The organism is Spectribacter hydrogenoxidans (genome assembly GCF_031846275.1).
GTDB classification, from domain to species: Bacteria; Pseudomonadota; Gammaproteobacteria; order Nevskiales; family Salinisphaeraceae; genus Spectribacter; species Spectribacter hydrogenoxidans.
The window spans coordinates 1-57671 of the sequence record NZ_JAVRIB010000017.1 but is presented as its reverse complement, the minus strand read 5'-3'; the positions used below and the strand labels follow the sequence as shown (position 1 = coordinate 57671).

The window sequence follows — 57671 nt, the reverse complement described above, 5'->3', positions numbered from 1 at the left end:
CACGGACAGGGGCGCGCCGGCCGGCGTGGTCCAGGACAGCGGCGCCGGCAGCGCCCAGAGCCCGATCGGGAATACCACCACCAGGGCGGCAGCCAGCACCCGGTCGAACAGCCCACCGGCGAGCAGCAGCCAGAGGGTGCCGGCCGCCGCCACCAGCAGCGCTCCCAGACCGTAGACCCCGACGATGGGCACCAGACCTCGCACCGGCGCATCGATCAGTGTGTAGCCCAGCGACAGCCAAGGGAAGCCGGTGCCGACGGTGGCGCGGGCCAGTTCCAGCAGCAGCCAGGCGGCCGGCACGGCCAGCAGCGCCCACAACGATCGCGGCAGACCGCGCATGGCCACGGCCAGCCCGCCGATCACCGCGGGGAACAGCGCCAGCACCGCCACCAGCAGGGCCACCAGGAACACCCCCAGCGCCAGCGGGGCACCACCATAGACATGGGTGCTGACAATCACCCAGTAGATGCCGGTGGCGAAATATCCCGCCCCGAACCACCAGCCGCGCCAGGCCCCGCGCCAGGGTGTCGGGGCCTGCCACCACAAGGCCAGCAAGCCCATCAGCCCGATCAGGGTAAGCCCGTAATAGCTGTAAGGCGCGAATCCGGCAGTGACCAGCCCCCCCAGAAGCGGGGGCAGCAGAAAATCCTGGCACCAGGGCGCGAGCCGAAACCCGCGCCGCGTCACGCGTCGGCCTCGGGCAACACGGTCAGTGAAAACAGGTGGATACGACGCGAGTCCGCCCGCTGTACGTTGAACTGGAAGCGGTCGATGACCACGGTCTCCCCGCGCCGCGGCATGTGGCCGAATTCGTGCATCACCAGGCCGCCGATGGTGTCGAACTCCTCGTCCGAGAACTCGGTGCCGAAGTAGTCGTTGAACACCTCCACCGGGGTGAGGCTGCGCACCAGATAGCGGTTGGCCTCCTGACGCAGGATCGAAGCACCCTCGGTCTGGTCGTACTCGTCGTCGATGTCGCCGACAATCTGTTCCAGCGCGTCCTCGATGGTGACCAGACCGGCCACGCCGCCGTATTCGTCTACCACCACCGCCATGTGGTTGCGCGAGGCACGGAACTCCTTGAGCAGCACGTTCACCCGTTTGGCTTCGGGCACGAACACGGCCGGCCGCAGCACGTCGTCCAGATCGAACCCGCGCTCGGAGCCATCCATGGCCACCCGGAGCATGTCCTTGGCCAGCAGGATGCCCACCACTTCGTCGCGGGACTCACCAATCACCGGAAACCGCGAATGCCCCGACTCCAGCACCACCGGCAGGATATGGGCCACTTCCGCATCACGCTCGACCACCACCATCTGGGAGCGCGGGATCATGATGTCGCGGACCTGGATCTCGGACACGCTGAGAACGCCCTGCATCATCCACAGGGCATCGCTGTCGAGCAGATCATTGGCCTGGGCCTCGCGCAGGACCTCGATCAGTTCCTCGCGGTCGCGCGGCGGTCCTGCCAGGCTCTGGCCCAGCTGGCGCAGCCAGCCGTTGCCGCGTTGATCGGGAGCGTCGGATTCCTGATTCATTGGCTCATCGTGTCGGTGTCGGCGGGCAGCGCATAAGGATCGGCAATGCCCAGCCCTGCCAGCACCGCGCGTTCTTCGTTTTCCATGATGTCGGCGTCGGCGTCATCCACGTGATCGTACCCCAGAAGATGGAACACACCATGGACCACCAGATGCGCCCAGTGGTCGGCCGCGGCCTTGCCCTGCTCGCGGGCCTGGCGTGCCACCAGCGGCGCGCAGATGACCAGGTCGCCCAGCAGATGGCAATCGGGCAGTGCCACGTCGCAGGGAAAGGAGAGCACATTGGTGGGACCGTCACGACCGCGGTAGCGGTGGTTGAGCGCCGCGCTCTCCGCCTCGTCCACCAGGCGCAGGCACAGCTCGGCCTGATCCCGCCGTCCGGCCAGCACGGCCGCGACGGCGCGGGATAAGTCCTCGTCGTCGGGCGCGGGCTCGGCGGATTCGCGCTGGATGTCCACCACCACGGTCATGATTCGGCGGCGTCCTCGTGGCGCTGATAGGCCTCCACGATGCGCTGGACCAGCGGGTGGCGGATCACGTCCTGACTGGTGAACCGGGTGATGCTGATGTCGCCAACGCCATCCAGCACCTCCAGCGCGTGGCGCAGACCCGATTTCTGGTGCCGCGGCAGATCGATCTGGCTGGTGTCACCGTTGACCACTACCGTGGAGCCGTACCCGAAGCGGGTCAGGAACATCTTCATCTGCTCCACGGTGGTGTTCTGTGCTTCGTCGAGAATGATGAACGACTCGTTGAGCGTGCGCCCGCGCATGTAGGCCAGCGGCGCGATCTCGATCACGTTGCGCTCGATCAGCCGCGCCACCCGCTCGAAGCCGAGCATTTCATAGAGCGCATCGTAGAGCGGGCGCAGATAGGGGTCGATCTTCTGCGCCAGATCGCCGGGCAGAAAACCCAGCCGTTCGCCAGCTTCGACTGCCGGCCGCACCAGCAGTAGCCGGCGCACGCGGTCGGCCTCCAGCGCCGCCACCGCGCTGGCCACGGCCAGATAGGTCTTGCCGGTGCCGGCCGGGCCGACGCCGAAGTTCAAATCGAACTCGGCCAGGCTCTTGAGATAGCGCCGCTGGTTGGGACCACGGCCGCGGATCAGGCCGCGGCGCGTCTTTATCACGGGCTCATCGGCGGACGGGGCATCGGGATCGTCGTCGTCCACGCTCACGTCGCGGGCCGCCGAGCGCACCCCGATATGCACCCGTTCCGGGGTGACCGGCCCGCTGCGGGAGGCGTCGTACAGTTCACGCAGCACCGTGAAGGCGGCCGATACGGCCGCGTCCGGACCATGCAGCTGGAAGCGGTTGCCTCGATTGTGAATTGCCACCCCGAGCCCCTGCTCGATCTGACGGAGGTTGGCATCCTCCGGACCGCACAGGTGGGCGAGCCGTTCCGGCTCGGCCGGCTCGAGTAGAAGTGATTGGCTGGCGACGGCCAAGATTGCACCACGACTCCGCCGTCAGGCGGAAATCGCCAGGGCCTCCTCGTGATCCGCGAGACGGCCGCGCAGGGAATTGTTCAGGGCCTCGGTGACCACCACGTCGACCATGCGCCCGATCAGACCGGGATGGCCGTCGAAGTTGATCCAGCGGTTGGAGTCGGTGCGCCCGGCCAGCTGATTGCCGCCGCGCCGGGAGGCCCGTTCCACCAGCACCCGCTGCCGGGTGCCCACCATCGCCCCCATGTAATCGGCATTGAAGGCGTCGATGCGCCGCTGCAGGCGCTGCAGGCGTTCGCGCTTGACCTCGCGCGGGGTGTCGTCCTCCAGGTCCGCGGCCGGCGTGCCCGGGCGTTTGCTGTAGATGAAGGAAAAGGCCTGGTCGAAACCGATTTCCTCCACCAACGCCATGGTGGCCTCGAAGTCCTCGTCGGTCTCGCCGGGGTAGCCCACGATGATGTCGGTGGACAGGCTGATATCCGGCCGCAACGTGCGCAGGCGGGCGATCTTGTCGCGGAAATCCGCCACCGTGTAGCCGCGCTTCATCGACTGCAGGATGCGATCGGACCCGGCCTGCACCGGCAGGTGCAGATAGTTGGCCAGCTTGGGGACCTCGCCATAGGCGGCGATCAGGGAATCCGAGAATTCCAGCGGGTGCGAGGTGGTGTAGCGGATCCGCTCGATGCCGTCGATGTCGGCCACGTAGTTGACCAGCAGCGCCAGGTCGCAGATGCCGGCATCGCGCCCCTGGTCGTCGACCATGGGTCCGCGATAGCCGTTGACGTTCTGACCCAGCAGGGTGATCTCGCGCACGCCCTGGGCGGCAAGCTCGGCCACTTCGAGAATGACATCGTCGAACGGACGGCTGATTTCCTCGCCGCGGGTATAGGGCACCACGCAGAAGCTGCAGTACTTGGAGCAGCCTTCCATGATCGACACGAACGCCGCCGGGCCCTCGGCGCGCGGCTCCGGTAGCCGGTCGAACTTCTCGATCTCGGGAAACGCGATGTCGATCACCGACGCGCGGTTGTCGATCACGTTGTCGACCATTTCCGGCAGCCGGTGCAGCGTCTGCGGCCCGAACACCAGATCCACATACGGCGCCCGCTCGCGGATGGCATGGCCCTCCTGCGAGGCCACACAGCCGCCCACGCCGATCACCAGCGACGGATTGGCATCCTTGAGCGGGCGCCAGCGGCCGAGCTGGGAGAACACCTTCTCCTGCGCCTTTTCGCGCACGGAACAGGTGTTCAGAAGAATGACATCGGCATCTTCCGGGGTGGCGGTTCGGGTCATGCCACGATACTTGCCGAGCACATCCGCCATTTTGGCGGAGTCATACTCGTTCATCTGACAACCCCAGGTTTGTACGTATACCTTGCCGGCCATGAGCCCTTGTACGGTTTGCGACGATGGATGCGCGCGAAATGTCCGGACATTTTACGCGTTGTCGCGGACGTTCGTCAGCGCCGCTGGTAGCGCCCTGCCACGGGCGCAGCATACGCGGGACCCGTAGAATCCGCGCCATCCCGACCAGCCGACACCCACGCCATTGATGACCGCGACCCGCCCGACCCAGGATCACGCTCCCCGACAGGCTTGGTTGCGCGCATTCCTGGTCGCGCTGGGCGCACTGCTGGTATTGCGCGCACTGCTGTTGTGGCAGTCGCATCTGGTCGGTCTCACGCCCTGGCTGATCCCCGGGGAGATTCTGGCTGCCGTGGTGCTCACCCTGGGCCGCGCATGGCTGCGCGGCTGGCTGATTATCGCCGCCGCCGGTAGTCTGGCTGGGCTCTGCTATTACGCCGCGGGCGAGCATCTGCACACCCACGCCAGCCTGTTTCGCCTGGCGCATACCTGGCAGGCTGCGGATACCAATTTCCTTAGCGCCACGCTGGCCACCCCGGCCATCCTGTTCCTGCCGGTCTACGCCGCGGTGGCATTCACCGCGCTCTGGCAGTTGCGTCGCTGGCAGCCGGCAGCCCGGCCCGGCCGCCGGCTGCTGATGATGCTGGCACTGTTGGCCGCCTGTGCCGTGACGGTGCACTCGCCCACGCATCCGGGCAACAACCCGCTGGTGGCGTCGCTGATTCAGCTACCCGGAGCCGTATGGCGCAGTCTGCCGCGCGAGGTAGAGCCCGATCTGGCCGCCGGCATGGGTGAATCGGATCTGCGCTTTTTCGTGCGCGAGGATCGCAACACGCAAAGCGGCGAGCGATCCAATATCCTGATGATCATGATCGAGGGCATGTCGGCTGCCTACCTGCCCTCGGTGGCCGATCACCACGGCCTGGCGCCGGAAATCCGGCTACCCCGACTCGACCGGTATCTGCAGGATAGCGGCTACCGGATTTATCGAAACTTCCTGTCACTGCAGCGCCAGACCCACCGCGGCACCTATCCACTCCTGTGCGGCGACTATCCGCGGATCATCACCGCGGTACCCAAGATGATCGTTGCCAAAGACAAGAAGATGAACCTGTCGTGCCTGCCGGCAATACTCGCGGATCACGGCTACCGCACCAGCTATCTGCAGGCCGCCCCGCTCGAGTTCATGAGCAAGAACCGTTTCATGCCGCTGGCAGGGTTCCAGCATCTACGGGGGCGCAATGCATTCGAGGAACAGGGCATTCCGGTCACGGGATGGGGGCCCTCGGACGCGGATTTCCTGGCCGCCTCGAAAGCCTATCTTGTCGAACAGGCTCACGGTGAGAATCCCTGGTTCGTCACCCTGCTGAATGTCGGCACACATCACCCGTTCCGGGCCGAGCCGGAAGGCAACGAGCAGGCCCGGCGCCAGCAGGCATTCCGCGACATGAGCAAAGCGGTGCAGGACTTCCTTGCCGGCCTCGATGAGGACGGATTACTGGACGACACCTGGGTAATACTGACCACTGACGAGGCCGGCGGATTCCGCCGCCAGGGCGAGCGCGAGCTGGTGCTGGATCACAATTTCGGCATGCTCGCCGTACGCCCTCCGCACCCGGACTGGCTGGCATCCATGGCCGGGCCCGATGCGATCACCGCACAGATCGACATACCGGTCACGCTGGTCGATCTGCTGGACACCGAAGGCGGCGGCAACATGATCGGCCGCAGCCTGCTGGTCGCCCCCCAGCGCCCGCGCGGGCTGCTGTTCGGAGACACCTACCGGGCACGCAGCTACTTCCTGCTCGAGGACGGCCGTCTGCTCGACTGCGACGAGACGCTGATGCGCTGCAGCCAGTGGCGATTCGAGCCCGACCGCCTGTTCGGCACGCTGCAGGCCGACACCGAGGCCGAGGTCTTGATGATGGATATCGAGGACCGTATGGCGGTAGCCGCGGATGCCTCCATCATCCGCGGACTGGGCATGCGGGATGCCGATCGTTATCGCACGGCGCCGATGGAGATCAGCGCCGATCATCCTTATCGCGGCGGCCAACCGCTGTCGCTGGCGGCGGGGGACCGCATACGCCTGTCCATGTCGGGCGGCAGCCAGCGGCACGACGGCGGACCCGGCGCGGGTCAACTGCAGATCGAGTTCACCGATGCCGGCAGCGGCAGGACGCTGGCAACCCGGCGGCTGGATATCGAAGGCAGCCTGAGCAGCAACGCGTCGTTACTGCTGGAAGTGAACCACACACCTGCCAGCGCGGCCATGACACTGCACTGGCGCCCGAAACGCCCGGGCAACACCCTGTGGCTGAGCCGGCTGGAGGTCACGGTCGAGCAGACCGAAACCGAGTGATGCGTCAGGCGCCAGTCTCCAGCACCAGCTTGCCGGTCGCCTTGCGTGCCAGCATGTCATTGAGTGCATCGGCCGCCCGCGCCAGCGGATAGGTGCGGCTGATCACCGGCCGGAAGCGGCCCTGGTTGTACCACTGGATCAGCTGCATGAAGTTGGCCATGTTGGTCCGGGCATCCACCTGCACGAACTTGCCCCAGAACACACCAATCACCGAGCAACCCTTCAGCAGCAGGCGGTTGGCCGCGGCTTCCGGAATCCGGCCGGAGGCAAACCCCACCACCAGCAGGCGACCGTCCCAGTTGATGCAGGACAGGCACTGATCGAAGGCGTCGCCCCCGACCGGGTCGAAGATCACGTCCGCGCCATTGCCATCGGTCAGGGCCTTGACCTGTTCCTTGAGAGGTTCGCCTTCAGTGTAGTTGATCAGCTCGTTCGCACCGTGCTCGGCGCAAAGGTCCAGCTTGGCCTGGCTGCTGGCCGCCGCGATTACCCGCGCGCCCATCAGCCTGCCCAGCTGCACGGCGGCCAGTCCGACACCCCCGGCGGCGCCCAGCACCAGCAGGGTTTCACCCTCCTGCAGGCGCCCACGCTGTTTCAACGCATGAATCACCGTGCCGTAGACCAGCGGGAAACCGGCGGCTTCGTTGAAGGGCATATCCGGCGGCATCGGCACCACGCCCATGCCCGGCACCACCGCCTTTTCGGCATAACCGCCCCAGGTCATCAGAGCCATCGCCCGGTCACCCGGCTTGACGTGCGAGACACCCTCGCCCACTTCCAGCACCTCGCCGGCCACCTCGCCACCCGGCGAGAACGGCATGTCGGGCTTGAACTGATACTTCCCCTGAATGATGAGCGTATCCGGGAAATTCACCCCGGCCGCTTTCACCCCGATGAGAACCTCGCCCTGCCCCGGGGTCGGATCGTCGGCATCGGCGTATTCCAGCGACTCGGGCAGACCGTGCTGGGTGCAGAGAATGGCTTTCATGGGTGCACCGGCATGAGTATCGAAAATGAATCGGCAGGCGAGCGCCGCCGCCGAGAAAGACCGGCAAGCGCGCGTTCAGAACTCGAAGGTCTGATTAGAACGGAATGTCGTCGTCCAGATCCTCGTCGAAACCCTGATCCGCGGGAGCCGGCTGCGGCTTGGACTGCGGCTGGCGCTGCTGCCCGCCACCCTGATACTGGCCGCCGCCACCCTGGGAGCCGCCGTCGTAACTGGCGCTGCCGCCGCCGCGGCCGTCGAGCATCTGCATGTCGTTGGCCACGATTTCGGTGGTGAAGCGATCCTGGCCGTCCTGGCCCTGCCACTTGCGGGTCTGGATGCGCCCCTCGACGTAGATCTTGCTGCCCTTCTTCAGGTACTCGCCGGCAATTTCCGCCATGCGTCCGAAGAACACCAGGCGGTGCCATTCGGTGCGATCCTGCATCTCGCCGGACTGTTTGTCCTTCCACTGGTCGGACGTGGCCAGATTCACGTTGGCCACCGCCGTGCCGCCGGCGGTATAGCGAACCTCCGGGTCGGCGCCGAGATTGCCGATCAGAATCGCCTTGTTGATACCGCGTGCCATGCCTTGTCTCCTGCTGTCTGTTTCGAGGAACGCCAAGCGTTCGAATCTGTCGGCTAGTCTGCCCCTGCCGGCAGTTGCTGCGCAACGGGCGGTCGCAGGCCCCAGGCCACAGCCAGCCAGATCACTGCGAGCAGCGCGCTGCCGCCGAACACCCCGGTCGCGCCGAGATACTGGAACGTCAGGCCACCCGCGGCACCGCCGACGAACGCCCCGAAGAACTGGCTGGCGGAATAAACGCCCAGACCGGCGCCGCGCACGCTGGTGTCGCACACTCGGGACACCAGCGACGGCAACGTAGCCTCCAGCAGATTGAACGCACCGAAGAATGCCAGCAGCGCCGTAACCATCCCGGCCACGCTGTTCTGCCCCCAGATCAGCGCCGCTGCCGCCATTGCCAGCAGCGATACCGCACCCAGGAACACCGCGCGGGTATGGCCACGACCTTCCGCCAGCCGTATCAGCGGCATGGTCAGGGCCAGCGAGCCCAGCATCACCGGGAGGTAAATCATCCAGTGGTGGCCCTTGGCCAGGCCGAGATCATCCGCCAGCGTGACCGGCACCGCCACGAACAGGGCTGTAAGAATGGCGTGCAGAATGAAGATACCGGCATCTAGCCGTAGCAGCTGGCCATCCGCCACCACCCGGCGGATGTCCCGCAGGATGCCGGCATGGGCGGCCCGTTTCGCCGGCGCGGGCGGCACCACCCAGATCACCAGCGGAATGCAGGCCAGCGCCAGCACCACGGTCAGCCCGAAGATGCCCGGCACCCCGATCCAGCGGTCCAGCACCGGCCCCAGCATCAGTGCCAGGGTGAACGAGGCCCCGATGCCGATGCCCAGCACCAGCATGGCGGTGGTGCGCTGCCGCTCGCGGGTCAGGTCGGCCAGCAACGCATTGGTGACCGCCGCGATCGCCCCCGCGCCCTGTAACGCGCGCCCTGCGATGATCCAGTGAATGGTGTCGGCCGCCGCCGCCAGTGCACTGCCGGCGGCGAACACCAGCAGGCCGAACACGATCATGGGTTTGCGTCCGACGCGGTCCGACGCCATGCCGAAGGGAATCTGCAACAGCGCCTGGGTCAGTCCGTAGATGCCCAGCGCCAGCCCGACCTGGAACGGGGTGGCCGAGGGCAGATCCTGGGCATAGAGCGCGAATACCGGCAGGATCATGAACAGACCCAGCATGCGCACGGCATAGATCGACGCCAGCCCGCCGGTAGCCCGCCATTCGAGGGCGTTCACGGGCGTCTCCCGGGGACGCGATCAGGGCTTTCAGCCAGCAACGTGATGATCGCCAAGCCTCTGCGAAACGGTTGAGTGTGGTTGTGCAAAACGATGCGCCGGCCATGCCTTTGCCCCTGTTTTGCGCAGCGCAGTATAGTACACGGTTGATTCTTCTCCCGACCCGCTGGCCCTCCGATGGATTCAATCGTCATACGCGGTGCCCGCACCCACAATCTCAAGAACGTGGATGTGGTCCTGCCGCGCGACAAGCTGATCGTGATCACCGGGCTTTCGGGCTCCGGCAAGTCCAGTCTGGCCTTCGACACCATCTATGCGGAAGGCCAGCGTCGCTACGTGGAATCCCTGTCAGCCTATGCCCGCCAGTTCCTGTCGATGATGGAAAAGCCGGATATCGACAGCATCGAGGGCCTGTCGCCGGCCATCTCCATCGAGCAGAAGTCCACCTCCCACAATCCACGCTCGACCGTGGGCACGGTCACCGAGATCCACGACTATCTGCGCCTCCTGTTCGCGCGCACGGGCATCCCGTTCTGTCCCGATCACGACGAGCCGCTGACCATCCAGACGGTGTCGCAGATGGTCGACGCCACACTGGCCCGGGAAGCCGATTCGGCCTGGATGCTACTGGCACCGGTGATCCGCTCACGCAAGGGCGAACACCGGGATGTGTTCGAGCAGATGCGGGGGGCCGGCTTCATCCGCGCGCGGGTCGACGGCGAGGTGATCGAGATCGACGAGGTGCCCGAACTCGATCCGAAGAAGAAGCACGACATCGAGATCGTGGTCGACCGCTTCAAGATTCGCGAGGGCATCCAGCAGCGCCTGGCCGAGTCGTTCGAAACCGCGCTGCGGCTGGCGGAGGGCATTGCCTGGATCCTGCCCTGGCGTGGGGACGGCGAACCGGAGGTGTTCTCGGCCCGCTTTGCCTGCCCCACATGCGGCTATTCCATCAACGACATGGAACCGCGGCTGTTTTCCTTCAACAGCCCGCACGGCGCCTGTTCCTCGTGCGACGGTCTGGGCTCGATGTCGGTGTTCGACCCCGACCGGGTGATCACCGACCCGGCCCTGTCGCTGGCCGGCGGCGCGGTGCGCGGCTGGGACCGCCGCAATCCCTATTTCTTCGGCATCATCGAATCCCTGGCCGAGCGCTACGGCTTCGACCTAGAAGCCCCCTGGGCGGACCTGCCCGAACAGGCCCGCGACGTGATCCTGAACGGCTCGGGCGGGGAGAAGATCGAGTTCCGTTATGTCAGTGCCCGCGGCCGGCGCAAGGTCCGCCGCCACGCCTTCGAGGGGGTGATCCGCAACATGGAGCGGCGCTACGCGGAAACCGACTCCATGGCGGTGCGCGAGGAACTGGCCAAGTATCTGTCCAACAAGCCGTGCCCGGTTTGCCGGGGGGCGCGACTCAACCGTGCGGCCCGGCATGTGCGGGTGGCAGACACCACCCTGCCGACGCTGGTCGGCATGAGCATCGGCAAGGCCTTCGAGGCGGTCGGGGCACTGGAAATCGAGGGTCACCGCGCGGACATTGCCGCGCCCATTGTCAAGGAAATCCGTCAACGGCTGGAATTCCTGATCAATGTCGGGCTGGACTATCTGACCCTGTCGCGCAGCGCCGAGACCCTGTCCGGCGGCGAGGCCCAGCGTATCCGCCTCGCCAGTCAGATCGGCGCCGGTCTGGTGGGGGTGATGTACGTACTGGACGAACCCTCCATCGGCCTGCACCAGCGCGACAACCGGCGGCTGCTCAACACGCTGGAACGGCTGCGCGACCTGGGCAACACCGTGATCGTGGTGGAGCACGACGAGGAGGCCATCCGCGAGGCCGACTTCGTGCTCGACATGGGGCCCGGCGCCGGGGACCACGGCGGCTACGTGGTGGCCAGCGGCACCGCCGGGCAGATCGCCGCCGAACCGCAATCGCTGACCGGCCAGTATCTGGCCGGCACGCGGGAGATCGCAATTCCGGACGAACGCCAGCCCTTCGACCGCAAGCGCATGCTCGCCATACGCGGCGCCCGCGGCAACAATCTCAAGAACGTGGACGTGGATATAAGCCTGGGCCAGCTGACCTGCATCACCGGCGTGTCCGGTTCCGGCAAGTCCACGCTGATCAACGAAACGCTGCTGCCCGCGGTGGCACGGCAGGTCAACCGCACCGTGGCCCGCTCGGCCCCGGTGGCCAGCATCGAAGGCCTGCACCATCTGGACAAGGTGATCGATATCGATCAGTCCCCGATCGGCCGTACCCCGCGCTCCAACCCCGCCACCTATACCGGTCTGTTCAGCCCCATCCGCGATCTGTTCGCCGGCACTCCCGAGGCCCGGGCCCGCGGCTACAAGGCCGGACGTTTCTCGTTCAACGTCAAGGGCGGGCGCTGTGAAGCCTGCCAGGGCGACGGCGTGATCAAGGTGGAGATGCATTTCCTGCCGGACGTCTACGTCACCTGCGACGTCTGCCAGGGGGCGCGCTACAACCGCGAAACCCTGGAAGTGCACTACAAGGGCAAGACCATCCACGAGGTGCTGGAAATGACCGTGGAGGCCGCGCTGGACTTCTTCCAGCCGGTACCGGCCCTGCGCCGCAAGCTGGAGACGCTAATGGACGTGGGCCTGTCCTACGTCAAGCTCGGGCAGAACGCCACGACGCTGTCCGGCGGCGAGGCCCAGCGCATCAAGCTGGCCCGCGAACTGTCCAAGCGCGACACCGGCAAGACGCTCTATATCCTGGACGAGCCCACCACGGGCCTGCATTTCCACGACATCGCCCAGTTGCTGCGGGTGCTCAGCCGGCTGCGCGACCACGGCAATGCGGTGGTGGTGATCGAGCACAACCTGGACGTGATCAAGACCGCCGACTGGCTGATCGACCTGGGTCCCGAGGGTGGCGACGGCGGCGGCACGGTGATCGCCACCGGTACGCCCGAGGACGTGGCGGCGGTCGAAGCCTCCCATACCGGCCGCTTCCTGCGTGACATGCTGCCGGCGACAAAAGGCCGCAAGGCGGGTTAGTTCTTCATTGCCACGGCGGCGATACCGGTGGATACCGCGGTCGGATTCATCCGGTTGGAGTGGGCTGCCAGCTTGTTCATCCAGCCGGCCACCACGCCCTTGCGGCGGGCCAGCATGGCATTGATCCCCACCCGCGCGACGGCCGGTGATTGCATCATCGTGAGCTTGTGGAACCAGTTCCTGCGCTGCCCCGAGACCTGCAGGAACTCGGTCGCCGTGACCCCCGGCGACAGCACCGTACTAGTCACGCCCCGCGGCCGCATTTCATGGTCGATGGCATAGGAAAACGATTTCACATAGGCCTTGGCTGCGGCATAGCTGGCGTACCCGGGTGATGGCTGGAAGGCACCGGTGGAGGCGATCTGCAGCATCGCGCCGAAGCCGCGCTCGGCCATGTCGCGGCCGAACAGCTTCGACAGATGCGTCAGCGTGACCACGTCGAGCTGGAGCATGGCGTTCTCCCGTTCCCAGTCGAGGGTCAGGAAATCCCCGTAGACGCCGAAGCCGGCGTTGTTGACGAGAAAGTCCACGGCGAGTCCCGCCTCGGTCAGCTGACGATGCAGTTCCTGCGGCGCCCGCTCGGTGCCCAGATCCATCGGGATCGCCTTGATATCGACACCGTGGGCGGTGCAAATCTCGTCGGCCAGCAACGTCAGTTTGTCATCCCGACGGGCGACGATCACGAGATTGGCCCCGCGCGCAGCGAGATCCCGGGCGAAATCGGCACCCAGACCACTGGAGGCCCCGGTTACCAGCGCGGTGCGACCGCGGCATTCAATCCTGCTCATGTTCCCGTCCTCGTTGTTGACGCCGAATTCATCCGGCGCGGCGATTACATGACTCAATCCCGCCAGACCAGCGTGGCCATGCGTCCGCACACCCCGTCGCGCCGGTAGGAGAAGAACCGGTCGGGATCGGACACGGTGCACCAGCCACCGCCGTAAACCGCTTCCACGCCGGCAGCAGCCAGTTCCGCCCGAGCCAGGGCAGGCAGATCACCGAGGAACTTGCCCGAACTGGCGGCGGGTACAAAGGCATCCGTTGATCCCGGCCGCCGCCGGGCAAAGGCTTCGGGCACTTCCGGCCCCACCTCGAATGCGGCGGGGCCGATTGCCGGACCCAGCCAGGCAAGCAACTCCCGTGGCGCCACCGGCAGGGCCTGCACCGCGGCCGACAGAACACCGGCCACCAGCCCCCGCCACCCGGCATGGGCGGCGGCGACGTGCCGGCCGGCCCGATCACACAACAGCACCGGCAGGCAGTCGGCCGTGAGCACGGTGCATACCACGCCGGATTGCACCGTCCAGGCGGCGTCGGCGCGGGTATCACGCGCCGTGTCGGCGGCGACCACGTCGACCCCGTGTACCTGAGTCAGCCAGGCCGGCTCGGCCGGCAGGCCGAGATGGCGGCGCAGCCGCGCGCGGTTTTCCGCGACCGCCGCGGGGTCGTCCCCGGTATGTCCGCCCAGATTGAGACTCGACCAGCTACCCTGGCTGACGCCGCCGGTGCGCAAGCTAGTGCCCGCATGGATGTTGGCCGGCGCCGGCCAGTCGGCAGCGAGGAAGTCGTCGTCGGTCATCACGCCTCGCGTGCCTGCTGGTCAGCCTCCAGCTCGACAAGCAACTGTTGCAGGTCTGCCGGGGCCGCCGCGCGCCAGGTCATGAATTCGCCGCTGGCCGGGTGCGCCAGCCCCAGGCGGCGGGCATGCAGGGCCTGGCGACAAAAATCGGTCAGCGCCTGGCGCAGGCCGGGACTGGCGCCGGCAGGCGGCGCCGGCCGGCCGCCGTAGACCGGATCGCCCACGATCGGGTGTCGCAGATGCTGCATGTGCACGCGAATCTGATGCGTGCGCCCGGATTCGAGCTGCAGCCGCAGGTGGGTATGGGCGTGAAAACGTTGCAGCAACCGGTAGTGGGTCACCGACGGCCGCGCCCCCGGGCGCACGTCCATGCGCTTGCGGTCCACCGGATGCCGGCCGATCGGCGCATCCACCAAGCCTCCCGCCGTCAGCACGCCCTGCACCACGGCCTCATACTCGCGCTTGATCTCGCGTGCCCCCAGGGCATCCACCAGATACTTGTGGGCGGGTAGCGTCCGGGCCACCACCATCAGCCCACTGGTGTCCTTGTCCAGGCGATGGACGATGCCGGCCCGGGGCAGTTCGGCCAGGCGCGAATCGTGATGAAGCAGGGCGTTCTGCAGGGTACCGTCGTGATTGCCGGCACCGGGATGCACCACCAGGCCGGCGGGCTTGTTGACCACCAGCAGGCTGTCGTCCTCATGCCGGATGTCGAGGGGTATCGCTTCCGGTGCGACCGCCGTGTCGTGCTCACCCGGTTCCAGCCGGGCCTGGATGCGCTCGCCGCCCTGCACCGCCGACCGCGGTACCGCGGTTTCCCCGTTCACACGGATGGCGCCGGTCCGCAGCCAGGCCTGCAGGCGGCTGCGCGAGTAGTCGTTCAGCAACTGCGCCAGTACCTTGTCGAGGCGCTGACCGGCCAGCTCCACCGGAATGGTGAACTCGCGGCACTCGCTATTACTCGCGTCGGACATCATTCGGTATACTCAGGCGGTTATTTCCCAGCGCGGTCGCCGGCCTGCGATCGAAGTCAGATTAGCATGCGAACCTCCATCGTCCTTGTTCTGTTGACCGCCGTCATGGCAACCCTCGGCGGCTGCGCCAGTTCTGACCGGGCTGACGAAATGCAGGTGGCCCGCGACATCGTCGGTGGCGGCGAGGGCCGTGCTGTCGCCCGGGCCAATGCGGAAACGCTTTACAACACGGCCCGGGGGTTCCTGGACTCCAACGATCCTCAGAAGGCGCTGGAGCTCTACGAGGAACTCCAGGCACGCTTCCCGTTCACCGAATATGCGATCCAGGCGCAGCTGGAAACCATCTACGCCAACAAGGCGGCCAAACAGCCGGATGCCGCACTGGCCGCCGCCGACCGCTTCATCAAGCAGCACCCCCGCCACCCGGCCATCGACTATGTCTACTATCTGCGCGGGGCGACCAATTACGATCGCGTCGAGACCGAAACCGTGCTCGGCGCCGATCCGGACAAGCGCGACCCGACCCAGCTGCGGCAGGCATTCACTGACTTCAACCTGCTGATCCGCAACTACCCCGATAGCATCTACCGCAAGGATGCCCAGCTGCGGATGATCAATATCCGCCATCGGCTGGCCGCCCACAGCCTGTCCATTGCGGAGTACTACCTGAAGCGGCGGGCTTATGTCGCCGCCAGCCGCCGGGCCGAATTCGTGGTGGAACGTTATCAGGGCACCGACTCCATCCCGCGGGCGCTGGAGATCATGGAGCATGCCTATCGCATGGCGGGGCTTGAGGAACTGGCGCTCAACGCCCAGGCGGTGCTGACCGCCTCCTACCCGGGCTTCCTGGTGCATCGCCGGGAGTTCTACCGGCAGCAGGAGGGCTTGGAACCCCGTTACGACCTGCCGCCGCTGGATGTGCAGCCGGCCACTGCCGGTGACCAGTCGGACACTCCGTCATCGGTGGCCGCGCCACCGCCCGCCGGCGATCGTACCGTCTACAAGTCCCCGTAGACCGCGGTGATCGGATAGCGCCGATCGCGCCCGAAGGCGCGGTCGGTCACCTTCGGCCCCGGTGCTGCCTGGCGGCGCTTGTACTCCGCCCGCCGCACCAGTTGCGCCACCCGACGTACATCGGCCTCGTCGTAACCCTGGGAAACAATGTCGGCCACGGATCGCCCCCGCTCGACATAGGCCTCGATGATCGGGTCGAGCAGATCGTAGGGCGGCAGTGAATCGGTATCCGCCTGGTCGGGGCGCAACTCCGCCGAGGGCGGCCGGTCGATCACCTCGGCCGGAATGATCTTGCCACGGGCATTGCGCAGCCGGGACATGCGATAGACGTCGGTCTTGTAGACATCCTTGAGCGGAGCGAACCCCCCGCACATGTCGCCGTAGAGCGTGGCGTAGCCAACCGCCATCTCGCTCTTGTTGCCGGTGGCCAGTACCAGATAGTTGAACTTGTTGGACAGCGCCATCAGCAGCCCGCCGCGGATGCGCGACTGCAGGTTCTCCTCGGTGGTGTCCGGTTCGCGACCAGCGAACAGCGGGGTGAGGGTTTCCAGATAACGGGCGAAGATCGGCTCGATCGGTACTTCCTCGTAGCGGGCGCCCTGCCGCTCGGCCTGACGTGCGGCATAGGTGTTGCTCACCTCCGCGGTATAACGCGAGGGCATGCCTACCGCCCAGACCCGGTCGCCGCCGATGGCATCGCCCGCCACCGCCAGGGTCAGCGCCGAATCGATGCCGCCGGACAGGCCCACCAGCACGCCGGCGAAGCCGTTACGTTCGACGTAGTCGCGGGTGGCCTGGACCACCGCGTCGTAGGCAACCGAAACCTCGTCGGGATCCGCCGGCGCGATCTCGCCCCGGGGTTCGTCGCCATCGATCTCCAGCGCGAACACGCCCTCGACGAAAGCCGGCGCGCTTGCCCGCAGCCGGCCGGTGGCATCCAGCGCCATCGAGCGCCCGTCGAACACCAGTTCGTCCTGGCCACCGACGCAGTTGACATAGACGATGGGCAGAGCGTTGTCGCTGGCCCGGCGAGCCACCACCCGTTCCCGCTCGGCCTGCTTGCCCATGGAAAACGGCGAGGCATTCAGGTTGACCAGCACCCGGGCGCCCGCCGCTTGGGCTGCGGCCGCCGGTTCGGGCTGCCAGATGTCCTCACAGATGGTCACGCCCACCGGCACCCCGGCCACTTCCAGCACGCAGGGGCTGTTGCCCGGCTGGTAGTGGCGGCGTTCGTCGAACACGCCGTAGTTGGGCAGGCACTGCTTGCGGTAGTTGCCCCGGCGAACGCCATCGGTGATCACCAGCGCGGCGTTGTAGATAGCCTCGCCGGTGAACTCGGGATACCCCACCACCGCGGTGATCCCCTGTACCTCCCGGGTGATGCGGTCGACCCCGCGCGCCACAGCATCGGGCAATCCGCGACGCAGCAGCAAATCATCCGGCGGATAGCCGAGCACCGCCATCTCCGGAAACACCACCAGATCGGCCCGGTGGTGATCGCGGGCTTCGGCCACCGCCGCCACCATCTTGTCCACGTTGCCTTCGATGTCCCCAACCCACAGGTTGAGCTGGGCCATGGCAATCCGGCAGGGCTGGGTCATGGGCGGGAACGACCGGGGAACAACGCGCGCACCGCGCTGGATGAGAGTGGCGGCAGCCGGATCAGTCCAGCAGTGCCGCCATGCGCTCGCCGATTTCGGCCGGCGACCGCACCGTGGCCACGCCGGCCGCGTCCAGCGCCGCGAACTTGTCGTCGGCGGTGCCCTTGCCGCCGCTGATGATGGCGCCGGCATGTCCCATGCGCTTGCCGGGCGGCGCGGTCACACCCGCAATGTAGGCCACCACCGGCTTGGTCACATGGGCCTTGATGTACTCGGCGGCCTCCTCCTCGGCGGTGCCGCCGATCTCACCCACCATCACCATGCCGTGGGTGTCCGGGTCGGCCTCGAACCGTTCCAGGCAGTCGATAAAGCCCAGCCCCTGGATCGGATCGCCGCCGATCCCCACGCAGGTGGACTGCCCCAGCCCGGCCAGCGTGGTCTGATGCACGGCCTCGTAGGTCAGCGTGCCCGACCGGGACACGATACCGATGCGGCCCTTCTGGTGAATCTGCCCCGGCATGATGCCGATCTTGCATTCGTCCGGCGTGATGATCCCCGGGCAATTGGGACCGATCAGTACGGCATCGCTGTCGGCCAGCGCGGCGCGCACCCGCAGCATGTCGAGCACCGGAATGTGCTCGGTGATGCACACGATCACCTTAACCCCGGCATCCGCAGCTTCCAGCACCGCGTCGGCCGCAAAGGCGGCCGGCACATAGATCATGGTGGCCTCGGCGCCGGTTTCCGCCACCGCGTCATGGCAGGTGTTGAACACCGGCAGCCCGAGATGGCTTTCACCACCCCGTCCGGGGGTAACGCCTCCCACCAGTCGGGTGCCGTAGGCCAGGCACTGCTCGGAGTGGAAACTGCCCTGTTTGCCGGTGAAGCCCTGGCAGATCACGCGGGTTTGCTTGTTGACGAGGATGCTCATGAATGTTGTCCGAAAAGTAGGTGGCGTGGAGGACGACTCAGCCCGCGGGCGGCCGTCCGGTGGCAAAGCGCCTGCGGCGGGCCGTGTCAGGCAGCCCGGGCGGCGCTGACCACTTTCTGGGCCGCGTCGGTGAGATTGTCCGCGGCGGTCAGATCCATGGCGGCGTCCTGAAGCATCCGTCGTCCCTCCTCCGCGTTGGTGCCCTCCAGCCGGACCACCACCGGGACCGAAACGCCGACCTCATTGACCGCCTTGATGATGCCCTCGGCAATCAGGTCGCAGCGCACGATGCCGCCGAAGATGTTGACCAGGATCGCCCGCACGCTGTCGCCGGACAGGATCAGCTTGAAGGCCTCGGTCACGCGCTCGGCGGTAGCAGCACCACCTACGTCCAGGAAGTTGGCCGGATCACCGCCGTGCAGCTTGACCAGATCCATGGTGCCCATCGCCAGACCGGCACCGTTGACCATGCAGCCGATGTCGCCGTCCAGTGTGATATAGGACAGATCGTGCTCGGCAGCCTCGGCCTCGCGGGCGTCCTCCTGGCTGACGTCGCGCATCTCGGCCAGTTCCGGATGGCGATAGAGGGCGTTGTCGTCCAGGTTCAGTTTGGCATCCAGCGCCACCAGATTGCCGTCCCGGGTCACGATCAGGGGATTGATCTCGACCAGACTGGCATCCAGGTCCACGAACAGCTGGTAGAGGCGATCCAGCAGCTTGCAGAATTCACCCACCTGTTTCTTGTCCAGTCCCAGGAAGAAACCGAGCCGGCGGCCCTGGTAGGCCTGCAGCCCGGCGGCCGGATCGACCGCCACGTGCATGATCTGCTCGGGCGTGGCTTCCGCCACTTCCTCGATGTCCATGCCGCCCGCGGCCGAGCCCATGAACACCACCCGACGGCTGGCGCGATCCACCAGCACCGACAGGTAAAGCTCCCGCTCGATCGCCGCCGGGGCCTCGATGTAGACCGAATTGATCGGCAACCCTTCGCCGCCGGTCTGCTTGGTGACCAGCTGCTGGCCCAGCATACCCTCGACGGCCGCACGTAGTTCGTCCATGCCGTCGCAGATTTTCACGCCGCCGGCCTTGCCCCGGCCACCGGCATGGACCTGGGCCTTGACCACCCAGCGGTCACCGCCGAGTTCGCGGGCGACCCGCTCGGCGTCGCCGACGCTGCGGGCCACACTGCCCTGGCCGGCGGGAATATCGAAGCGCTGGAACAACGCCTTCGCCTGGTATTCATGCAGATTCATGACTGGTTTCCGGTTGCTGCCGATCCGTCACCCCGGCCGACGGGCGGCATTGTCGCCAATGGTCCCGGCCCGGTAAAGGCGATCGGCCGATGGCGGGATGCGGATATAAAAAAGCCCGCCAGCAGCATCGGGGCTGTTGGCGGGCTCGAGAGGAATCATCGAAGCGCGGTTACTCGTCGTTTTCCGCCGGCTGCACTTCCAGCAGCTCGACGTCGAAGATCAACGCCTCATTCGGCCCGATGTTGGCGCCGGCCCCCTGTTCGCCGTAGGCTAGGTCAGCGGGAATGAACAGGCGGTAGCGCGCGCCTTCACTCATCAGCTGCAACGCTTCGGTCCAACCCGGAATGACCGCATCCACCGGGAAGGTGACCGGCTCGCCCCGCTCGCGTGAGCTGTCGAAGACGGTGCCATCGATCAGCGTGCCTTCGTAGTGGACGCGCACGCTGTCTTCCGGCCCGGGCGAGGGGCCATCACCGGCCTCGATCACCTCGTACTGAAGGCCACTGTCGGTGACCGTGACCCCCCCCTTGTCCTTGTTCTCGGCCAGGAAGGCCTCACCCGCAGCCATGTTTTCCTCGGCCTCGGCCGCCTTCTCCTGCTGCTGGGCAGCCTGCAGCTCCTGCATGAAGGCCTGAAGAGTCTCGCGCGATTCCTGCTCGGTCAGCTGCGTCTGGCCATCCCCGAGACGATCGCGCAGACCGGCGGTGAGGTAATCCAGCTCAAGTTCGGCCGGCATGTCGGACAACGACTTGCCGATGTCCATGCCCAGCGCATAGCTGCGCTTCTGCTGATCGGTATCCAGCGACAGATCGCCCGAATCACCGGTGGCGCTCTCGGCGGCCTGAGGTTCGGCGTCGCCGGCCGGGGCCGCGTCGCCACCCGAGTCCTGACCGCAGGCGGTCAGCGCCAGGCCAAAAACAATCACCGTCAAGAATCTGGTCATCCGGATATCCTGTTTTGCGTAAACATACGGGCGGCAAGCCTACGCCAACACGGCGTCGCAAAAAAGGCCCGGCGCGTATCAACAAGCGAGAAATCATCATCGCCACGGGGAAATGCATGCATATTCGACAACTTATCGGAATCGCCCTGATTGCGGTCAGCCCCGCCGTCATCGCCACCCCGGCCGGGAAGCCGGCCCCGGACCTAACGCCGACCGAGGTGGTGGAAAGCCAGCTCGCTGCCCTGCGCGATAACGGCGATGACGACAACGGCATCGCGCGGGCCTACCACTTCGCCTCTCCGGATAACCGGGCCAGCATTGGCGGCCTGAGCGCGTTCACGCGAATGATCCACGAGGGCTATCAGGACATGCTGCGTCACCAGAAGGCCCGCATCCTGGATACCGAAACCGACGGAGACGAGGCTCTGGTCCGGGTGATACTCGATCTGCCCGGCGGCGGCCGGTCGGCCTATGTATTCGTGCTCACCCGCAGCTCGACCGCCGGCTGCGAGCAATGCTGGATGACCAGTGGCGTGATGCCGGTGGCGCCGCCGGCGGATCAGGGGCAGATGATCTAGGGGTCGCGGAAATCATCGGTCCGCGGATCCAGCTCGAGGATGGGCGGCGCCGTCTGCGAGGCCACCACGTTGACGAAGCGACCCTGCTGTTCCATCGGCAGCGCCGGCGTGTACCGCATGCGCACCACCACGAATCCGGCCAGCAGCAGCAGGCCGGCGGCCAGGAATGCGAACAGCCCGGCTGGCCCCAGCGCTTCCATCAGCCCGGCCCCGAGTAACGGTCCGAGGCAGGTGCCCAGCCCGAAGGCGAACAGCAGTCCGGCGCTGGCGGCCACCGGATTGCCCTCGGTCATGTTGTCGGTAATCATCGCCAGGCTGATCGGATACAGACAGCCGGCCACCCCGAAGACGATGGCAGTGGCGGCGTAAAGCGCCCAGCCGTAGTCCTCGCCGAACAGCATGCCCGCCACCGCCGCGATCCCGGCGGCCGCGGCCAGAAATCCCAGCACGAAACGGCGGTCCATCAGATCGGACAAATGCCCCAGCGGCCACTGCAGCAGCATGGTCGCGACCACCGCAGACATCATGTAACTGGCCACTGCGGCCACATCCATGCCGATGGCCGAGGCGTACAGCGGGCCCAGGGCCAGGAACGCACTGGAAAGCAGTCCGGCCACCACCGCACCCAACCAGCCGCTGGGTGACAGCTGCCAGAGCTCGACGAACCCCAGACGGTCGATCGACCCCATGACCGGGGCCTCGGAACGGGTCAGAGCCAGCGGCACCAGCGACAGCACTACCAGAATGGCCACGAAGCTGAACATGGGATAGACCTCGTCCGGGGTGAATCCGACGAGATACTGCCCACCGGCAGCCGCCGAGAAATAGACGATCTGGTAGATGCCCAGCAATGCCCCGCGGGTCGCGGTGCTGGCGCGCCCGGAAATCCAGCTCTCCAGCACCATGATCAGCCCGGCGTGGCAGAAGCCCACGAACAGCCGCAACAAAGCCCACAGCCAGCCGCTGACATACAACGGATGGATCAGGGCCGCCGCGCAGCCGATCGCCGCGAAGGCGGCAAACGAGCGGATCTGGCCCACACGCCGGATCAGTCGGGTGGCCACCCGCGTGCCCAGCACGAAGCCCATCGAATGGAAAACCAGCACCAGGCCGATGGCCATCGGTGAGAAGCCGGTCTCGGATAGCTGCACCGACAGCAGCGTGCCCAGCAGCGAACTCCCGGCGATCAGCAGCGCCAGGCTGGCGAACATCGCCGTGAGCGAAATGATGATCTGGCGCATGGTCAGCCCGGACCGGGGTGGTCGTCAGCGATGATACCGCTGCGAACAGAGGGTCAGCGGCGCCGGCGTCCCAGCCTGAGCCGCAACGCATTCAGGCGAATGAAGCCTTCCGCATCCTTCTGGTCGTAGGCCCCGGCATCGTCCTCGAAGGTGGCCACCGCGGCGTCGAACAAGCTGTCGTTGGCCGAATCCCGGCCCACCACCGACACCGACCCCTTGTACAGCCGCAGGCGCACCACGCCGTTGACGTGGGTCTGCGAGGCGTCGATCGCGGCCTGGAGCATTTCGCGTTCCGGCGCGAACCAGTAGCCGTTGTAGATCAGCTTGGCGTAGCGCGGCATCAGCTCGTCCTTGAGATGGCAGGCCTCGCGGTCGAGCGTGATGGATTCGATCGCCCGATGCGCCTTGAGCATCAGCGTGCCGCCCGGGGTTTCGTAGCAGCCGCGGGACTTCATCCCCACATAGCGGTTCTCGACGATATCGATGCGGCCGATGCCGTGGGCCCCGGCGATGCGGTTCAGACGTGCCAGCACGTTGTAGGGCGTGAGCGCCTCACCATCGACAGCGACGATGTCGCCCCGCTCGAAGGTAAGATCGACTTCCTGCGCCTGGTCCGGCGCGGCTTCCGGCGGCACGGTCCACCGCCACATGTCGTCCTCGGCCGGGGTCCAGGGATCCTCGAGCACACCGCCTTCATAGGAGATATGCAGCGCATTGGCATCCATGGAATAGGGTGAGCCACCGCCCTTCTTCTTCTCGATCTCGATGCCGTGCTGCTCGGCATAGGCCAGCAGTTTCTCGCGTGAATTCAGATCCCACTCACGCCAGGGCGCGATTACCCGGATGTCGGGATTCAGTGCGTAGGCGGACAGCTCGAAGCGCACCTGATCGTTGCCCTTGCCGGTGGCCCCGTGGGCGATGGCATCGGCGCCGGTCTGGGCAGCGATCTCGACCTGGCGCTTGGCGATCAGCGGCCGCGCGATCGAGGTGCCCAGCAGGTACTCGCCTTCGTAGATGGCATTGGCCCGGAACATGGGATAGACGAAATCCCGCACGAACTCCTCGCGCAGATCGTCGACGAAGATCTCCTTGACCCCCAGCGCCTGCGCCTTGGGGCGAACGCTGTCAAGCTCCTCGCCCTGGCCGATGTCGGCGGTAAAGGTCACCACCTCGCAGCCGTAGGTATCCCCCAGCCACTTGAGAATCACCGACGTATCGAGTCCGCCCGAATACGCCAGGACGGCCTTTTTCACCTCTGCCATGGAATCGTTTCCGCCGTTGCTGCGTCAGGGGGCGCGATTATACAGGTGCTACCATGCGCCAATGAGCGGTTCCGATGATGGCATGTCCGGTTACTCCCCCCCGATTCCGATGGCCCAGCGCTTTCGCGGGTTCCTGCCAGTGGTGGTGGACGTCGAAACCGGGGGCTTTCACGCTGCCACCGATGCATTGCTGGAAATCGCCGCGGTAACCCTGCGCTTCGACGAGGACGGCTGGCTGGTGATCGACGAGTCGCACTCATTCCATGTCCAGCCGTTCGAGGGCGCGCGCATCGACCCGGCCTCGCTGGAGGTCAATGGCATCGACCCGCATCATCCGCTGCGCCCCGCCCTGCCCGAGCGCGAGGCGCTGGGCCGGATGTTCCGCGAGGTGCGCCGCGCGATCCGTGATGCCGAGTGCAAGCGGGCGGTGCTGGTGGGACACAACGCCCATTTCGATCTCGGCTTCGTCAACGCCGCGGTGGAACGTGCCGGCATCAAGCGCAACCCGTTTCACCCCTTCTCGGTGTTCGATACCGCCACCCTGGCGGGGGTAGCCTACGGCCAGACCGTGCTGCGGCGGGCCGCCGAGGCCGCGGGTCTGGGCTGGGACAGCAGCGCAGCCCATTCGGCCCGCTATGATACGGAGCAGACGGCCGCGCTGTTCTGCGCCATCGTCAACCGCTTTCGCGACAACTTCGAGGCCGCCGTCGAAGCCTGATCATCGGGGGGAGCATCGTGGAAACCTCTATCGCCCAACTCACCGACCCCGCCACGCTGTTCCAGCTGGCGCTGCCCTATCTCGTGCAGGTCGCCGGCGCCATCTTCATCTTCTTCATCGGACGACTACTGGCGCGCCTGCTGGTAGCCGCGCTGCGGCGGTCGATGGTCCGGGCCCAGGCCGACGACACCATCGTCGAGTTCGTGGGCACGGTGGCCCATGTGATCCTGATGGTGTTCGTGGTGATCGCCGCAATGAGCCAACTCGGCGTGAAGACCACCGCCGCCGCGGCGATTGTCGGGGGCGGCGCGCTGGCGGTGGGGTTGTCGTTGCAGGGCCAGTTGTCGGCGCTGGCCGCCGGGGTGATGCTGATTCTGTTCAAGCCCTTCCGCAAGGGCGATTTCGTGGAGGCCGCCGGTCAGTTTGGCACGGTGGAGGCGGTACGCATCGTCAACACGCTGCTGGTGACCACCAACAACCAGGAAGTCACCATCCCCAACAATCAGGTCTGGGCCAGCCCGATCACCAACTACTCGGCCCGCGATACCCGCCGTATGGACCTGACCGTGTCGATCAGCCTGGACGGGGATGTCGACCGGGCCAAGACGGTGTTGCAGGAAATCGTGGACACCGATTCCCGGGTGCTGGCCGAGCCGCCGCCCGCCATCCGCGTGAACGCGATCACCGAATCCTCGGTGGACATCCTGTTCCGGCCCTGGCTGCAGCGGCCCGAGTTCTGGGACGCCTATTGGGACACGGTGGAGGCGATCAAGAAACGCTTCGATGCCGAGGGCATCCCGTTCGCCCACCAGCGCCGGTTCGTTCACATGACGGCGCCGGATCGCGACACGGCATGAGTGCCGGTGCGGTCGCGGCGCGGCTTTAACCGCAGATTGGCGCAGATTTTCGTGGCGCGACGCCGCCGCCTGTCACATCGTCGTCACCGCCCTGTCATTGAAGTGGCATCGTCGCTGCCTAGCCTTGTGTCCGCACGTTACGGCACGAGGACAATGCCATGGCAACCGCCGCCCGCGATGTCACCCGCCTGACCCGGACACCCCGACTGGTCACGGCACTTGCACAGCACCCCCACGAGATCACCGAGAGTCTCGCCCTGCGTCACCGTGTGTTCGTGCGGGAGATGGGCGCCCGGGTGGAGAACGCGGACTCCGGCCTGGAGCGCGACGCGTTCGATGGCCACTGCCGCCACCTGCTGGTGCGCGATACCTGGACCGGCGCGGTGGTGGCTTCCACGCGGATACTCACCGATGATCGGATCGACGCCACCGGCGGGTTCTATTCCGCCGGCGAGTTCGATCTCGACGCGGTCCTGGCCTTGCCCGGCCGCTTCATGGAGATCGGCCGCACCTGCGTGCATCCCGATTACCGCCGAGGCGGCGTGATCGCCGTACTCTGGTCGGGCGTGTCCGAACTGATCCGGCGCGAGGGTTATCAGCACCTGATCGGCTGCGCCAGCATCGAACTGGATCAGGGCATGGGCCGCGCCCACGCCATCTACCGCTATCTGGCGGACAACCACATGGGCCCCGCATCGCAGCGGGTAGCGCCGCGTCTGGCGCTGCCGGCCGCGGATGCCATCAGCCCGCCGGGACGCCTGCCACCGCTGCTCAAGGCCTACATCAGCCTGGGCGCCCGGGTCGGCGGGCCACCCTGCTGGGACCCGGATTTCGGAGTCGCGGATTTGTTCATGCACCTGGATGTGGCTAATCTCTGCCCGCGTTATGCCCGCCACTTCCTGCACCGACAGCCCGTCCCCGCCCGCCGCATGGCGGCTATCGCTTAAGAGTCTGCGCCTGGCCGGTCATATTCTGGCCGGCTTCGCCATTCTTGCCGCCATGTCGTTGCTGCGCCGGCGCGCCGGCCGGCTGGCCGGCTGGTGGTACCGCGGGCTGCTGCGCATCATGGGTATCGAGCTCGAGGTGCGCGGCCCCACTCCGGCGCCGGGCACGCTGGTGGTGGCCAACCACGTATCCTGGCTGGACATCATTGTGTTCGGCGGCCTGCTGGACGCGGCCTTCGTGTCCAAGTCAGAGGTGGGCGACTGGGCAGTTATCGGTCGCTTTGCCCGCCTTACCGGCACCATCTTCCTGCCCCGCGGGGCGGGCGAAACCCGCGAGGCCAGCAACCGTATCGGCACGGCACTGGCAGCCGGCCGCTGCGTGGTGCTGTTTCCCGAAGCTACCACCCGGGCGGACCTGCTGCCCAGCCGCTTTCACGCGCGGCTGTTCGCGGCGGCCATCGATGGCGACCACGAATTGCAGCCGGCCGCCCTGCACTATCCGCGCGATGACGGCCACCCCGGGCACCATCCCGATGCGCCCTGGGTGGAGGCCGCCAGTCTGGCGCCGCATTTCATGACGCTGTTCCGGCGGCACGGGCTGCGGGCCCGGGTGACCTTCTGCCCGCCGGTTCCGGTGGCAAGCGGGGACCGCCGCGCGCTGGCCGAGCAGAGCCACGCCGCCATCGCGTCGGTTCTGGCGGCGTCAGCCGAACCAGAAGCCGATTAGATAGCGTTAGCTGGCGCTATCCCGCGGCGGCAGCACCAGCGTCACTTCCACCCGACGATTGTCCCGCCGGCCGCCGGCCGTATCGTTGCTGGCCCGGGGATCGGCGGCACCACGCCCCTCGGCTTCGATGCGGCCGGCCGCAACGCCCTGTTCGAGCAACGCCGCGCGCACCGCCTCGGCCCGACGCCGGGAGACGGCGCGATTGTAGGCGGCTGCCTGCTCGCCCTTGCCGGCATCCCGCAGGTCCGGATTATCGTTCAGAAACGCGGACAGATTGCCGGCTGACGGGGGGGTGTTGTCGGTATGGCCGACCACCCGTACCCGGTAACGCGGATGCTCGTCCAGGAAGGTCGCCACCCGATCGATGACAGCCGCGGAATCGCCGGTCAACCGGTCGGTGCCGGTGGCGAATACCAGCTCTCCGAATTCGCCCGGTGCGACCATCTTGCCCGCCCATCGCTGGTCAACCGCATCACGGGCATCAAGCTGATTGCTGACGGTTGCGAGCTGACGCAGCCCGGTCTCGCGCCGGGCATCGGCTCGGGCGATCTGCGCCCAGCGCCGCGCCGCATGCGCCTGACGGCCGACCTCGGCCAGACCGGCCGGCGAGGACAGCGGATCATCGGCAATGCCGGCCCAGGCCGCGCGTGCCGCATCCAGGGTCTGCACCGCCTGCTGCAGCGCCTCGGGCGCGTACTCGTCCACCCCGGCCGTGCGCCGGGCTGCATCAACCGCCTCTTCAGCCGCATCCAGCGCGGCGAATCCCACGGGTTCGCCCTGCTCGTTGCGACGCAGGTTGTCCTTTAGGGCCGGCGACACCTCATCATCCCCCAGTTGTGCCGCTACCGGTGGCGGCGGGGGAGGCGGAACCGGATTGGTCTGCCAGACGGCGCAGCCGCCGAGCCATGCCGCACTGATCACGAGACTGAATACGGGCCAGGCACGGCTCATCGCGGCGCCTCCTCGGCTCGTGCGGCCGGCTGCGCCTCGAGCTCCGCCTGCAATTGTTCAAGTTTGGTCTGGACCGCGCGCGCCTGCGTCTGGGCCAGGGCATAACGCGCGTCCAGAGTCGCGGCTTGCACCAGCCCCTCGATCCGGGTCCGCTGCTCGTCGCTCAGGGATTGTCCGCTGCCCGCAACCTGGTAAAGCAGGGCCCGCGCGGCGGTCAACCGCTGCCGGGCATCGCGAAGCGGGCCCGGCGCCAGCCGCTCGGCGCCCGCAGCCGCGGCTTCCTCGATCGCGGCCCGGGCCGGCTCCAGCCGGGATTCGTCAGGCGCCTGCGGCGCCACCATGGGTTCGGGGTTGCTGGCGCAGCCGGCCGCCAGGCCGAGGCAGGTCAGCAGCAGGACGATCGGCATTCGCCGCATGGACGGTTCTCCTGATCGCGACTCGCGCGGATGTGGAATGAAGGCGACAGTCTACCAGTGCCCCCGGCGCTGGCGCCCCCTTCTGATTCATTCGGGTGCCCGAATCGGGGGGCCACCCAGTTCGGCCAACGTGGCGGGACGGCCAACGTCGTGCCAGCGTCCATCGAAGCGCACCCCCTCGACCCGGTTGGCCTCGATGGCGGGCTGCAGGGCCTGCCCCAGCCCGAAGCGAGCCGATCGATCGCCCTCGAACAGGGCCGGTCGATAGACACCGATTCCGGCGAACGTGTGGCGCGGCTCCGATGACACACCCTGCCGGACCCGATCGCCGACCAGCGCGAAATCCCCGTCGGGGTGGTGCGCCGGGTTGGGCACCAGCACCAGCCGGGCCAGATCATCCTCGGCAACCGGCCTCGTAAGCTGCCGAAAATCGAAATCCGTGTAGACATCCCCGTTGATCACCAGGAATGGCGCATCCGGCAGCAGCGGCAGGGCATGCCGGATGCCGCCGCCGGTGTCCAGCGCCCCCGGCGTTTCAACCGAGTAATGAATGCGCAGCCCGAATCGATCCCCGTCACCCAGCGCGGTCGTGATGCGATCGGCCAGCCAGGCGACGTTGATCACCACCTGATCGAAGCCGGCCGCGGCCAGCGCATACAGGTGGTATTCGATCAGCGGTCGGCCCGCCACCGGCACCAGCGGTTTGGGCAGGTGGTCGGTCAGCGGGCGCAGGCGCTCGCCGCGCCCGGCGGCCAGAATCATGGCGCCCCGGGTTGCTGCTTCAGCCGGCATCAGGGCCGTCGAACACGTGGCGCTCGAGCAGCTCACGCAGACCAGCCAGCGCCGGGTAGGTCCGCACCACCGGGCGCAGATAGGCAAGAAAGCGCGGCGCATCCGCCAGGTACTTCGGCTTGCCGTCGCGATAACGAATGCGGGCGAAGATGCCCAGCACCTTGAGGTGGCGCTGCAGCCCCATCCAGTCGCAGTCGCGCCGCAGATCGGCGAAATCCGCCGGCACCGCGAGGCCGGCGGCCCCGGCCCGGCGCCAGTAATCGGACAGCCAGATGTCCACCCGCTCCTGAGGCCAGCTGATGAACGCATCCTTGAACAGCGAGATGAGATCGTAGCTGTAGGGACCGAAACGGGCATCCTGGAAATCGATGACGCCGGGATTACGCTGACAGACCATCAGGTTGCGAGGCATGTAGTCGCGGTGCACGAACACCCGGGGCTGGCCCCGGACCTGTTCGATGATGGTGTCGAAGGCCTGATCCAGCGCCCGGGATTCGGTCGCGTCCAGCGTGACGCCGAGATGGCGCTGCAGATACCACTCGGGGAACAGCGCCATCTCCCGGCGCAGGGTGTCGTCGTCATAGTCAGGCAACACCTCGGGCCGGCTGGCCACCTGCCATTCGATCAGCGCCTCCAGGGCATCGGCGAACAGCACGTCCGCGCTGCGGGCGTTAAGGGCGCTCAGGTAGCCGGTATCGCCCAGATCCTCGAGCAGCATGAAACCACGGGCGAGATCCTGCTGATGAATCTTCGGCACATGCAGCCCGGCCGCCCCCATCAGCGCCGCGACGTTCACGAATGCGCGGCAGTCCTCCCGGTCGGGCGGGGCATCCATCGCGATCCAGCTATGGTCGTCCGCGGTCACGCGGAAGTAGCGACGAAAGCTGGCGTCACTCGACGCCGGGGTCAGCGCCACTTCGCGCAACCCGGCGGCATCGGCCAGCCAGGCGCGCAGCTCGGCCAGACGGGCGTCCTCTGTCAGGGTCTGGATCATGCGATAAGCTGCTGTTTGCGGGCCCTTCCGACGCCACGCATAATCCCCGGCCGGGGCGCGGGGCGTCTCGCCGGACCCGGGCCGGCCCGACTCATCGACCAAGGCGAAGCGTCCGCGTGACTGGAGTGGAAAACATACGTCGCTGGCGGCACTTTATCCTCATCGCCACGCTGCCCGCCAGCACCGCGTCGGCCGGCATCTGCCCACTGCCACCAGGCATCCCGGCCGCTGAACCGGGCGCCAACGCCGAAGTGACGGCCGATCAGGCCATTCTCGACGGCCCCCTGGCCACGGTGACCGGCAACGTCCGCCTGGAGCAGGCCGGCCAGGCCCTGACCGCCCCGGCCCTGGAATACGACGGTACCGCGCAGCGGGTGATCGCCAACGACGGCCTGCGCTACCGCGGCCGCGGCATCCAGTTATCGGCTGAACAGGCGGATGTGCGGCTGGATTCCGGGATCGGTGAATTCATCGGTACCGACTACGCCCTGACCACCAACGGCGGTCGCGGCCAGGCCGCCAGCGTCGCAGCGCTGGGCGGGGAAAGCTATCGGCTCACGGATACCACCTACACGACCTGTGCCGGCGACGAGCCGGCCTGGCAGCTGGCAGCCGACCGCATCGAGCTGGACCGCAACCGGGGCCGCGGCGAGGCTTTCGATACGGTGCTGCGGGTGGGCGGGATTCCGCTGTTCTACACGCCTTACCTGAACTTCCCTATCGATGATGAGCGCCACACCGGGCTGCTGACCCCCACCCTGGGCCATTCGACCGACGATGGCGCCGAGCTGGCGCTGCCCTACTACATCAATCTCGCGCCGAACTACGACGCCACCATCACCCCGCGTCTGCTGTCGCGCCGCGGCCTGCAGCTGGGGGGAGAGTTCCGCTATCTGCACGCGCATCACCGGGGCGAGGTGGCCGCGGAGTATCTGCCCTCCGATCAACGCTTCGGCGATGATCGCAGCCTGCTGCGCGCCAACCACGAGGGCCGCTTCGGGCGTTACCTTGGCCTGCAACTGGACGCCACACGAGTCAGTGACGAGGCCTATTTCGAGGATCTGGGCACCACGCTGTCGGGTACCAGCCAGTCGCAACTGCAGCGGCTGCTGCGCCTGACGCTGGCAGCTCCCGGCGTGCGGGCGGCAGTGCTGGCCCAGGATTATCAGCCGGTACTGGCGGACACCCTGAACAACCGCCCCGACCCGTTCGAGCGTCTGCCGGCGGCGCAGATCAGCCTGCTCACCCCCAACCGCGGGCCGCAGCTGGGGCTGGACGCCGAGCTGGTGCGCTTCGATCGCAACGACGCCGTGCCCACCCGTCGCACCGATCTGCGGCCCCGCCTGCTCTGGCAGCACGACGCGCTGGGCTGGTTCGTCCGCGGCGAGGCGGCCTACCGGTACACCCACTATCAACCGGATACCGGGCCGACGCTGGAACGGGATATCGGTTCCGCCTCGCTGGACGTCGGTCTGCGGCTGCGCAGGCAAATGGATAACGGCTGGCTCCAGACGCTGGAGCCGCGCCTGTTCTACCTGTACACCGGCTACGAGGATCAGAGCGCCCTGCCGCTGTTCGACACCGCCGTAGCGGACCTGCATTTCCACCGGCTGTTCGCCCGCAACCGGTTCGTCGGGGTCGATCGTATCGGCGACGCCAACCAGCTCACGGTGGGTTTGACAACCCGCTTCATTGATCCGGCGAGCGGTCGCGACGTGCTCAGCCTGGGCCTGGGGCGGGTATTCGGGTTCCGCGACCTGCGGGTCAATGCCCCGGTGACCGGTGTCATCGGCTATGACGATCAGGACTCCGATGTGGTGGCCACCGCCGCGCTCAAGCCCACCCAGCACTGGGAAAGCCGGCTGGCACTGCAGGCCAGCCCCGGCAACGATCGGATCAATCGGGCCAGTGTCCGGGTCGGCTACGACGACGGGCCTGCCCGGCATGTCAGCCTGGGGTATCGCTATTTCCGCGACCTGCGCCAGTTGCCGGGCGGTACCACCGAAACCCTGGAGCAGGTTGACCTGCGCCTGGCGTGGCAGATCGACGAGCAGTGGCAGGTGATCAACCGCTGGAACTATTCGCTGGACAACCGTCAAAGCGTGGAGATGCTGGCGGGCGTGGGTTATCGCCCCAGTTGCTGCTGGGCCACCCGCGTGGCGTTTCGGCGTTTCGTACGCGATGCAACCGGGGAGCGGGCCTCCGCGCTGCTGTTCCAGGTGGAACTCACCGGCCTGGGGCGCTTCGGCGACGACATCTGGAGCCTGCTTGATCGTGATATCGTTCGCGCCGGCTCACAATTCACCAACCTGCGGTATCGATGAGACTGATTCGCTGCGCCCTGCTGATGGCCGCCACCGGCCTGTCCCTGTCACCCGCCGTGGGCGTGGGGCAGGATTCCGAGCTCGACGAGATCGTGGCCGTCGTCAACGACGGTCTGATCCTGGAAAGCGAGATGGAAGGCGCCATCGCGCAGGTGAGGCAACGCGCCGGAGCCCAGATCAACAACGTCCCCGACGAGGTGGTGCAGTCCCAGGTACTGGAGCAGCTGATTCTGCGCAAGCTGCAGATGCAGCGCGCCCAGCGCGCCGGGCTCGACGTGAGTGATTCCGAGCTCAATCAGGCGATTGGCCGAATGGCTGCGCAGAACGGGATGACCGCCGATCAGTTCATGAGCTCGGTGCGGGCCGAAGGCCTGTCGATATCCGCCATGCGGGAACGGCTGCGCGAGCAGATCCTGATCGACAAGCTCAAGCAACGGGAAATCGCCGGCCGCGTGGTGGTCACCGACGAGGATGTCGACCGCTATCTGGAGAGCGAGTCGCTCCGGGTGCAGGAAAACCGAGAGTACCGCATCCGCCACATCCTGGTGTCGGTCAGCGAAAACGCCAGCCAGAGCACCATCGAAGCGGCGCGCGACCGGGTCGAAGAGCTGCGGGAACGGGCCCTGGCGGATGACAGCTTCAGCGAGCTGGCGGTGGCCCATTCGGATGGCCAGAACGCGCTCGAGGGCGGCGACCTGGGCTGGCTGGCCGGCGGCTTTCTGCCCACGCTGTTCTCGGACGTCGTGCCGCGCCTGCAACCGGGCGAAATCAGCAAGCCGTTCCGTGGACCCAGCGGGTTTCACCTGATCCAGCTGGCCGATGTGCGTCGCACCGACGGGCAGCAGACCGTGGCCGAGGATTCCGTGGTCAAGGAGTATCAGGCTCGGCACATTCTCCTCGAAACCAACGAGATCCGTAACAACGAGCGCGCCGAGGCCGAGGCCGAGCGCCTGCGCAAGCGGATACTGGCCGGCGACGACTTTACCCAGCTGGCGCGCGAGAACTCCGACGACGCCAGCAGCGCCAACCAGGGCGGCGAACTCGGCTGGCTGCAGGCCGACAGCATGTCGCCCCCGTTTGCTGAGCAACTCCGCTCGCTCAAGCCCGGTGAGACCAGCAAGCCGTTTCGCACGGACAGCGGCTGGCACGTGCTGCAGGTGCAGGACACGCGTCAGCGCGATCTGAGCCAGGAACGCCGCCGCCAACGGGCGCGTCAGGCACTCGGGCGCCAGAAAATGCAGGAGGAATCCGAGATCTGGCTGCGCAAGATCCGCGACGAAGCCTTCGTGGACATCCGGCTGGAAGGTTTCCAGGACAGCTGACCCGGGCGCACCGGCCGCGCCGCGTCACCACGGGACGAATCCGATGCCACTGAATCGACTGGTGCTGACGCCGGGTGAACCGGCCGGCATCGGTCCCGATCTGGTTGTCCGGCTGGCCCAGCAACCTCGTGATTGCGAGATCATCGCCATCTGCGACCCGGATCTGCTGACGGCCCGGGCCCGGATGTTGGATCTGCCGCTGAGCCTGGACATCCTCGGCGACACCGCCTCACCGGCCACAGCCACCCGAGCGGGGCAACTCCGGGTTATGCCTGTGCCGCTGGCCGCCCCCTGCCATCCCGGCACCACCGATCCGGCCAACGCAAGCTATGTGCTCACAACGCTGGCACAGGCCATCGACCTTTGCCGTGCCCGGCAGGCCGATGCCATGGTGACCGGCCCCGTCCACAAGGCAGTGATCAACCAGGCCGGCCACGCATTCTCCGGACACACCCACTTCATTGCCGATCGCACCGGGGCGGCGCATGTGGTGATGATGCTGGTCACGCCGGGTCTGCGGGTAGCGCTGGCCACCGTGCACATCCCGCTTGCCGAGGTGCCCACGCAACTGACCCGATCATCGCTGGCCAGCACGATTCGGGTGCTGGATGCCGACCTTCGCTGCCATTTCGGTATCCCCCGACCGCGCATTCTGGTGGCGGGGCTCAACCCCCATGCCGGCGAAAGCGGCTATCTCGGCCGGGAGGAGATCGACGTGATCGAACCGGTACTGGACCAGGCCCGTGGGGCCGGCGTGGATGTGGAAGGCCCCCTGCCCGCGGATACCCTGTTCACCCCCGACAAGCTGGCCCGCGCGGATGCAGTACTGGCCATGTATCACGATCAGGGCCTGCCGGTAATCAAGCATCTGGGCTTCGGCTGCACAGTCAATGTCACGCTGGGGCTGCCCATCATCCGCACGTCCGTCGATCATGGCACCGCGCTGGACCTGGCCGGGACCGACGCCGTGGATACCGGCAGCATGGACGCCGCCGTGGCCATGGCCGACGAGCTGGCCACCCATGCCCGCGCGTAAACGCTTCGGCCAGCACTTCCTGCACGACCCGGCCGTCATCGACCGCATCGTCGACCACATCGCCCCGGCGGCAACCGATCATCTGGTGGAAATCGGCCCCGGGCGCGGCGCGCTCACCGAACCGTTGCTGGACCGCTGTCCGCATCTGGATGTGATCGAGATCGACCGGGATCTGGCGCCGGCGCTGCGGCAGCGTTTCGGCGGCTGGCCCGGCTTCACTGTGCACGAGGCCGACGCCCTGGGTTTCGATTACGCCAGCCTGGGCGGCGATACTCCCCTGCGGCTGGTCGGCAATCTGCCCTACAACATCTCGTCGCCGCTCTTGTTCACGTTACTTGCCAGCCCGGCGCCGATCACCGACATGCATTTCATGCTGCAGAAGGAGGTGGTCGACCGCATGGCGGCCCAACCCGGCGATGACGATTACGGCCGGCTGTCGGTGGCAGTGGCATCGCGAGCCCGGGCGGAACGGCTGATGACCATCGGGCCCGGCGCCTTCCAGCCGCCGCCGAAAGTGGAATCAGCCATCGTACGGGTGCGTCCCCGTGCCCCGGCCTTCACCATCGACTGCCAGCGGGATTTCGACCGGATACTGCAGGCCGCATTCTCGGCCCGCCGCAAGACCATTCGCAACGGCCTGAAAGCGCTGCTGGATCAGTCGGCGATCATCGATGCCGGCGTGGACCCGGGGCAGCGCCCGGAACAACTCACGCCGGCCGAATTCGCGGGGCTGGCAAACCGATTCACGGCACAAGCGGGTTGATCTTGCGTCGGGCCAGGAAACGCCCGAATGCCCGCGCCAACAGGGGAGCTGCCACCGCGGGCCCGAAGCGCAAGCCGCAACCCAGCGCTACCAGCAGACCGGCGGTCTCCTCGTCTGCCACCGGACCGGCCACCAGCGGCTGCTGCTGGCGGCGTGCCCGGCTCACGATGGCCTTGACCCCGGCCACCGCGGCCTGATCTGCCGCCAGTCCGGCAAGTAGCGCCTCCGGCACCAGGCGCAACTGCGCGGACGGTGCCTCATCGTCACCGTCCATCACGGCCCGGGGCAGGATCGTGGATGGCACGCCGACAACCATCAGCGCATCCGGCGACAAGCGGTGCACACCGGATTCATGTCGCCAGCACCCGTCCAGCGCCTCGCCGGTATCCTGAGCGGGTGCCCACAGCAGTGGTACCGGTGGCAGACCGATATCCCGCCAGTTGCCGGCCACTCGGCCAACCCGGCCCAGGGTCCAGGCGTCCAGCGCCGCGGCCATGCCCTGCTCCCGCGCCAGGGCCGGCGCGTCATCATCGGCCACCGGTCCGGTCACATGCACCACGGCGGCCACCACCCCGCCCTGCTCGTCCAGCACCGGCCAGAACTGCAGATCGAGCTCATCGCCAGTCATGGCTGCCGCCAGCCGATGCGCGGCCTCGTCGGACTGCTCGTCAACCAGCTGATCGAAGTGCGGGGCGTACAGCATCGGCTGCCGGTCATCATCGCCCATGCGCGCGGCCTGCACCGCAATCAGCGCGCAGTTCAGCACCCGTTCCGGCGGCATTCCGTCGCTGGAGGCGGCGCCGCCCCAACGCAGTACCGGCCACGGCGCCGAAGCCGGCGCCGGTGATTGCCGGAGTGCGGCTTCCAGCCGCCTGCAGGTTTCCGGCAATGCCTCGGCCGGCGGTGTATCCGGGGTCTGGAAGAGCGCGATTTCATCGCCACCAATTCGGGTGATACAGGCAGTCGCCCCATCCAGTTGCCGCCGCCAGCGATCGACCAGATGATCCAGCATCTGGTCGACCGCGACGCGACCGTGCATCCGGTTGAGCCGGCCGCAATCGACCACATCCGCCACGATCAGCAACCCGCCTTGCGCAGCCGGTTCGTCCGCATGCGCCTGCATCGCTGCCAGCAGGGCTACGGTACCCGACGCATTGGCCGGTGGCGAGTCGGGCTGCGCCGCATCGACCGGGGCAACGCTGACCAGATAATCATCGGCGCTCAACCGCGAAACGATCGCCGCCGCCGGCCCCGACGCCAGATGCAGCGGTACGGTGCGGCCGATCAGATCGGCCGGTTCCTCGGGAAGGATCGTCGTGATGACACCGCCCGGAACCGCATCCTGCCCGAACAGGCCGTGCCATCCCGTGCCAGCCCGACGAATGCGGCCGGCCGAGTCCACGATCGCCAGCACGCCCGGCGCGGACTCGATCAGCAGCCCCGCGAGATCATCCGTGGCGGCTGGCGATGCGGGCTCGCGCGGCTCGAACGTCGCGGTCAGCGCATGCGGCGAACCCGCGGGTTCCGGCACGGCCCGTACCGATACCGCGGCCGGGGGGTGGCCCTTGCATTGCAGTACCGCCGTCGTTTCCATGACCGATTCGGCCTGACTGCTCAGTGCCCGGGCGAGGGGACCGTCAGTCCGCTGATTCTCACCATCGAGAAAGATCAGCGTCTGATCATGCCGGGTGGCCTTCAACGCGCTGGCGTCCCGATGCAACAGCGACTGCATGGCCTGATTGACCCGGGCGATCCGGTGCTGATGATCCAGCGCCACCCAGCCGATGCCGGCGCGATCGAGATAGCGGGCAATGGCGTCGCTGTCGGCATCGCGGGTACGCGCCGGGGCGGCGGACGGGGCCGATGGCGGCGTGGAACCCGGAGCCGGCCGGGTTATCGGCGTCTGATCGCCGCGTTCTCGCCAGGCGGCGATCAGAGCAGGCAGCCAGCGCCAGGCCAGCACCAGCGCGATCAGCCAGGAGACGAACAGGCTGGCCACCACCGCCAGCGAGGCCATGAGCGCCCCGCGCCAGGCAATCCCGGCGTCGACGAACCCAATCCGTTCGCCGTCCCGGCTCAGGTCAAAACGGCGATCACTGCTACTGGCCCGATAAAGCAGGCCGCGCAACTGCCGTGCCTGCGCGGCCTGCAGGAAGTTGCCGACCGATTCAAGCGACCCGACCGAGGTCAGCACCACGCCATCGGCATTGCGCAGGGTCAGATAATTGACCGCATAACGGGGCTGTGTCAGCAGCGCTTCCGCGGCCGCGACGAGGTCGGCGGGTACACGGTCCTGGCGCAACCGCGGTGCAAGCTCGGCGCGGGCCGCGTCGTGCAAGCGATCGGCCAGGCGATCCACCTGCGTATCCAGCGTGTTGAACAGAAGAACCGGCGCCAGCACCACCCAAAGCAGTGCTGCCGCCGCAGCCAGTGGTTGCACCAGGCCGTTCAATCGCCCCCGAGGTAAAAAAACCGCCATGCCCGGGCCATCAGCCGACCGTGCGGGCCGCCCGCGTCGCCGCCTCAGTCACCCGACGAGAAGCTATCTCGCGACTCGAAGCGTTCGGGAATCGGATAGGTAAAGCTTTCCAGGTAGCGTTCGTAGGTTCGATCGGCCACGTCCTTGAGCATGGGGCGATTCTCCACTGCGCCGACGCCACGCCGCTGCTTATCCAGCGCATCGCGGGTGACGTCGCCCACATCGGTGGTCTCGCCCGCCCAGGTGGACACCGGCGCCAGCATCACGCTGACAAGAAGCAGTTTTTTCATGACCAGTCCTCGTTGAAATCAGGCCGGCTGTGGCGCGAGCGATGCCATGAACCGCTCATCCGCCGCCGCCGCCAATGGTGGTCGATGCATTACGGCTGTCATCAGCCGGATTCGAACTCTCGGCCGGGCGCGGTTCGTCAGGCAGCGTCGCCGGCCGGCGCGCCAGCTGCTGCAGTGAAGCAGCGCGTTCGCGCAATCGCTTGATCTGTTCGCCACTGACCTCGTGCTCGGCCGCGATCCGTGCCGCCTGCCGCTCCTCGCCGTCGATCAGCAGCGCCACGATGTAGTTATTGCGGGACAACCGCTGATCGGGACTGAGCTGGTAGGCGGTCGCCAGCTCCCGAACCGCCGCGTCAACCTCCCCCTGCCGCAGCAGCGCGTAGCCGAGATCGTTGCGAATCCCGGCATTGGTAGGCAACAGCGCCACGGCCGAGCGCAGATGCCGGACGGCAAGGGTAAGATCCTGCGGCGCATAGATCAGGCCCAGTCCGTGCCGAGCCCGGCCGCGGAACTGCCCTTCCGAGAGCAGCCCCCGGTACAGCTGTTCCGCAGCTATCGGCTGATCAAGCTTGCGCAACAGATCCGCGCGCAGCAGGCGCAGCTCCGGGGTGGTGCCGTACTGTTTCTCCTGGGCCTCCAGATGGGCCATGGCCGCATAGAGGCGATCCTGATCCATCATCTCGCGGATCAGATCGGTGTAGAGCTGCTTGTTCTCCGCCTCCCCGCGCGCCTGCGAAAGCAGCTCGTCGGGCCCGCTGGGGGGCGGCCCGGGGCGCGAGGGCACGCCGCTGCAGCCGGCAGCGAAGACGATCCATACAAGCGACAGAGCCGGTCCGCGCATCAGTTGCCTCCCATCGATCCCAGAGCATTCGAGATGGACACGAACGCTGGTCCGACAATGAAGATCAGCAGGGCGGGGAAGAAGAAGGCCACCAGCACCACGGTCATCTTGCCGGCCATGACGTTGACCTGTTCGCGCAGCTCCATGGTACGCCGCTCCTCGATGGTTTCGAGGGCGTCACTGAGCGGTTCCCGGATCTCGCCGCCGTACCGCTCCACCTGGCGCAACACGCCGAGCACACTCTCGAGCTCGGCCACGGCAAGCGTCTTGCTGGTTTCCATGAGCAGCTGGCTCATGTCCGCCCCGGCTTCGACCTGGCGCAGCACCGGCGCCAGCTCGTCGATAATTTCCGGCAGCGTCCCTTCGCCATCCTGTACCAGGCTGGTTAGCGCCTGACGCGTGCTCAGACCGGCTTCGTACAGCAGCATCATCAGATTGATGAACAGCGGCACCTCGGCGCGAATGCGCTCGCGCCGGTTCTTGGCCGAGGAGCGCAACACCAACCGCGGCAATGCCGCGGCCAGCAGAATCAGGAATACCAGCAGCACCGCGACCATCAGCGCACCGAACTGCGGCACCAGCGCGAACCACAGCGGCACTGCCACCACGATGCCGATGATCGGCATGAGCACCTGGGTGCCGTAGAACGCCGCCCGTGCCCGCACGCCCCGCCAGCCCGCCTGGGCAAGCAGAATGGTGGTTTCCTCGGGGTCGTCCAGAATCCGGTCCAGGCTCTGGCCCTTGTCGGCCACCCGGGCCAGCCACTCCGACTTCCCCTTCGGACCGCCCTGCGCCTGGCGTGAGCGTGCCCCGGCAAGCCGCCGGGCCATGCGCTTGCGCCGGGCTTCCTGGATACCGGCGGCCGTGAACAGCCCCAGGCCCAGCACCACCAGAAAGGCGGCCACGCCAATCAGCAATGGCAGGTAGACCATCACAGCCCGCCATCCCGCAGCGATGCCATCATCCGCCAGATGATCACCAGCCCCGTCACCTGCAGAACCACGGCAACACCCATGGCAATGCGCCCGCCGCCGCTGGCAATCATGGGTTCGTAATAACCAGGGTTGATCAGGAACATGATGCCGGAGATGAAGATCGGAATCGCGGCTACCACATAGGCCGAGAACCGGGTTTCCCCGGTCATCGCCTTGAGCTCGCGGCTGGCCGCATCCTGCCGGCGGATGGCGCTGATCAGGCTCTTGATCACGCGTCGCATGGAACCGCCGAAGCGCCGGTTGACGCGTGCCGACAGCGCCAGGATATGCAGCGCCCGCAGCTGATGCACCGCCGCCGCCTCGGACAGGGTCTCTTCCATCGAGGCCCCCAGGCGCACCTGACGCGACACACTCAGAAACAGGGAGCGGCAGGGCTCGACGCTTTCCAGGGCAGCGCTTTGCAGGGCTTCGTCCAGGGTGTTGCCGGCGGTGAGCGAGCGCATCACGTACTCGAGAAAATCGGGCAGCTGGTCGGCAATCTGGCGTCGACGGGCCTGAACCCGCTGGCGCAGCACCAGCACGCTGACGGCCAGCACCGCCGCGCCGAGCGCCAGCCCGATCAGCAGATTGATCAGGGCCAGCAGAATCACCAGCCCGATGAAGCCGATGATCAGCAGGTTCGCGGTGGCCGGCCGCATGTCGATGCCAGCACCCCAGAACTGGTGGCAAACGTTCCGGGTGAGCGGATTGCGGATGCGCCGTAGATGGCGCATGCCGGCCAGTTCGTCGACGAAATCCCCGGTGCTGGTCTGGCCGATACGTTCTTCCAGCGCCTCGTCGCCCGCACGCGACTGTGCGCGAGCGAACAGCCAGACGGCCGCGACCACCAGCAGCAGGGACATGGCAGCGGCGAGAATGACCAGAGTCATGACCTGCCCCCCTCCCGCTCGGCGTCCGGATGGGTAAACAGCGCTTCCATGGGCAGACGGTCGCCTGCGACCTCGCCCACTCGCTGCACCGACATCAGCCGGCGCTCGCCGGAGCCCAGCCGGCTGACATGAACAATGAGATCCAGCGCGGAACTGATCTGGTGCAGCAGCGTACGCTCGTCGCCGTTGAATCCGGCAAAGCCTGCCAGCAACTGCAGACGATGAACGGCGTCGCCCGGCCCGTTGGCATGCAGAGTGGTCATGGAGCCGTCATGGCCGGTGTTCATCGCCTGGAGCATGTCCAGCACCTCGTCCCCGCGGACCTCGCCGACAATGATGCGGTCCGGGCGCATGCGCAGGGCATTGCGCACCAGATCGCGCGCGGTGACCTGTCGTTCTCCTTCCAGATTGGGTGGCCGAGTCTCCAGCCGCACCACGTGTTCGTGGCGCAGACGCAGTTCGGCGGCGTCCTCGATGGTAATGATGCGCTCGTCCGCGGCGATCCACTGGCTGATGACGTTGAGAAACGTCGTCTTGCCGGAGCCGGTGCCGCCGATCACCAGGATGTTCCGGCGCTTGCCCACCTCCGCCTCGAGAAACGCCAGCGTCTCTGCGTCCGCGGTGCCATAGCGAATCAGGTCCTCGGCCGTCAGCGGCTGTTCGCGGAACTTGCGGATGGATACACAGGGACCATCCAGCGCGATCGGGGGAATGATGGCGTTCACCCGGCTGCCGTCCGGCAACCGGGCATCCACCATCGGGGTGGACTCGTCCACCCGCCGGCCCAGCGGCGCCAGGATGCGCTGGATCACCCGGATGATGTGGGCGTCGTCATTGAACCGCAGCGGTTCCATGCCGAGCCGGCCATGCCGCTCGGTGAAGATGTGATCGGGCCCGTTGACCACGATGTCGTCGACTTCATCGTCATCCACCAGCGCCTGGATCGGGCCGAATCCGACCAGCTCGTTGAGCGTGTCCTCGGCCAGCGCGTCGGCCTCGGACTGGTTGACCGGCAGGCGCTGATCGCGCACATACGCCCGTACCTGATTGCGGATGAAGTCACTGGCCTTGGTGCGTGACCAGTCCTCCAGCCGCACATCGCCGTCCTCGAGCAGACGGATCATGTGCTGGTGCAGGCGCGACTTGAGCGCCTGATACTGGTCGCTGAGCCGGAACCGTCGGGTATCGGGCGTGGTCGCCATCGCTTAGCCGAACAGCCGGGAAATGAACCCTGTCTTGGGTAGCTTGACCGCCTGCCCCGTGATCTGCTCCAGCAGCGCCAGCACGTCCCGGTTGTAGCCGTCGCGCGGGGCATGTTCGAACATCGGCTGACCGGCGTTCATGGCTTCCAGCCGCTGCTGCGGGCGCCCCGAGAGACCGGCGAGGTACGGCAGGTCCAGCAGACTGGCGAGACGATCGGGTTCCAGCCCGGCCCGGGTCTGGATCTGGTCGAGCACCAGCCCGACGTTCTCCAGCGGGCAGTCGATCTGTCGCAGGCCGTGCAGCATGTGCTTGTTCTGGCGACTGGTCAGGACAGACTGATCGGTCAGGAGCATCGCCCGACGTGCCGGACTGATCGCGGCCGCCAGGGGGGCGAGCGAAATGCCGGCATCCGCGGCGACCACGATGTGCTCGAACAGGCCCCGCAGGGTTTCCAGCAGCCGCCGCAGGTGATCGGCGTCAATCGCCGGCGGGCCACTGATCTCCTCCGGCAGGCACAGGAAGTACAGGCCGTTTTCATAGCGGGGGAAGGCGGTATCCACCAGTGTCTGATCGCAGCGTTCCACGTCGCGCAGGGCGTCGAGAGCGCCATAGGTCTGGTCCGAGTCGAGAAAGACCAGGGTGGCGCCGCCCGGCAGCGACAGATCCAGCAGCAGCACCCGCCCTTCCTCGCCGACCTGCGTCTGCAGTGCCAGCGCCATGTGCATGGCAAGAAACGGGATGCGCGGATCCGGCGCGGCGGCAAAGACCGTCAGGAGTTGCCCCTGTCCGGCCACATTGTTGCTGGCGCGCGGACTGCGCCGTAGCACCCGGCCGACCAGTTCGGTGAGATTGTCGTCATCCCGATGGACCACGAGAAAATCGCGCGCCCCGGCCCGCATCGCCGCGAGCACCGCCTCGGAGTCCTCCTGGTGGCCGACCGCCACCACCGGCAGATCCCGGTGGCGTTCCGCCAGATGCTCGACCAGTTTCGCCCGGGCCGACGCATTCCCGGCGTCGAACTGGACGAACACCAGCCCGACGTCGGGCGTGGCGTCGATCTCGGTACCCAGGCCCGCCGGGTCGTCATGATCCGCCGGCAGCAGGCCGACTTGACCGCCGAGATTTCTCGCCAGCCAGTCCCGCAGGTCCGGATCATCCGCAACAATGAGTGCCTGGGTTTTCACGATCGACTAGCGGGTGAAGCCGGTGTCGCGTTCCTCGAAGTCGCCTTTCTCCAGGAAGAACAGCTCGGCCGCACTGGGGTCGTATTCCTCGTATTCCTCACCCGGCAGCTTGACGCGGGTTTCCGGCGCCAGCGGGGTGACCAGATGCGGCGTGACCACCATGATCAGCTCCCGATCCTGCCGCTCGTAGCTGGTGGAGCGAAAGAACGTGCCCAGGATCGGGATGTCACCGAGCCACGGCACCTTGTCAACGTTCGCGGCCAGATCCTGATCCACCAGGCCACTGATGATGAAGCTTTCGCCATCGCCCAGCTCCACCATGGTGTCGGTACGACGCACGCGTACACCGGGCACCTGAACGCCCTGTACGGTGACGCCGGCGGTGAAATCCAGTTCGCTGACTTCGGGCGCTACCTTGAGCGCGATGCGTTCGTTCTCCAGCACCGTGGGCGTCAGGCTCAGGCGAATACCGAATTCCTTGAATTCAACCGTCACGCTGCCGTTGCCGCCACCCGACTGCACCACCGGGATCGGAAACTCGCCGCCGGCCAGGAAGGTGGCGGTCTGGCCGCTCATGGCCACCAGCGACGGCTCCGCGAGCGTGCGCATCAACCCGCGGCGCTCGAGAATGCTGACGAAGCTGAAGAAATCGCCGTCGCCGTCGGCAAACAGCAGGTTGAATGCGTCGCCGATCGGCTGGAAACCGGTACTGCTGAGCAGGTTGACGTTGCCGCCCAGGTTTTCCGCGCCCGCCGACGCTCCCGGCGGCGACGCGCGAAGCACATTCTCGCCCGGCGCGTTGTTGAGGAAATTGAAGCCGAGCCGGCGGATCGCGGAGCGGCTGACCTCCGCGATGCGGATATCGGTCTGAACCTGGGTACGGACGTGATCACGCTTGCCGTCGAGCAGAACATCCGGCAGATCGCCGGAGCCGACCACCACTGAATAGCGCATGGGCGTATCACCGCCCTTGGGCCATACCAGCAGCGTGGTATCACCGCGCTTCTTGCCGGTCAGCATCATCTCCCGCACGCCCAGAACGTTGACGCCGGCAATTTCCGGGTCTCCCAGGGCAACCCGGTCGATGCGCTGTTCGGTCTTGACGACTTCCTGATTGCCGACGCCTACCTGCACGATCTCGGCATGGGCCAGACCGGCGCCGAACAGTCCGATTACGGCGATGACGAGTCTCTGCATTGGCTTCATTGTTGATTCGTCCCTTGTCCGCCGCTACCGATAAGGCTTGGTGATGCGCTTGGAATCGGTGCCCTCGTAGACCTCGATCACGCTATAGGCCGGTCTGCGTGGAGCCTGCGACGACCCCGTATCACGCCGCTCGCGCTTGATCGCAGCCAGCTCCGACAACGTGATCACCTTGTCGCTGTCTTCCGCCGCCTCTTCCGCATCGCCGGAGCCCTGGTCGTCACCATTGGCGTCGGCCGTCGCCGTCGAATCAGGCGCCAGCGCCTCGGGCATGGCGTCACCATTGCCCGTCGTGCCCGATTGTCCATCGTTCGCGGTATCCGAGGATGCCACCAGCGTGGGCACGGGCTCTTCGCCCCGCAGCGACAGCCGCAACTCGCCCAGACTGGCGCCGAGCATGACGCGGGTCGTCTGCTTCTCGGGTACTGCCACCACCGCGGTGCGTTCCCGGCGCTGCTGCGTGTTCTCGCCATCGTCCGACTCGGGGTCCGCGTTGATCACGCGCTCTTCATAGGCCAGCACGCGCACATCCTCGAGCAGCACGCGGGCCTGGGAGTTTTCGACCTCCCGGCCAGAGGAACGGATATAGAGCAGGACATCGACCTTGTCACCGGGCTTGATGAAGCCGCCCACCGCGATGACATCCGAGATTTCCAGCGACATCGCCTGCGACCCGGCCGGGATGGCCTGCGCCAGCGTATTGGCAGCAGCGAAGCTGTCGTCGGTGACCGGAGAACCCATCGGTACCGACCGCAGCGGCGAACGCCCCACCACCTCGTTGACATCGGAATAGTACTGGGCCGGTTCCACCGAAATCGGCACCAGGGCAACGCTTTCCGCGCTGATCGGCTGATAGGGCGGAATGCGGCTGGTGGCAACCACCGCCAGCACCTGATTTTCGCCGACTTGCGGCGGCGCGGGTTCGGCGGGTTCGCCGGCCGGCGCAAAGCCGGCGCCGAAGCGATAGGCCACGAAGCCGAGAATCACGGCCGCAAGGACCAGAAACCCGGCGAATGCCTTCAGCGCGGTGCTACTCATGAAGTGTCTCCCCTGGACAGCGACAAGAATACGCCGCCAGGCCGTCGAGTGAAAACCTAAAGCGAAACTTCGGCCGTTCCGGTCAGAACGCCGCCGCCCGGCACAGGGGGTATCGGCCCGAATGGCGGCAAGTTTATCTGGGGCAGGAGGGGGGACGAATTGGCGGTCACGTTCATCGTGACCGTGACACGAAGAATCCCGTCACCGCTGACGGTGGCGCCACAACCGATCGGCGCATCACCATCATCCGCATTGCAGACAAGGGAATCCCTCGACGTGCCATCGAGTATGGAATCGGGCAGCCAGTCCAGGCTGCTGAACAGGGAGGATGCGACCGTGTCACCAATCAGCGCGTCGTAATCACTCTGGCTCAGGCCGACCGGATTCGTTGATGTGGCGGCGTTGGCCGCCTGCTGCGCCGCGTTGGTAACCGCGGACTGAAGCATGAACACGTAACCGTAGTAGCTCATGCCGATCAGCAGTATCAGCAGCATGGGCAGCACGAACGCGAATTCGATGAGCGCCGCCCCGCCCTGTCGTTTTCCCGGTACGCGCTCAGGAGGCCGGGACAAAACCCACTCCACGAATGGCATCCGGAAGCGGAACCAGCGGAATCTGCAGCGGGAAGTCCTTGACGACAGTGACCACGCACCCCGGTAGCGGCACGTTCCGGCTGGTGACATTCACCCCCGGCGACTCGAGAAGACCTACATCCGGGAGGATCTGGTTAACGCGAGCGTCAGCCAGTGACGCACCCGCCGCACAAAAGCCGGCCAGATCAAGCTGGCCGGCCGCATCACGAAAGGCCTCCGAATTCACCTGAACCATGGCATCGGCGCCCCGCTGGGCGCCGAATGCCATGGCTTGCTGACTCACAAAAACAAGGCCGTATAAGATTATGCTTGCAATAAGCAACATTAGGGGCAGAAGAACAAAGGCAAATTCGACCAGTGCAGCCCCAGAGGCTGAGCGCTTACCACCAGCAATTCGAATTACACCCATAGCCCATTTCCAAAAAGGAATCAGCAGTAGCTCATCGCCCAAAACTCTACAGGCGCAAGCGACGTGCGCTTCTAAGTGTCAGCCGTTAGGTACCACCGCCACCGGCGGTATCCAGCGCGTTCACAACATCCGTATTGAAGAAAGTTTGCAGCTCCCCAGTCAGAAGCAGTCCACTGACAAGTACCGCGACCGCAATCGCAGCAATAATAAGCGCGTATTCGATCAACGTGGCGCCGCCTTGCCTGCGGTCATTGCCCACGCGCACCTCGAACAACTCCATCATCAAACGAAGATAAGTCAACATCGTCAGTCCTCCTGTTATTTAGACCGTGGGTGGTCTGGTCTACCCCACCCGCTCAGTTTAACCAATCGTTGTCGGTAGCGCCGCGACAAGCACGCGCCCCCAACCGGACACCATTCATCGACGTTATCGACCGGCTGGCAGTTACCTTAAGGTGCTCGCGGGTCTGACCCGACATACGTCAACGATCCACCCTACGGCCCCCGTGGCAAATTCGGAAACCCGTCCGCGGCCAGGTCAATCCCGATGGCCCAGCAGGTATGGTAAAAACCTCCCCGGCCAAGTGGAATGGCATTCGGCTACTCCATGAATAACCAGCCTCAAACCCTCTCATTGATCAGGTAGATCGATGGCCACGTACGCAATCGGCGACATCCACGGAGCCCATGAGCCGCTCACTCGGCTGCTTGAGCGCATCGCGTTCGAACCGCGCCGGGACTCGTTGTGGTTCGTCGGCGACCTGGTCAATCGCGGCCCCGATTCCTTGGCGACTCTACGCTTCGTCCGCAGTCTCGGCGACTCGGCAATCACGGTGCTGGGGAATCACGACTTGAGCCTATTGTCGCTTTGCCAGCAGCCGGATGCAGAGGACAGGCTCCACCCCTCGCTGCAGCCAATCCTGCATGCGCCAGACCGGGAACCGCTACTGGAATGGCTGCGGCATCGGCCGCTGTTTCATCATGAAGCGAGGCTGGGCTGGTCGATGGTCCACGCCGGGCTGCTACCGGCCTGGGATGCCGCACGGGCGGGCGAGCTGGCGCGGGAAGTGGAGGCGGCGCTCAGGGAGCCGGACTACAAGGCATTCCTGGCCAACCTGTTCGGCAACGAGCCGGATGCCTGGCAGGACGATCTGCGTGGATACGATCGCCTGCGGGTGATCGTCAACGCCATGACACGCATGCGTTTCTGCCGTGAAGACGGGCGCATGGATCTCGGGTACAAGAAGACCATTGCCGAGGCACCGGCCGGTCTGATGCCCTGGTTCCAGCTGCCACAACGGGCCAGCGCCGGCCAGCGCGTGGTGTTCGGCCACTGGTCCGCCCTCGGGCAGGTGGCCTGGCCCGAATACGATGTCTGGGGGATCGATACGGGCTGCGCCTGGGGCAAGAAGCTGACCGCATTGCGGCTGGATACGCCGGCGCCCGAAATCATCCAGGTGGACTGCGGCCGGGAAAGCACGACGCGGTAGGTTTTGATGGCGGGTTGAAACCCGCCCCATCTCGGGATCGGGCGGTGGGCCGCCGGGCATCCCAGTCTTCGTAGGGCGTGATTCATCGCGCCTGCCGGGGTTCGGTGCCGGCCTTGCTGGCGGGTTGAAACCCGCCCTACACCGGGATCGCCCGGTGGGCCGCTGGGCATCCCGGTTTTCGTAGGACGTGATTCATCGCGCCTGCCGGGGTTCGGTGCCGGCCTTGCTGGCGGGTTGAAACCCGCCCTACACCGGGATCGGGCGGTGGGCCGCTGGGCATCCCGGTTTTCGTAGGGCGTGATTCATCGCGCCTGCCAGGGTTCGGTGCCGGCCTTGCTGGCGGGTTGAAACCCGCCCTACACCGGGATCGGGCGGTGGGCCGCCGGGCATCCCGGTTTTCGTAGGGCGTGATTCATCGCGCCTGCCAGGGTTCGGTGCCGGCCTTGCTGGCGGGTTGAAACCCGCCCTACCTCGGGATCGGGCAATGGGCTGCCCTGCATCCCAGTCTTCGTAGGGCGCAATTCATTGCGCCTGCCAGGGTTCGGTGCCGGCCTTGCTGGCGGGTTGAAACCCGCCCTACACCGGGATCGGGCGGTGGATGGCTAACCGCTGCACGGAAAATGGGGCCGGCGGCATCTCGCCAGCCCCGCGATTTACAACATGCCTACACGCGATCAATGCGCGGAGGACTGGCTCTCGTCGATATCCTCCAGCCGGGTGTAACCCCCCTCCGGCTTGGGATAATCCATGAAGAAGTAGGCCAGTGCCGGCAGCACGAGGATGGCGCCGATCATGTTGGCGGTGAAGATGAACAGCAGCAGGATGCCCATGTCGATCTGGAACTGCAGATCGGAAAACAGCCAGGTGGCCACACCCGCGCCCAGGGCGATGCCGGTGAATACCACCGCCTTGCCGGTCTTCTGCATGGTGCGGAAATAAGCGTCCTGCAGGCTCAGGCCGAAGTCGCGCACGCCCTCCTGGAACACGCTGTAGACGTAAACGCCGTAGTCCACGCCGATGCCCACCGCCAGGGCCAGAATCGGCAACGTGGCGACCTTCAGGCCGATGCCGGCCAGGGTCATCACGCCATAGCCCATCAGCGACACCAGCGACAGCGGCGCCACGATGCAGATCAGCGCCGCCAGACTGCGGAAGGCCAGCAGCATCAGAATGACGATGACGAGGTAGACCCAGAGCAGGACCTCGATCTCCTTGTCCTTGATCACTTCGTTGGTGGCCGCCATCACGCCGACGTTGCCGGAGGCCAGCGTGAAGTTGACCGCCGTGTCGCGATTCTCCGCCTCGTCGCGGAATTTCTTCACCGCCGCGACGATGTTCTCGATCGTCTCCGCCTTGTGGTCGGCGGTGAACATGATCACCGGCATCACGCTGCAGTCCGGCAACAGCAGGCCGGTGCTGGAAGGGATGGGGGTGATCGCCTGCGACAGCACATAGCGGTTGCGCGGCAGGATCTTGAACTTCAGCCAGCCCTCGTTGAAGCCCATGTTGACCTGCTTGGCGATCTGGCCGAGCGAGACCGTGGACTGCACGCCGGCAGTGTTCTGCATGCGCCAGGCAAAGCGGTCGATCTCTTCCATCACGTCGTAGCGAATGCAGGCCTCGGGGTCGGTCTCGGCCATCACCTTCAACTGGTCGGTACCGATCGAGAAATTGTTGACGATGGCGGCGTTGTCCTGGTTGTAGCGGGAATCCGGCCGCAGCTCGGGCACACCCTCGCTGAACGAGCCGATCTGTAGCTGGTCATGCTTCCACACCGACCAGCCGAGCAGCACGCCGCAGGCCAGCAGGATTGGCACCGCCACGCCCGGGCGAGTGGTATAGGAGATGATCCGCCACAGGCCGTCGTAGAGGTGATCGCGACGGAGCTGCTTTTCCTTGAACGACTGCGGATTGCGGATGTTCACCCAGGTGAGCCAGATGGGCACCATCACCTTGTTGGTGATGATGATGGCGAACATGCCGAACGCGGCGTTGAGCGCCATCTCCTGAATGATGTCGATCGGGATCAGCAGGATGGTCAGGAAGCCCGCCAGGTCGGTAACGAGGGCGGTTGTGCCCGGGATGAACAGCCGCCGGAAGGTGATCAGCGAGGCATCGAAATTGCTCCGCCCCGCATCGGCCATCTCATGGACCCAGGCGTTGACGTACTGCACCCCGTGGGACACCGATACCGCCAATACCAGGAACGGCACCAGAATGGCGAACGGATCCAGCCCGTAGCCGGCGAGCGTGAGCAGCCCGAACTCCCACACGACGCAGATAACCGATGCGACGAGCACCACCGCGGCCAGTTTCGACGACCCCAGGTACCCCCAGAGCAGCAGCGCCGTCATGATCAGGGTGATGCCGAAGAAGATGAACACCTGCAGCGAGGCGTCGACGATATCCCCCACAACCTTGGCAAAGCCGATCACGTGGACCTTGATGCCCTCGGTCTCGTACTCCTGCCGTATCTGCTCGAGGCGGTGCGCCACTTCGACGTAGTCGAGTTCCTCGCCAGTCTTCGGGTCGATATCCAGCAGCTGTGCCTGCACCAGCGCGCCACGTTCATCCTCGGAGACCAGCCGACCGATCACGCCGGCCTTGCCAACGTTGGTCTGCACCAGGTCGAACATCTCCTCGGTGGGCTCGTAACTGGCGGGCACCACGTTACCGCCGGACAGGCCGCCCTCCACCACCTCGATGTAGCGCACGTTCGGGGTGAAGATGGACTGCACCCGCGCCCGGTTGACGCCGGGCAGGAAGAACACCTCGTCGGTGACCTTCTTGAGCTTGCCGAGGAAATCCTCGTTGTAGATGGTGCCCTCTTCCTGCATCAGGGCGACCAGGATGATGTTGGCGCCGCCAAGATCATCACGGTATTTCATGAAAGCATCCATGTAGGGATGCTCGAGGGGGATGGATTTCAGATAGCCCGCATCGATGCGGGTCTGCGAGGCCAGCACGCCCAGCCCCACGGTCATCAGGAGCAGGACGATCATGCTGATCATCGGCTTGGCGTAGATCAGCGGTTCGATCACACGCAGGATTCGCTTCTGGGCACTCATTGAAAACTCCGGTTGCGCCGCTCAGCCGCGGATCAGCGGTTGCGCTTGTAGAGGAAGGCGCCGTTCTCGCCGACGAACAGCAGATCGCCGTTGGCGGTCTCGACCACGTCGGTGAGCCCCCCTTCACGGGGGTTGGGCAGCTGGCGGGTCTTCGGCCCGCGATCGTCACTGAGCCACATGCGCCCGTTCACGCCCACCAGGACATACCCGCCGTCCGCGGTCTGGGTGCCGCCGAACAGACTCAGGACCGACTTGTCGTTGTCCACCACGTCCCAGTCGGATTCGGCTGCCTTTTCCTCCGCCGCCTTGCGCTCGGCCTCGGCCAGCGCCTCCTCCTCGGCTTCGGTACCCTCTTCCTCGTTGCCCTTTTCCATGCTCGGCGGCAGCTTGAACTGGTAGCCGAGATCCGTATCCGGCGGCAGCACCGGCAGGCTGGCCACGTCGTCCGTCACGAATGCATGACCGCGCAGACCGAACAGCAGCAGCCCCTGCGGCCCGAGTTGCCGGATGCCGAAGAAGGTGCCGCTGTAGGGCGCCTCGATCAGATCCCAGGTCTCGCCGCCATCGGTGGACTTGGACAGCAGGCCGGTTTCGCCGGCAATCACCAGCGTGCCGTCGTCCAGGGCGACGATGCTGTTGAGATGCCAGCCACCCATGGACAACTGCGGCTCGTACTCCGTCCAGGTCTCGCCGCCGTCCTGGGTCTTGTAGAACAGGTCATAGGCACCGATGGCGAACCCGGTCTGCGCATCGGTAAAGAGCACATCCAGAAACGGGGTTTCCAGCGACGGCTCGAAATTCTGCAGTGTCCAGGTCTCGCCGCCGTCGTTCGTGGCGAGAATGGTCGCGGCATGGCCAACCGCCCAGCCCCGCTTGTCGTCGACGAAATCGACCGCGGTGAGCGTGGCCCGGACCGGGACCTCAGCCTGGGTCCAGTTGATCCCATCCTCGGAGGTCAGGGCGTGGCCGCGCACGCCCACGGCCACGAAGCCATCACCACGGCGCTCGACATCCAGCAGGAGTTCGTAGGGCGCCAGGGGCGCCATCTCCGCCGGCTTGGCCTCCGGCGCTTCGGATGCTTCTTCATCCTGGGCCATCGCGACGTGACCACTGGCCGCAGCCAGCAGCAGACCGCACAGGGCCAGGCACTGACGCCGCTTCGATACGGGGGGGCCGGATCTGCTCATATCACAGGACTCTTGTTGATCGAACGCGGGGTACCGGCGCGGCGCCGGCACCCTGCTAGAAGCGGTAGCGAAGACCGATCTGAAAGAAATCGCGATCGGCCAGGTAATTGTATTTATCGGCACCCTCAAAGAAGGTGACGCCGGCGGTGATGCTCCAGCGCTGCTGAACACGCATCTCCACGTTCAGCACATACATCTTCCGGTTCTCGATGAAGTTCTCGCCGGGTCCGGGCGCGGTGCCGCTGACGTCGTGCTTGATGATGAAGATCGGTTCGAAGGAGATGCCCGGGAACACGTTCTCGTAGCGGACGATGCCGATGATGACATAGCCCCAGGCGAACTTGTCGGCAAAACCGTCCCGCTGCTGGGTGGGGTTGAAGCGCAGCTGGAACGGTCCGCAGAGACGGGTGTTGCCCTGGCGCTCGGCCGAGGTGCCCTGCACCACGCCTTCCGGGCAGGCCGGCGCACCGGTGCCATCATTGCCCACGCTGGCATGGTTGAAGGTGCCCGGTCCCTCGATCTGCAACTCGTCCCGGCTCGGGAGGCCCGGCACATGGGTGGCGCCGGTCTCGAACAGCAGGATGATCTGATTGGCCTTGATCCAGTTGCCCGGGCCGATGACGTAGGTGGCGCCGAGGTTGTACTGCAGCACGTCCATGCGCTCGTAGCCCTGGATGTACTGCCCCGGCTGCACCGTATCCATGCCGCGGTAGCGGGTCAGGTAATCGGGAAAGGCATTGCGGCGCCCCGGCGGGTCCGACAACAGCGTTTCGTCGGCCACGCCGCTGAGCCCGGCCTCGAGATCATTCAGGTCAAGGCCCGCGTTGGCCAGCGAACCGGTCAGCTGATTGACGATGCCCTGGGCCGCGCCGGCATCGACCCCGAGGAGGTTGCCAACGGCACCCACCAGATCGCCGCCATTGGCCAGCGTATCTGCAAGATCGCCGGCCAGCGGCGGTAGACCGATGGCATAGCGGTCGTCAAAGGTCGCCGCATCACAGGAACCACTGTTGTCGTTGAAGGCCCCCGCCGCACACCCGAGCGGCGCGGCAGGCTGCAGTGCCGCAAAGGCCACATCGATATCATCTACCTGCAGCGGCAGGTCGGGACGGTAGGCGACCTCACCCTGAACCGAAATATCCCCGAAGCTGGTGTTGAAGCTGATGCCATACATGTTGATGTCTTCCGGGTACTCGAGCAGTACCGAGAAGCTGTCCAGTGGATAGACCTCGGCACAGGGGCCGGATCCGGGCGCGGCATCTGCCGGACATGGGTCGCCGTTGGGTTGGGTCGCCCCCGGCAACTGATCCTGGTTCAGGCCGTTGAGCACTTCTCCCAGCACCGTGGTCGCCAGACCGCCCGGCCCACCGCCGGTGGAGTTGCCGACCGCGCCCAGGAAGTGGGCGACGTCGGCGTTGGGGCAATCCGCGAGCAGGTTGGCGGTATCGGTAACGGTGTCGCCGGTTGGTGCGGACTGCAGACAGGACTCGTCACCGGCGAATGCGGAGGCATAGGGCAGACGGCTGTGGTAATTCAGATAATAGAATCGCAGCTCGGTGCCGTTGTTGAAATCGGGCAGATAGGTGGTGAAGGCGGCACCGTACTGTCCGCCGCTCGGCGCATCACGCTCATTCACCGGCACCTGGCCGCTGACATCGGTAACCGCCGTGAGCAGTTGCTGTTCCGCCCGAAGGTTGCCGTCGGGGTCATCCGGTGCCTGACCGAAGCCGGGATTGATGTTGTTGTCGTTGGCGCCCAGCGTCACGTCGATGAATGACAGAAAGCCGCCGCGTGGCGGAATCTCGACTTTCTCCCAATCATACTGGTAGAAAACCTCGAAACTGGTGTTGAGCGTCAGAGGTCCCCCGATCTTGATCGCGCCAACCGGCTCGAACACCGTCGCCAGACTCAGGAATGCCGGCCGGAACAGCGCATTCACGTTGGGCGGGTTGATGGTGTTCAGCGAGTTGACCACCAGCAGGGTCGACTCACCCCAGTTGATGGTCTGTTCGCCCACGGTGACCTTCAGGTCGCCGATATCGGTGCCGAACATGCCGGCGGTGGGCAGGTAGCCGCTCACGTAGGCATCCAGCAGATCAAAGTCCTGCCCGAGATACTCGTTGTACTTGTCGCCGGCCGGCCGTAGCGTCGGGGTGCCGGTGGACGGAAAGCCGTACTCGCCGCTGGCGCGTCGGGCATCGTCGCGGGCACGATCTTCCGGTGTATAGAAGTTGGGAAAGTCCTGCTCGCGATCGTAATTGACGAAGTCGTGGAACGCGTTGTAACGAGCGAACACGATGACATCGCTGAACGGGCCGATGTTCTCGCGGAAGCTGAGTTCGAAATCCTGGTTGACCTGGAACGGAGCCTGGGTGATGTCGTACTGATCGAAGTTTAGGGTGCCGTCGTCATGGTTGATGCTGGCAACACCGGGCGCATCCAGCCCCAACTGGTTGACGAAGTTGCCCTCGGCTTCCAGGCCGAGCTGGACCCGGCCGGGCACGTCGCCGGGTGCGGTCGACAGGTGTGGCTGACATAGCGAGCGACAAACGCTGGGGTTGAAGTTGGCCACGCCGACGATGTCCGAGCTGGGCTTGGTAAGCCGCACCTGGGCGCCGAGCGAAAAGCTCGTATTTATGGAGGCGTCGATGCCGCCGAAGTAATCCCAATCATAAGTGGCCGCCTGGCTGTCCGGTGCATATAGCGCCGCCCCCAAGGTGGCGGCCAGCACTACGCCCGCCGCGCCGAATCCCTTACCCTGCATGAGGTCTCCTCCCTAAATACCCCGGGCCCAACCGGGCCTAAAATTGTTGTTCGTCAGCCGGCCGCGTCAGACCTGGCTGAAGATTGTGCAGGCGTTCACCCTTGGACCGGTCAGGCGCCGAAGACGGTGACCGACCCTTGTATCGCGCAACATCGTCGTGCGCCCTTCTATGCGCTTGATAGCAAACCCTACCCGCCAAGACAAGACGACTATCCGGAAACACGGCGTACCCAACCTTCCGTCGGGGCCTGCCGGTGGCCGCATGAACCGGCCATGACAGGGTTTGAGCGTCCGACGCCGTCACTCGTGTCGGCGGCGTCGGGCACTTGTCGAGGCACGCATCCATTGCCGGGTTACCGCGTGGTTCGCCGCTTGAGTGTCTGCGGCGAGAAGTGGCGGTCTTCGTAGGTCACCGAGAAGTCGTTGGGTTGACCTTCGTTGGTCATCGCGGTGGAGAAGTACAGCCCCGACTGCAGGTCGTAGATCAGTTCGGGCGCCCCACCCACGAACTGGCCCGTGGGCAGATGCACGTTGGCCGCTTCCTGGAACTTCCACAGTTCGTCACGGTTGTCGTAGGCGTCCACCGCCACGATGTTCCAGCCGTCTTCGTCGATGTAGAAGGTCCGGCGCTTGAACTGGTGGCTGGTGCCGTCTCTGAGGGTGGCGTCCACCACCCACACGCGGTGCAGTTCGTAGCGCATCAGGTCCTGGTTGATGTATTTGTCACCCAGCAGGTCGGCTTCGTATTCCAGGTCGGGCTGGTTGATGGCGTAGTTGTTGTAGGGGATGAGCATTTCTTTCTTGCCCACCAGTTTGTAGTCGTAACGGTCCATGGCGCCGTTGTACATGTCGACCTGGTCGTAGAATTGCTGGCCGTCGGTGCCCTCGTAGGGGTTGTCGTAGGCGACGTTGGGGGCACGGCGAACACGGCGAAGCCCGGTGTTGTACAGCCAGGCGGAGCGGTACCCGACGTGTTCCCAGGCCAGCAGGAAGCCGCCGGCGTTGCGCGGCGGGGCCAGGGTTTCGGACAGGTAGTAGATCATGATGTCGTCCTGGTCATCGATGATGACCCGGTCGTCATTGAGCAGGGTGTAGGGGAATTTGACTTCTTCGACCAGCTTGGTGATCTGGGTGTCGCCGTCCTGCTGGACGATGGCCTGGTCGTTGTTGCGGCGTACGTGTTCCCCGCGCCAGCGAAGCCGGTGGTTCCACATGACTTCGGTGCCGGTCTTGGGAATGGGGAAGGGAAAGCCGAGTTCGGCGTTGCGCAGGCAGTCGTTGCAGCCGTCCAGGGTGGTGGTGGTGGCGTTCTGCTTGGTGAATTCGTAGATGTTGTCGGGGTAGCCGACGTTCCGGTGCGTGGGGTACACCTGCATCTTGTAGTCGGGGTAGAGCTCGAACATGGCCTGGTGGCCTGCGGTGAGCTTGTCGGCATGCTCCTGGTAGTTGTCGGCGGTAATGGTCAGCCGCGGTTCTTCGGCCAGGATCTTGGCAATGGTGTCGGGGTAGTTCTCGGCGGTGACGTCTTCACCACTGAGCTTGCCTTTCTGCGGCCAGGGGTCCCAGGCGGGGATGGTGCCGGCGTCGTTGCCGGCCTTGGTCGCACCCACCGGGGTGAGTTCACCGCCCAGCTTGGATGCCTCGCTTTCGGGGACCTTGGCGAGACCGGCTGCGCTGTGCAGGCTGACGCCCGCAGCAGCAATCAAGGTGATGGACTGGATCAAACGGTTCATGGCTTTCACCTGTTTCATGAGGTACCCCGTTGCCTCAGCCTTGGCAGAGGCAACGGCGGCGAGTAAGAGCTTCGTTATCAACCCGCTTCCCGTCGTACCACGCTAGATGGGTTCAAAATCGGGCTTTTCGCGCACTGCGCAGTCCGGGCAGGCCCAGTCTTCCGGGATGTCCGCCCAGGCGGTGCCGGGCGGGAACCCTTCATCCGGGCACCCGGCCGCTTCATCGTAGAGATAGCCGCAATCCGTGCACCGGTACTGGCCGGCGCCCGACCTGGCCGGCGGCGCCGGGGTCTGGTGGGCATCCGGGTAGGGATCCGGATGTCCCGTATCCAGATCGGCATCCTGCCAGCGTGCGATCAGTTTCTCCCGCTTGCGCGGATGCAGATTCGCCTTCGAGACGTCGCCGTCATAATGGGCGGCAACCAGCGGATCGATCTGCCGGAACCACAGCGGGGTGAGGTAGGCCAGCACGATCATGGAGGCATAGCCCGAGGGCAGCTGCGGCGACTCGTCGAAGTGGCGCAGCGACTGGTAGCGCCGGGTGGGGTTGGCGTGAT

General features: G+C 66.1%; 51 protein-coding genes (1 of these 51 running past the window's edge). 13 read left to right on the top strand and 38 right to left on the bottom strand.

Annotated elements, in window-relative coordinates; translation table 11 throughout:
• The 5 genes in view from lnt to miaB are tightly spaced (at most 21 nt apart) and all read right to left on the bottom strand, a layout consistent with a single transcriptional unit that may run on beyond the window.
• Positions 1-687 carry the 5' portion of an apolipoprotein N-acyltransferase gene (gene lnt / locus RM532_RS14085; RefSeq protein ID WP_311653976.1) on the bottom strand. It extends 828 nt beyond the left edge of the window, so the window shows 687 of its 1515 coding nt (coding positions 1-687); the start codon lies at positions 685-687; its stop codon lies beyond the left edge, outside the window.
• Positions 684-1538 carry an HlyC/CorC family transporter gene (locus RM532_RS14080; protein WP_311653975.1) on the bottom strand — a complete coding sequence of 285 codons (855 nt, stop codon included), beginning with the start codon at positions 1536-1538 and terminating at the stop codon, positions 684-686. The genes lnt and RM532_RS14080 overlap by 4 nt, the downstream gene beginning before the upstream one ends.
• Positions 1535-2008 carry an rRNA maturation RNase YbeY gene (gene ybeY / locus RM532_RS14075; RefSeq protein ID WP_311653974.1) on the bottom strand — a complete coding sequence of 158 codons (474 nt, stop codon included), beginning with the start codon at positions 2006-2008 and terminating at the stop codon, positions 1535-1537. The genes RM532_RS14080 and ybeY overlap by 4 nt, the downstream gene beginning before the upstream one ends.
• Positions 2005-2985: a PhoH family protein gene (locus RM532_RS14070; RefSeq protein WP_311653973.1), complete on the bottom strand. Its 981-nt coding sequence runs from the start codon at positions 2983-2985 to the stop codon at positions 2005-2007. Before RM532_RS14070 ends, ybeY begins: the two co-directional genes overlap by 4 nt.
• Before the next feature lie 21 nt (positions 2986-3006).
• Positions 3007-4374 (bottom strand): tRNA (N6-isopentenyl adenosine(37)-C2)-methylthiotransferase MiaB, encoded by a 1368-nt coding sequence (gene miaB / locus RM532_RS14065; protein ID WP_311653972.1) that lies wholly within the window; start codon positions 4372-4374, stop codon positions 3007-3009.
• A gap of 166 nt (positions 4375-4540) precedes the next feature.
• Here miaB and RM532_RS14060 point away from each other — a divergent pair, with 166 nt between their 5' ends.
• Positions 4541-6715, top strand: a complete 2175-nt coding sequence (locus RM532_RS14060) for an LTA synthase family protein (protein ID WP_311653971.1) — start codon at positions 4541-4543, stop codon at positions 6713-6715.
• Between the two features lie 4 nt (positions 6716-6719).
• Here RM532_RS14060 and RM532_RS14055 read toward each other — a convergent pair whose 3' ends face one another.
• From RM532_RS14055 to RM532_RS14045, 3 genes are all read right to left on the bottom strand, one after another.
• A complete protein-coding gene (locus RM532_RS14055; protein WP_311653970.1) occupies positions 6720-7703 on the bottom strand; it encodes an NADPH:quinone oxidoreductase family protein in 984 nt (327 codons plus the stop codon).
• 94 nt (positions 7704-7797) lie between these two features.
• Entirely contained in the window at positions 7798-8286 is a 489-nt protein-coding gene (gene ssb, locus RM532_RS14050; RefSeq protein ID WP_311653969.1) for a single-stranded DNA-binding protein, read from the bottom strand.
• A gap of 53 nt (positions 8287-8339) precedes the next feature.
• Positions 8340-9527 (bottom strand): MFS transporter, encoded by a 1188-nt coding sequence (locus tag RM532_RS14045; RefSeq protein ID WP_311653967.1) that lies wholly within the window; start codon positions 9525-9527, stop codon positions 8340-8342.
• A 177-nt stretch (positions 9528-9704) separates the two neighbouring features.
• Between RM532_RS14045 and uvrA the strand changes: the two genes are divergently transcribed.
• Positions 9705-12548, top strand: coding sequence for an excinuclease ABC subunit UvrA (gene uvrA / locus RM532_RS14040; RefSeq protein WP_311653966.1), 2844 nt, complete (start codon positions 9705-9707; stop codon positions 12546-12548).
• Here uvrA and RM532_RS14035 read toward each other — a convergent pair.
• The 3 genes from RM532_RS14035 to rluD are packed head-to-tail and all read right to left on the bottom strand — an operon-like array spanning position 12545 to position 15104.
• The gene (locus RM532_RS14035; RefSeq protein WP_311653965.1) at positions 12545-13336 is read right to left on the bottom strand and encodes an SDR family NAD(P)-dependent oxidoreductase; all 792 of its coding nucleotides are present in this window, start codon (positions 13334-13336) and stop codon (positions 12545-12547) included. The genes uvrA and RM532_RS14035 overlap by 4 nt on opposite strands.
• Before the next feature lie 53 nt (positions 13337-13389).
• On the bottom strand, positions 13390-14127 hold the full coding sequence (gene pgeF / locus RM532_RS14030) for a peptidoglycan editing factor PgeF (protein WP_311653964.1): 738 nt from the start codon (positions 14125-14127) through the stop codon (positions 13390-13392).
• Positions 14127-15104, bottom strand: coding sequence for a 23S rRNA pseudouridine(1911/1915/1917) synthase RluD (rluD, locus tag RM532_RS14025; protein WP_311653963.1), 978 nt, complete (start codon positions 15102-15104; stop codon positions 14127-14129). Before rluD ends, pgeF begins: the two co-directional genes overlap by 1 nt.
• 63 nt (positions 15105-15167) lie before the next feature.
• On the opposite strand from rluD, the gene RM532_RS14020 reads away from it, so the two are divergent.
• Positions 15168-16115 carry an outer membrane protein assembly factor BamD gene (locus RM532_RS14020; RefSeq protein WP_311653962.1) on the top strand — a complete coding sequence of 316 codons (948 nt, stop codon included), beginning with the start codon at positions 15168-15170 and terminating at the stop codon, positions 16113-16115.
• On the opposite strand, the gene RM532_RS14015 is transcribed toward RM532_RS14020, so the two are convergent.
• The 4 genes from RM532_RS14015 to bamJ form a co-directional block, all read right to left on the bottom strand.
• Entirely contained in the window at positions 16100-17716 is a 1617-nt protein-coding gene (locus RM532_RS14015) for an NAD+ synthase (RefSeq protein WP_311653961.1), read from the bottom strand. The genes RM532_RS14020 and RM532_RS14015 overlap by 16 nt on opposite strands.
• 61 nt (positions 17717-17777) lie before the next feature.
• A complete protein-coding gene (gene sucD / locus RM532_RS14010; RefSeq protein ID WP_311653960.1) occupies positions 17778-18647 on the bottom strand; it encodes a succinate--CoA ligase subunit alpha in 870 nt (289 codons plus the stop codon).
• An 86-nt stretch (positions 18648-18733) separates the two neighbouring features.
• A complete protein-coding gene (gene sucC, locus RM532_RS14005; RefSeq protein ID WP_311653959.1) occupies positions 18734-19900 on the bottom strand; it encodes an ADP-forming succinate--CoA ligase subunit beta in 1167 nt (388 codons plus the stop codon).
• 169 nt (positions 19901-20069) lie between these two features.
• Entirely contained in the window at positions 20070-20843 is a 774-nt protein-coding gene (gene bamJ, locus RM532_RS14000) for a BamJ family beta-barrel-assembly machinery protein (RefSeq protein ID WP_311653958.1), read from the bottom strand.
• Positions 20844-20959: 116 nt separating this feature from the next.
• Here bamJ and RM532_RS13995 point away from each other — a divergent pair, with 116 nt between their 5' ends.
• A complete protein-coding gene (locus RM532_RS13995; protein ID WP_311653957.1) occupies positions 20960-21421 on the top strand; it encodes a DUF4864 domain-containing protein in 462 nt (153 codons plus the stop codon).
• Here the strand turns inward: RM532_RS13995 and RM532_RS13990 are convergent.
• Both RM532_RS13990 and RM532_RS13985 read right to left on the bottom strand, forming a co-directional pair.
• A complete protein-coding gene (locus RM532_RS13990; protein ID WP_311653956.1) occupies positions 21418-22662 on the bottom strand; it encodes an MFS transporter in 1245 nt (414 codons plus the stop codon). The genes RM532_RS13995 and RM532_RS13990 overlap by 4 nt on opposite strands.
• A gap of 53 nt (positions 22663-22715) precedes the next feature.
• On the bottom strand, positions 22716-23924 hold the full coding sequence (locus tag RM532_RS13985) for an argininosuccinate synthase (protein WP_311653955.1): 1209 nt from the start codon (positions 23922-23924) through the stop codon (positions 22716-22718).
• 82 nt (positions 23925-24006) lie between these two features.
• Here RM532_RS13985 and rnt point away from each other — a divergent pair, with 82 nt between their 5' ends.
• The 4 genes from rnt (at position 24007) to RM532_RS13965 (ending at position 27170) form a co-directional block, all read left to right on the top strand.
• The gene (rnt, locus tag RM532_RS13980) at positions 24007-24642 is read left to right on the top strand and encodes a ribonuclease T (protein WP_311653954.1); all 636 of its coding nucleotides are present in this window, start codon (positions 24007-24009) and stop codon (positions 24640-24642) included.
• Between the two features lie 17 nt (positions 24643-24659).
• Positions 24660-25499, top strand: coding sequence for a mechanosensitive ion channel family protein (locus tag RM532_RS13975; protein WP_311653953.1), 840 nt, complete (start codon positions 24660-24662; stop codon positions 25497-25499).
• Between the two features lie 158 nt (positions 25500-25657).
• Positions 25658-26446: a GNAT family N-acetyltransferase gene (locus tag RM532_RS13970; RefSeq protein WP_311653952.1), complete on the top strand. Its 789-nt coding sequence runs from the start codon at positions 25658-25660 to the stop codon at positions 26444-26446.
• Positions 26385-27170, top strand: coding sequence for a lysophospholipid acyltransferase family protein (locus RM532_RS13965; RefSeq protein ID WP_311653951.1), 786 nt, complete (start codon positions 26385-26387; stop codon positions 27168-27170). Before RM532_RS13970 ends, RM532_RS13965 begins: the two co-directional genes overlap by 62 nt.
• A 6-nt stretch (positions 27171-27176) precedes the next feature.
• Here RM532_RS13965 and RM532_RS13960 read toward each other — a convergent pair whose 3' ends face one another.
• The 4 genes from RM532_RS13960 to RM532_RS13945 all read right to left on the bottom strand — a co-directional run bounded on the left by RM532_RS13960 (position 27177) and on the right by RM532_RS13945 (position 30323).
• Positions 27177-28121 (bottom strand): OmpA family protein, encoded by a 945-nt coding sequence (locus RM532_RS13960; RefSeq protein WP_311653950.1) that lies wholly within the window; start codon positions 28119-28121, stop codon positions 27177-27179.
• A complete protein-coding gene (locus tag RM532_RS13955; RefSeq protein WP_311653949.1) occupies positions 28118-28537 on the bottom strand; it encodes a DUF4398 domain-containing protein in 420 nt (139 codons plus the stop codon). The genes RM532_RS13960 and RM532_RS13955 overlap by 4 nt, the downstream gene beginning before the upstream one ends.
• Before the next feature lie 87 nt (positions 28538-28624).
• A complete protein-coding gene (murU, locus tag RM532_RS13950) occupies positions 28625-29329 on the bottom strand; it encodes an N-acetylmuramate alpha-1-phosphate uridylyltransferase MurU (protein WP_311653948.1) in 705 nt (234 codons plus the stop codon).
• On the bottom strand, positions 29319-30323 hold the full coding sequence (locus RM532_RS13945) for an aminoglycoside phosphotransferase family protein (RefSeq protein ID WP_311653947.1): 1005 nt from the start codon (positions 30321-30323) through the stop codon (positions 29319-29321). The genes murU and RM532_RS13945 overlap by 11 nt, the downstream gene beginning before the upstream one ends.
• A gap of 125 nt (positions 30324-30448) precedes the next feature.
• Between RM532_RS13945 and RM532_RS13940 the strand changes: the two genes are divergently transcribed.
• The 4 genes from RM532_RS13940 to rsmA are packed head-to-tail and all read left to right on the top strand — an operon-like array spanning position 30449 to position 35768.
• Positions 30449-32647, top strand: a complete 2199-nt coding sequence (locus RM532_RS13940; protein WP_311653946.1) for an LPS-assembly protein LptD — start codon at positions 30449-30451, stop codon at positions 32645-32647.
• Complete coding sequence (locus tag RM532_RS13935) at positions 32644-33969, top strand: peptidylprolyl isomerase (protein WP_311653945.1); 1326 nt, start codon at positions 32644-32646, stop codon at positions 33967-33969. The genes RM532_RS13940 and RM532_RS13935 overlap by 4 nt, the downstream gene beginning before the upstream one ends.
• Before the next feature lie 43 nt (positions 33970-34012).
• Positions 34013-35005 carry a 4-hydroxythreonine-4-phosphate dehydrogenase PdxA gene (gene pdxA, locus RM532_RS13930; RefSeq protein ID WP_311653944.1) on the top strand — a complete coding sequence of 331 codons (993 nt, stop codon included), beginning with the start codon at positions 34013-34015 and terminating at the stop codon, positions 35003-35005.
• Entirely contained in the window at positions 34992-35768 is a 777-nt protein-coding gene (gene rsmA / locus RM532_RS13925; RefSeq protein ID WP_311653943.1) for a 16S rRNA (adenine(1518)-N(6)/adenine(1519)-N(6))-dimethyltransferase RsmA, read from the top strand. The genes pdxA and rsmA overlap by 14 nt, the downstream gene beginning before the upstream one ends.
• On the opposite strand, the gene RM532_RS13920 is transcribed toward rsmA, so the two are convergent.
• From RM532_RS13920 to RM532_RS13865, 12 genes are all read right to left on the bottom strand, one after another.
• The gene (locus tag RM532_RS13920) at positions 35749-38208 is read right to left on the bottom strand and encodes a hypothetical protein (protein ID WP_311653942.1); all 2460 of its coding nucleotides are present in this window, start codon (positions 38206-38208) and stop codon (positions 35749-35751) included. The genes rsmA and RM532_RS13920 overlap by 20 nt on opposite strands.
• An 83-nt stretch (positions 38209-38291) precedes the next feature.
• Positions 38292-38537: a DUF3613 domain-containing protein gene (locus tag RM532_RS13915; RefSeq protein ID WP_311653941.1), complete on the bottom strand. Its 246-nt coding sequence runs from the start codon at positions 38535-38537 to the stop codon at positions 38292-38294.
• A 55-nt stretch (positions 38538-38592) separates the two neighbouring features.
• Positions 38593-39378 carry a tetratricopeptide repeat protein gene (locus tag RM532_RS13910; RefSeq protein WP_311653940.1) on the bottom strand — a complete coding sequence of 262 codons (786 nt, stop codon included), beginning with the start codon at positions 39376-39378 and terminating at the stop codon, positions 38593-38595.
• Complete coding sequence (locus tag RM532_RS13905; protein ID WP_311653939.1) at positions 39378-40310, bottom strand: type II secretion system F family protein; 933 nt, start codon at positions 40308-40310, stop codon at positions 39378-39380. Before RM532_RS13905 ends, RM532_RS13910 begins: the two co-directional genes overlap by 1 nt.
• A complete protein-coding gene (locus RM532_RS13900) occupies positions 40310-41242 on the bottom strand; it encodes a type II secretion system F family protein (protein ID WP_311653938.1) in 933 nt (310 codons plus the stop codon). The genes RM532_RS13905 and RM532_RS13900 overlap by 1 nt, the downstream gene beginning before the upstream one ends.
• Entirely contained in the window at positions 41239-42444 is a 1206-nt protein-coding gene (locus tag RM532_RS13895) for a TadA family conjugal transfer-associated ATPase (protein ID WP_311653937.1), read from the bottom strand. The genes RM532_RS13900 and RM532_RS13895 overlap by 4 nt, the downstream gene beginning before the upstream one ends.
• Positions 42445-42447: 3 nt before the next feature.
• Positions 42448-43629, bottom strand: a complete 1182-nt coding sequence (locus RM532_RS13890; RefSeq protein WP_311653936.1) for a CpaE/TadZ family protein — start codon at positions 43627-43629, stop codon at positions 42448-42450.
• A 6-nt stretch (positions 43630-43635) separates the two neighbouring features.
• A complete protein-coding gene (locus tag RM532_RS13885) occupies positions 43636-44826 on the bottom strand; it encodes a type II and III secretion system protein family protein (protein WP_311653935.1) in 1191 nt (396 codons plus the stop codon).
• A 33-nt stretch (positions 44827-44859) separates the two neighbouring features.
• Complete coding sequence (gene cpaB / locus RM532_RS13880; RefSeq protein WP_311653934.1) at positions 44860-45870, bottom strand: Flp pilus assembly protein CpaB; 1011 nt, start codon at positions 45868-45870, stop codon at positions 44860-44862.
• A gap of 56 nt (positions 45871-45926) precedes the next feature.
• Positions 45927-46463 (bottom strand): TadE family protein, encoded by a 537-nt coding sequence (locus RM532_RS13875; RefSeq protein WP_311653933.1) that lies wholly within the window; start codon positions 46461-46463, stop codon positions 45927-45929.
• Positions 46426-46872 carry a TadE/TadG family type IV pilus assembly protein gene (locus RM532_RS13870; RefSeq protein ID WP_311653932.1) on the bottom strand — a complete coding sequence of 149 codons (447 nt, stop codon included), beginning with the start codon at positions 46870-46872 and terminating at the stop codon, positions 46426-46428. Before RM532_RS13870 ends, RM532_RS13875 begins: the two co-directional genes overlap by 38 nt.
• Positions 46873-46957: 85 nt before the next feature.
• Entirely contained in the window at positions 46958-47176 is a 219-nt protein-coding gene (locus tag RM532_RS13865) for a Flp family type IVb pilin (protein ID WP_311653931.1), read from the bottom strand.
• A gap of 346 nt (positions 47177-47522) precedes the next feature.
• Here RM532_RS13865 and RM532_RS13860 point away from each other — a divergent pair, with 346 nt between their 5' ends.
• Positions 47523-48362 (top strand): symmetrical bis(5'-nucleosyl)-tetraphosphatase, encoded by an 840-nt coding sequence (locus tag RM532_RS13860; protein ID WP_311653930.1) that lies wholly within the window; start codon positions 47523-47525, stop codon positions 48360-48362.
• A 674-nt stretch (positions 48363-49036) separates the two neighbouring features.
• Here RM532_RS13860 and RM532_RS13855 read toward each other — a convergent pair.
• From RM532_RS13855 to RM532_RS15970, 5 genes are all read right to left on the bottom strand, one after another.
• Positions 49037-51430: an efflux RND transporter permease subunit gene (locus tag RM532_RS13855; RefSeq protein WP_311653929.1), complete on the bottom strand. Its 2394-nt coding sequence runs from the start codon at positions 51428-51430 to the stop codon at positions 49037-49039.
• A gap of 32 nt (positions 51431-51462) precedes the next feature.
• Positions 51463-52617 (bottom strand): WD40/YVTN/BNR-like repeat-containing protein, encoded by a 1155-nt coding sequence (locus RM532_RS13850; RefSeq protein ID WP_311653928.1) that lies wholly within the window; start codon positions 52615-52617, stop codon positions 51463-51465.
• A 55-nt stretch (positions 52618-52672) separates the two neighbouring features.
• On the bottom strand, positions 52673-55381 hold the full coding sequence (locus RM532_RS13845) for a DUF1302 domain-containing protein (RefSeq protein WP_311653927.1): 2709 nt from the start codon (positions 55379-55381) through the stop codon (positions 52673-52675).
• A 353-nt stretch (positions 55382-55734) separates the two neighbouring features.
• On the bottom strand, positions 55735-57114 hold the full coding sequence (locus RM532_RS13840; RefSeq protein ID WP_311653926.1) for a DUF1329 domain-containing protein: 1380 nt from the start codon (positions 57112-57114) through the stop codon (positions 55735-55737).
• Positions 57115-57216: 102 nt separating this feature from the next.
• The coding region (locus RM532_RS15970) for a rubredoxin (RefSeq protein WP_349255332.1) at positions 57217-57671 on the bottom strand (455 nt) is incomplete at its 5' end.

Excerpts from the sequence above, each read along its gene's own strand:
- RM532_RS14080 (WP_311653975.1), bottom strand. The coding sequence starts at position 1,538 with ATGAATCAGGAATCCGACGCTCCCGATCAACGCGGCAACGGCTGGCTG.
- ybeY (WP_311653974.1), bottom strand. The coding sequence starts at position 2,008 with ATGACCGTGGTGGTGGACATCCAGCGCGAATCCGCCGAGCCCGCGCCC.
- miaB (WP_311653972.1), bottom strand. The coding sequence starts at position 4,374 with ATGGCCGGCAAGGTATACGTACAAACCTGGGGTTGTCAGATGAACGAG.
- RM532_RS14060 (WP_311653971.1), top strand. The coding sequence starts at position 4,541 with ATGACCGCGACCCGCCCGACCCAGGATCACGCTCCCCGACAGGCTTGG.
- RM532_RS14055 (WP_311653970.1), bottom strand. The coding sequence starts at position 7,703 with ATGAAAGCCATTCTCTGCACCCAGCACGGTCTGCCCGAGTCGCTGGAA.
- ssb (WP_311653969.1), bottom strand. The coding sequence starts at position 8,286 with ATGGCACGCGGTATCAACAAGGCGATTCTGATCGGCAATCTCGGCGCC.
- uvrA (WP_311653966.1), top strand. The coding sequence starts at position 9,705 with ATGGATTCAATCGTCATACGCGGTGCCCGCACCCACAATCTCAAGAAC.
- RM532_RS14035 (WP_311653965.1), bottom strand. The coding sequence starts at position 13,336 with ATGAGCAGGATTGAATGCCGCGGTCGCACCGCGCTGGTAACCGGGGCC.
- pgeF (WP_311653964.1), bottom strand. The coding sequence starts at position 14,127 with ATGACCGACGACGACTTCCTCGCTGCCGACTGGCCGGCGCCGGCCAAC.
- rluD (WP_311653963.1), bottom strand. The coding sequence starts at position 15,104 with ATGATGTCCGACGCGAGTAATAGCGAGTGCCGCGAGTTCACCATTCCG.
- RM532_RS14020 (WP_311653962.1), top strand. The coding sequence starts at position 15,168 with ATGCGAACCTCCATCGTCCTTGTTCTGTTGACCGCCGTCATGGCAACC.
- RM532_RS14015 (WP_311653961.1), bottom strand. The coding sequence starts at position 17,716 with ATGACCCAGCCCTGCCGGATTGCCATGGCCCAGCTCAACCTGTGGGTT.
- sucD (WP_311653960.1), bottom strand. The coding sequence starts at position 18,647 with ATGAGCATCCTCGTCAACAAGCAAACCCGCGTGATCTGCCAGGGCTTC.
- sucC (WP_311653959.1), bottom strand. The coding sequence starts at position 19,900 with ATGAATCTGCATGAATACCAGGCGAAGGCGTTGTTCCAGCGCTTCGAT.
- bamJ (WP_311653958.1), bottom strand. The coding sequence starts at position 20,843 with ATGACCAGATTCTTGACGGTGATTGTTTTTGGCCTGGCGCTGACCGCC.
- RM532_RS13995 (WP_311653957.1), top strand. The coding sequence starts at position 20,960 with ATGCATATTCGACAACTTATCGGAATCGCCCTGATTGCGGTCAGCCCC.
- RM532_RS13990 (WP_311653956.1), bottom strand. The coding sequence starts at position 22,662 with ATGCGCCAGATCATCATTTCGCTCACGGCGATGTTCGCCAGCCTGGCG.
- RM532_RS13985 (WP_311653955.1), bottom strand. The coding sequence starts at position 23,924 with ATGGCAGAGGTGAAAAAGGCCGTCCTGGCGTATTCGGGCGGACTCGAT.
- rnt (WP_311653954.1), top strand. The coding sequence starts at position 24,007 with ATGTCCGGTTACTCCCCCCCGATTCCGATGGCCCAGCGCTTTCGCGGG.
- RM532_RS13970 (WP_311653952.1), top strand. The coding sequence starts at position 25,658 with ATGGCAACCGCCGCCCGCGATGTCACCCGCCTGACCCGGACACCCCGA.
- RM532_RS13965 (WP_311653951.1), top strand. The coding sequence starts at position 26,385 with ATGCCCGCCACTTCCTGCACCGACAGCCCGTCCCCGCCCGCCGCATGG.
- RM532_RS13960 (WP_311653950.1), bottom strand. The coding sequence starts at position 28,121 with ATGAGCCGTGCCTGGCCCGTATTCAGTCTCGTGATCAGTGCGGCATGG.
- RM532_RS13955 (WP_311653949.1), bottom strand. The coding sequence starts at position 28,537 with ATGCGGCGAATGCCGATCGTCCTGCTGCTGACCTGCCTCGGCCTGGCG.
- murU (WP_311653948.1), bottom strand. The coding sequence starts at position 29,329 with ATGCCGGCTGAAGCAGCAACCCGGGGCGCCATGATTCTGGCCGCCGGG.
- RM532_RS13945 (WP_311653947.1), bottom strand. The coding sequence starts at position 30,323 with ATGATCCAGACCCTGACAGAGGACGCCCGTCTGGCCGAGCTGCGCGCC.
- RM532_RS13935 (WP_311653945.1), top strand. The coding sequence starts at position 32,644 with ATGAGACTGATTCGCTGCGCCCTGCTGATGGCCGCCACCGGCCTGTCC.
- pdxA (WP_311653944.1), top strand. The coding sequence starts at position 34,013 with ATGCCACTGAATCGACTGGTGCTGACGCCGGGTGAACCGGCCGGCATC.
- rsmA (WP_311653943.1), top strand. The coding sequence starts at position 34,992 with ATGCCCGCGCGTAAACGCTTCGGCCAGCACTTCCTGCACGACCCGGCC.
- RM532_RS13915 (WP_311653941.1), bottom strand. The coding sequence starts at position 38,537 with ATGAAAAAACTGCTTCTTGTCAGCGTGATGCTGGCGCCGGTGTCCACC.
- RM532_RS13910 (WP_311653940.1), bottom strand. The coding sequence starts at position 39,378 with ATGCGCGGACCGGCTCTGTCGCTTGTATGGATCGTCTTCGCTGCCGGC.
- RM532_RS13905 (WP_311653939.1), bottom strand. The coding sequence starts at position 40,310 with ATGGTCTACCTGCCATTGCTGATTGGCGTGGCCGCCTTTCTGGTGGTG.
- RM532_RS13900 (WP_311653938.1), bottom strand. The coding sequence starts at position 41,242 with ATGACTCTGGTCATTCTCGCCGCTGCCATGTCCCTGCTGCTGGTGGTC.
- RM532_RS13895 (WP_311653937.1), bottom strand. The coding sequence starts at position 42,444 with ATGGCGACCACGCCCGATACCCGACGGTTCCGGCTCAGCGACCAGTAT.
- RM532_RS13885 (WP_311653935.1), bottom strand. The coding sequence starts at position 44,826 with ATGCAGAGACTCGTCATCGCCGTAATCGGACTGTTCGGCGCCGGTCTG.
- cpaB (WP_311653934.1), bottom strand. The coding sequence starts at position 45,870 with ATGAGTAGCACCGCGCTGAAGGCATTCGCCGGGTTTCTGGTCCTTGCG.
- RM532_RS13875 (WP_311653933.1), bottom strand. The coding sequence starts at position 46,463 with ATGCCATTCGTGGAGTGGGTTTTGTCCCGGCCTCCTGAGCGCGTACCG.
- RM532_RS13870 (WP_311653932.1), bottom strand. The coding sequence starts at position 46,872 with ATGGGTGTAATTCGAATTGCTGGTGGTAAGCGCTCAGCCTCTGGGGCT.
- RM532_RS13865 (WP_311653931.1), bottom strand. The coding sequence starts at position 47,176 with ATGTTGACTTATCTTCGTTTGATGATGGAGTTGTTCGAGGTGCGCGTG.
- RM532_RS13860 (WP_311653930.1), top strand. The coding sequence starts at position 47,523 with ATGGCCACGTACGCAATCGGCGACATCCACGGAGCCCATGAGCCGCTC.
- RM532_RS13855 (WP_311653929.1), bottom strand. The coding sequence starts at position 51,430 with ATGAGTGCCCAGAAGCGAATCCTGCGTGTGATCGAACCGCTGATCTAC.
- RM532_RS13850 (WP_311653928.1), bottom strand. The coding sequence starts at position 52,617 with ATGAGCAGATCCGGCCCCCCCGTATCGAAGCGGCGTCAGTGCCTGGCC.
- RM532_RS13845 (WP_311653927.1), bottom strand. The coding sequence starts at position 55,381 with ATGCAGGGTAAGGGATTCGGCGCGGCGGGCGTAGTGCTGGCCGCCACC.
- RM532_RS13840 (WP_311653926.1), bottom strand. The coding sequence starts at position 57,114 with ATGAACCGTTTGATCCAGTCCATCACCTTGATTGCTGCTGCGGGCGTC.